Source organism: Vibrio sp. PID23_8, assembly GCF_003584965.1.
Classification (GTDB): domain Bacteria; phylum Pseudomonadota; class Gammaproteobacteria; order Enterobacterales; family Vibrionaceae; genus Vibrio.
On the sequence record NZ_LIXE01000007.1, the window covers coordinates 1 to 57,671 of the forward strand.

General features: G+C 45.2%; 46 protein-coding genes, 2 tRNA genes, 1 rRNA gene and 7 pseudogenes (1 of these 56 running past the window's edge). 33 read left to right on the forward strand and 23 right to left on the reverse strand.

What is annotated here, in order from left to right; all coding sequences use genetic code 11:
• Nucleotides 1-102 (forward strand): 5S ribosomal RNA (gene rrf, locus AK966_RS12660); the annotation flags it as partial.
• A gap of 82 nt (nucleotides 103-184) precedes the next feature.
• Nucleotides 185-275, forward strand: a tRNA-Ser gene (locus tag AK966_RS12665).
• Nucleotides 276-497: 222 nt separating this feature from the next.
• Here AK966_RS12665 and AK966_RS12670 read toward each other — a convergent pair.
• Both AK966_RS12670 and AK966_RS12675 read right to left on the reverse strand, forming a co-directional pair.
• Nucleotides 498-854 (reverse strand): YibL family ribosome-associated protein, encoded by a 357-nt coding sequence (locus tag AK966_RS12670; RefSeq protein WP_119464274.1) that lies wholly within the window; start codon nucleotides 852-854, stop codon nucleotides 498-500.
• Nucleotides 855-938: 84 nt separating this feature from the next.
• Nucleotides 939-1,583: pseudogene (locus tag AK966_RS12675) on the reverse strand (NAD(P)-dependent oxidoreductase); the annotation flags it as partial.
• Nucleotides 1,584-1,938: 355 nt separating this feature from the next.
• On the opposite strand from AK966_RS12675, the gene AK966_RS12680 reads away from it, so the two are divergent.
• Nucleotides 1,939-2,421 (forward strand): murein L,D-transpeptidase family protein, encoded by a 483-nt coding sequence (locus tag AK966_RS12680; RefSeq protein WP_099078343.1) that lies wholly within the window; start codon nucleotides 1,939-1,941, stop codon nucleotides 2,419-2,421.
• Nucleotides 2,422-2,464: 43 nt separating this feature from the next.
• Here the strand turns inward: AK966_RS12680 and AK966_RS12685 are convergent, their stop codons facing one another.
• Nucleotides 2,465-3,175, reverse strand: a complete 711-nt coding sequence (locus AK966_RS12685; RefSeq protein WP_099078356.1) for a glycerophosphodiester phosphodiesterase family protein — start codon at nucleotides 3,173-3,175, stop codon at nucleotides 2,465-2,467.
• A gap of 269 nt (nucleotides 3,176-3,444) precedes the next feature.
• On the opposite strand from AK966_RS12685, the gene AK966_RS12690 reads away from it, so the two are divergent.
• From AK966_RS12690 to AK966_RS12785, 20 genes and pseudogenes are all read left to right on the forward strand, one after another.
• Nucleotides 3,445-4,398 carry a lactate/malate family dehydrogenase gene (locus AK966_RS12690; protein ID WP_119464275.1) on the forward strand — a complete coding sequence of 318 codons (954 nt, stop codon included), beginning with the start codon at nucleotides 3,445-3,447 and terminating at the stop codon, nucleotides 4,396-4,398.
• Between the two features lie 166 nt (nucleotides 4,399-4,564).
• Entirely contained in the window at nucleotides 4,565-5,230 is a 666-nt protein-coding gene (locus AK966_RS12695; protein WP_119464276.1) for a response regulator transcription factor, read from the forward strand.
• Nucleotides 5,230-6,604 (forward strand): annotated as a pseudogene (locus AK966_RS12700) (histidine kinase sensor domain-containing protein). Before AK966_RS12695 ends, AK966_RS12700 begins: the two are co-directional and overlap by 1 nt.
• 201 nt (nucleotides 6,605-6,805) lie before the next feature.
• Nucleotides 6,806-8,896 carry a TonB-dependent siderophore receptor gene (locus AK966_RS12705; protein ID WP_119464278.1) on the forward strand — a complete coding sequence of 697 codons (2,091 nt, stop codon included), beginning with the start codon at nucleotides 6,806-6,808 and terminating at the stop codon, nucleotides 8,894-8,896.
• 125 nt (nucleotides 8,897-9,021) lie between these two features.
• Nucleotides 9,022-9,789 carry a DUF3450 domain-containing protein gene (locus AK966_RS12710; RefSeq protein WP_182852669.1) on the forward strand — a complete coding sequence of 256 codons (768 nt, stop codon included), beginning with the start codon at nucleotides 9,022-9,024 and terminating at the stop codon, nucleotides 9,787-9,789.
• Nucleotides 9,790-11,178 (forward strand): MotA/TolQ/ExbB proton channel family protein, encoded by a 1,389-nt coding sequence (locus AK966_RS12715; RefSeq protein ID WP_119464280.1) that lies wholly within the window; start codon nucleotides 9,790-9,792, stop codon nucleotides 11,176-11,178. It begins immediately after the preceding gene.
• A complete protein-coding gene (locus AK966_RS12720; RefSeq protein WP_099078336.1) occupies nucleotides 11,178-11,732 on the forward strand; it encodes a MotA/TolQ/ExbB proton channel family protein in 555 nt (184 codons plus the stop codon). The genes AK966_RS12715 and AK966_RS12720 overlap by 1 nt, the downstream gene beginning before the upstream one ends.
• Nucleotides 11,729-12,133 carry a biopolymer transporter ExbD gene (locus AK966_RS12725; protein WP_099078335.1) on the forward strand — a complete coding sequence of 135 codons (405 nt, stop codon included), beginning with the start codon at nucleotides 11,729-11,731 and terminating at the stop codon, nucleotides 12,131-12,133. The genes AK966_RS12720 and AK966_RS12725 overlap by 4 nt, the downstream gene beginning before the upstream one ends.
• Nucleotides 12,133-12,753: an energy transducer TonB gene (locus AK966_RS12730; RefSeq protein ID WP_119464281.1), complete on the forward strand. Its 621-nt coding sequence runs from the start codon at nucleotides 12,133-12,135 to the stop codon at nucleotides 12,751-12,753. The genes AK966_RS12725 and AK966_RS12730 overlap by 1 nt, the downstream gene beginning before the upstream one ends.
• A complete protein-coding gene (locus tag AK966_RS12735; protein WP_119464282.1) occupies nucleotides 12,750-13,922 on the forward strand; it encodes a hypothetical protein in 1,173 nt (390 codons plus the stop codon). Before AK966_RS12730 ends, AK966_RS12735 begins: the two co-directional genes overlap by 4 nt.
• A 175-nt stretch (nucleotides 13,923-14,097) precedes the next feature.
• Nucleotides 14,098-14,727 (forward strand): PepSY-associated TM helix domain-containing protein, encoded by a 630-nt coding sequence (locus AK966_RS12740; protein WP_119464283.1) that lies wholly within the window; start codon nucleotides 14,098-14,100, stop codon nucleotides 14,725-14,727.
• A gap of 22 nt (nucleotides 14,728-14,749) precedes the next feature.
• Nucleotides 14,750-15,289 (forward strand): DUF2271 domain-containing protein, encoded by a 540-nt coding sequence (locus AK966_RS12745; RefSeq protein ID WP_119464284.1) that lies wholly within the window; start codon nucleotides 14,750-14,752, stop codon nucleotides 15,287-15,289.
• A gap of 16 nt (nucleotides 15,290-15,305) precedes the next feature.
• Nucleotides 15,306-16,136 carry a DUF4198 domain-containing protein gene (locus AK966_RS12750; protein ID WP_119464285.1) on the forward strand — a complete coding sequence of 277 codons (831 nt, stop codon included), beginning with the start codon at nucleotides 15,306-15,308 and terminating at the stop codon, nucleotides 16,134-16,136.
• A 45-nt stretch (nucleotides 16,137-16,181) separates the two neighbouring features.
• Complete coding sequence (locus AK966_RS12755; protein ID WP_099078329.1) at nucleotides 16,182-16,502, forward strand: hypothetical protein; 321 nt, start codon at nucleotides 16,182-16,184, stop codon at nucleotides 16,500-16,502.
• On the forward strand, nucleotides 16,499-17,053 hold the full coding sequence (locus AK966_RS12760) for a DUF6162 family protein (RefSeq protein ID WP_099078328.1): 555 nt from the start codon (nucleotides 16,499-16,501) through the stop codon (nucleotides 17,051-17,053). Before AK966_RS12755 ends, AK966_RS12760 begins: the two co-directional genes overlap by 4 nt.
• A gap of 23 nt (nucleotides 17,054-17,076) precedes the next feature.
• Complete coding sequence (locus AK966_RS12765; RefSeq protein WP_099078327.1) at nucleotides 17,077-18,003, forward strand: metal ABC transporter solute-binding protein, Zn/Mn family; 927 nt, start codon at nucleotides 17,077-17,079, stop codon at nucleotides 18,001-18,003.
• Complete coding sequence (locus AK966_RS12770) at nucleotides 18,003-18,737, forward strand: metal ABC transporter ATP-binding protein (RefSeq protein WP_119464286.1); 735 nt, start codon at nucleotides 18,003-18,005, stop codon at nucleotides 18,735-18,737. Before AK966_RS12765 ends, AK966_RS12770 begins: the two co-directional genes overlap by 1 nt.
• Nucleotides 18,737-19,612: a metal ABC transporter permease gene (locus AK966_RS12775; RefSeq protein WP_099078325.1), complete on the forward strand. Its 876-nt coding sequence runs from the start codon at nucleotides 18,737-18,739 to the stop codon at nucleotides 19,610-19,612. The genes AK966_RS12770 and AK966_RS12775 overlap by 1 nt, the downstream gene beginning before the upstream one ends.
• Before the next feature lie 22 nt (nucleotides 19,613-19,634).
• On the forward strand, nucleotides 19,635-20,504 hold the full coding sequence (locus AK966_RS12780; RefSeq protein WP_099078324.1) for a metal ABC transporter solute-binding protein, Zn/Mn family: 870 nt from the start codon (nucleotides 19,635-19,637) through the stop codon (nucleotides 20,502-20,504).
• A 215-nt stretch (nucleotides 20,505-20,719) separates the two neighbouring features.
• On the forward strand, nucleotides 20,720-21,712 hold the full coding sequence (locus AK966_RS12785; protein WP_119464287.1) for a porin: 993 nt from the start codon (nucleotides 20,720-20,722) through the stop codon (nucleotides 21,710-21,712).
• Between the two features lie 173 nt (nucleotides 21,713-21,885).
• On the opposite strand, the gene AK966_RS12790 is transcribed toward AK966_RS12785, so the two are convergent.
• The 4 genes from AK966_RS12790 to speA all read right to left on the reverse strand — a co-directional run bounded on the left by AK966_RS12790 (nucleotide 21,886) and on the right by speA (nucleotide 28,570).
• Complete coding sequence (locus tag AK966_RS12790) at nucleotides 21,886-24,051, reverse strand: S9 family peptidase (protein ID WP_119464288.1); 2,166 nt, start codon at nucleotides 24,049-24,051, stop codon at nucleotides 21,886-21,888.
• Between the two features lie 235 nt (nucleotides 24,052-24,286).
• A complete protein-coding gene (gene emrD, locus AK966_RS12795) occupies nucleotides 24,287-25,492 on the reverse strand; it encodes a multidrug efflux MFS transporter EmrD (protein ID WP_119464289.1) in 1,206 nt (401 codons plus the stop codon).
• A gap of 245 nt (nucleotides 25,493-25,737) precedes the next feature.
• Nucleotides 25,738-26,658, reverse strand: coding sequence for an agmatinase (speB, locus tag AK966_RS12800; protein ID WP_099078320.1), 921 nt, complete (start codon nucleotides 26,656-26,658; stop codon nucleotides 25,738-25,740).
• Between the two features lies 1 nt (nucleotide 26,659).
• Nucleotides 26,660-28,570 carry an arginine decarboxylase gene (gene speA / locus AK966_RS12805; RefSeq protein ID WP_182852671.1) on the reverse strand — a complete coding sequence of 637 codons (1,911 nt, stop codon included), beginning with the start codon at nucleotides 28,568-28,570 and terminating at the stop codon, nucleotides 26,660-26,662.
• 326 nt (nucleotides 28,571-28,896) lie between these two features.
• Here speA and AK966_RS12810 point away from each other — a divergent pair, with 326 nt between their 5' ends.
• On the forward strand, nucleotides 28,897-29,631 hold the full coding sequence (locus AK966_RS12810; RefSeq protein WP_182852677.1) for an MBL fold metallo-hydrolase: 735 nt from the start codon (nucleotides 28,897-28,899) through the stop codon (nucleotides 29,629-29,631).
• A gap of 61 nt (nucleotides 29,632-29,692) precedes the next feature.
• Here the strand turns inward: AK966_RS12810 and AK966_RS12815 are convergent, their stop codons facing one another.
• The 4 genes from AK966_RS12815 to AK966_RS12830 all read right to left on the reverse strand — a co-directional run bounded on the left by AK966_RS12815 (nucleotide 29,693) and on the right by AK966_RS12830 (nucleotide 34,020).
• On the reverse strand, nucleotides 29,693-30,121 hold the full coding sequence (locus AK966_RS12815) for a RimK/LysX family protein (protein ID WP_099078317.1): 429 nt from the start codon (nucleotides 30,119-30,121) through the stop codon (nucleotides 29,693-29,695).
• Between the two features lie 94 nt (nucleotides 30,122-30,215).
• Nucleotides 30,216-31,121, reverse strand: coding sequence for a 30S ribosomal protein S6--L-glutamate ligase (gene rimK, locus AK966_RS12820; protein WP_119464292.1), 906 nt, complete (start codon nucleotides 31,119-31,121; stop codon nucleotides 30,216-30,218).
• A gap of 370 nt (nucleotides 31,122-31,491) precedes the next feature.
• A complete protein-coding gene (locus AK966_RS12825) occupies nucleotides 31,492-32,400 on the reverse strand; it encodes a LysR family transcriptional regulator (protein ID WP_119464293.1) in 909 nt (302 codons plus the stop codon).
• Nucleotides 32,401-33,681: 1,281 nt separating this feature from the next.
• Nucleotides 33,682-34,020: a YggL family protein gene (locus AK966_RS12830; protein ID WP_099078313.1), complete on the reverse strand. Its 339-nt coding sequence runs from the start codon at nucleotides 34,018-34,020 to the stop codon at nucleotides 33,682-33,684.
• Between the two features lie 309 nt (nucleotides 34,021-34,329).
• Between AK966_RS12830 and AK966_RS12835 the strand changes: the two are divergent.
• Nucleotides 34,330-36,371 (forward strand): annotated as a pseudogene (locus AK966_RS12835) (PhoX family protein).
• Nucleotides 36,372-36,490: 119 nt separating this feature from the next.
• On the opposite strand, the gene AK966_RS12840 reads toward AK966_RS12835, so the two are convergent.
• A complete protein-coding gene (locus AK966_RS12840) occupies nucleotides 36,491-37,882 on the reverse strand; it encodes a glycoside hydrolase family 1 protein (protein ID WP_099078311.1) in 1,392 nt (463 codons plus the stop codon).
• 146 nt (nucleotides 37,883-38,028) lie between these two features.
• Nucleotides 38,029-38,379 (reverse strand): annotated as a pseudogene (locus AK966_RS12845) (sensor histidine kinase); the annotation flags it as partial.
• A 7-nt stretch (nucleotides 38,380-38,386) separates the two neighbouring features.
• On the opposite strand from AK966_RS12845, the pseudogene AK966_RS12850 reads away from it, so the two are divergent.
• Nucleotides 38,387-38,806, forward strand: a pseudogene (locus AK966_RS12850) (sigma-54-dependent Fis family transcriptional regulator); the annotation flags it as partial.
• On the opposite strand, the gene AK966_RS12855 reads toward AK966_RS12850, so the two are convergent.
• Together AK966_RS12855 and brnQ are read right to left on the reverse strand one after the other, a co-directional pair.
• Nucleotides 38,807-40,009, reverse strand: a complete 1,203-nt coding sequence (locus tag AK966_RS12855) for a GGDEF domain-containing protein (RefSeq protein ID WP_099078355.1) — start codon at nucleotides 40,007-40,009, stop codon at nucleotides 38,807-38,809. It abuts the pseudogene before it with no gap.
• Nucleotides 40,010-40,173: 164 nt separating this feature from the next.
• Nucleotides 40,174-41,482: pseudogene (gene brnQ, locus AK966_RS12860) on the reverse strand (branched-chain amino acid transport system II carrier protein).
• Nucleotides 41,483-42,310: 828 nt separating this feature from the next.
• Between brnQ and AK966_RS12870 the strand changes: the two are divergent.
• The 3 genes from AK966_RS12870 (at nucleotide 42,311) to lhgO (ending at nucleotide 46,819) form a co-directional block, all read left to right on the forward strand.
• Complete coding sequence (locus AK966_RS12870) at nucleotides 42,311-43,321, forward strand: TAXI family TRAP transporter solute-binding subunit (RefSeq protein ID WP_099078308.1); 1,011 nt, start codon at nucleotides 42,311-42,313, stop codon at nucleotides 43,319-43,321.
• A gap of 154 nt (nucleotides 43,322-43,475) precedes the next feature.
• On the forward strand, nucleotides 43,476-45,599 hold the full coding sequence (locus AK966_RS12875) for a TRAP transporter permease (RefSeq protein ID WP_119464295.1): 2,124 nt from the start codon (nucleotides 43,476-43,478) through the stop codon (nucleotides 45,597-45,599).
• A gap of 8 nt (nucleotides 45,600-45,607) precedes the next feature.
• Nucleotides 45,608-46,819: an L-2-hydroxyglutarate oxidase gene (gene lhgO / locus AK966_RS12880; RefSeq protein WP_119464296.1), complete on the forward strand. Its 1,212-nt coding sequence runs from the start codon at nucleotides 45,608-45,610 to the stop codon at nucleotides 46,817-46,819.
• A 50-nt stretch (nucleotides 46,820-46,869) separates the two neighbouring features.
• Here lhgO and AK966_RS12885 read toward each other — a convergent pair whose 3' ends face one another.
• The 4 genes from AK966_RS12885 to AK966_RS12900 all read right to left on the reverse strand — a co-directional run bounded on the left by AK966_RS12885 (nucleotide 46,870) and on the right by AK966_RS12900 (nucleotide 49,886).
• Entirely contained in the window at nucleotides 46,870-47,274 is a 405-nt protein-coding gene (locus AK966_RS12885; RefSeq protein ID WP_119464297.1) for a cystatin domain-containing protein, read from the reverse strand.
• 114 nt (nucleotides 47,275-47,388) lie between these two features.
• Nucleotides 47,389-47,487 carry a DUF2474 family protein gene (locus tag AK966_RS20450; protein WP_099078304.1) on the reverse strand — a complete coding sequence of 33 codons (99 nt, stop codon included), beginning with the start codon at nucleotides 47,485-47,487 and terminating at the stop codon, nucleotides 47,389-47,391.
• Nucleotides 47,487-48,485, reverse strand: a complete 999-nt coding sequence (gene cydB / locus AK966_RS12895) for a cytochrome d ubiquinol oxidase subunit II (RefSeq protein WP_119464298.1) — start codon at nucleotides 48,483-48,485, stop codon at nucleotides 47,487-47,489. Before cydB ends, AK966_RS20450 begins: the two co-directional genes overlap by 1 nt.
• A 12-nt stretch (nucleotides 48,486-48,497) precedes the next feature.
• Nucleotides 48,498-49,886, reverse strand: coding sequence for a cytochrome ubiquinol oxidase subunit I (locus AK966_RS12900; protein WP_099078302.1), 1,389 nt, complete (start codon nucleotides 49,884-49,886; stop codon nucleotides 48,498-48,500).
• 132 nt (nucleotides 49,887-50,018) lie between these two features.
• On the opposite strand from AK966_RS12900, the gene AK966_RS12905 reads away from it, so the two are divergent.
• Nucleotides 50,019-51,263: an NADH:ubiquinone reductase (Na(+)-transporting) subunit B gene (locus AK966_RS12905; protein WP_119464299.1), complete on the forward strand. Its 1,245-nt coding sequence runs from the start codon at nucleotides 50,019-50,021 to the stop codon at nucleotides 51,261-51,263.
• 295 nt (nucleotides 51,264-51,558) lie between these two features.
• Nucleotides 51,559-52,959, forward strand: coding sequence for a tryptophanase (locus AK966_RS12910; protein WP_099078300.1), 1,401 nt, complete (start codon nucleotides 51,559-51,561; stop codon nucleotides 52,957-52,959).
• 71 nt (nucleotides 52,960-53,030) lie between these two features.
• Here AK966_RS12910 and AK966_RS12915 read toward each other — a convergent pair whose 3' ends face one another.
• The gene (locus AK966_RS12915) at nucleotides 53,031-53,642 is read right to left on the reverse strand and encodes a DUF2913 family protein (RefSeq protein ID WP_099078299.1); all 612 of its coding nucleotides are present in this window, start codon (nucleotides 53,640-53,642) and stop codon (nucleotides 53,031-53,033) included.
• Nucleotides 53,643-53,672: 30 nt separating this feature from the next.
• A tRNA-Leu gene (locus AK966_RS12920) sits at nucleotides 53,673-53,756 on the reverse strand.
• A gap of 644 nt (nucleotides 53,757-54,400) precedes the next feature.
• On the opposite strand from AK966_RS12920, the pseudogene AK966_RS12930 reads away from it, so the two are divergent.
• Nucleotides 54,401-54,802: pseudogene (locus AK966_RS12930) on the forward strand (nucleoside transporter C-terminal domain-containing protein); the annotation flags it as partial.
• Nucleotides 54,803-54,922: 120 nt separating this feature from the next.
• Here AK966_RS12930 and AK966_RS12935 read toward each other — a convergent pair.
• Nucleotides 54,923-55,525 carry an alpha-ketoglutarate-dependent dioxygenase AlkB gene (locus tag AK966_RS12935; protein WP_099078298.1) on the reverse strand — a complete coding sequence of 201 codons (603 nt, stop codon included), beginning with the start codon at nucleotides 55,523-55,525 and terminating at the stop codon, nucleotides 54,923-54,925.
• A 142-nt stretch (nucleotides 55,526-55,667) separates the two neighbouring features.
• On the opposite strand from AK966_RS12935, the gene AK966_RS12940 reads away from it, so the two are divergent.
• Nucleotides 55,668-57,020 (forward strand): diguanylate cyclase, encoded by a 1,353-nt coding sequence (locus tag AK966_RS12940; protein ID WP_119464300.1) that lies wholly within the window; start codon nucleotides 55,668-55,670, stop codon nucleotides 57,018-57,020.
• Nucleotides 57,021-57,309: 289 nt separating this feature from the next.
• Here the strand turns inward: AK966_RS12940 and AK966_RS12945 are convergent, their stop codons facing one another.
• Nucleotides 57,310-57,671, reverse strand: partial view of a DUF3612 domain-containing protein gene (locus tag AK966_RS12945; protein ID WP_099078296.1) — the end only. The gene runs 1,195 nt beyond the window's last position; only the last 362 of its 1,557 coding nucleotides appear in the window; its start codon lies beyond the right edge, outside the window; the stop codon is at nucleotides 57,310-57,312.

A 57,671-nucleotide genomic window follows, 5' to 3' on the forward strand; every position in this document is an offset into this window, starting at 1 on the left:
ATTTTGGACCCACCTGATTTCCATGCCGAACTCAGAAGTGAAACGAAATAGCGCCGATGGTAGTGTGGGGCTTCCCCATGTGAGAGTAGGACATCGCCAGGCTTTAATATCGCTTTTAGAGGATTCTAAAAGCAAACTAAAATTAGCATCGTTAGTGTCAGACTAAGTTTTAGTAACAATTTGCGGAGAGATGGCTGAGTGGTTGAAAGCACCGGTCTTGAAAACCGGCGTACGTTAATAGCGTACCTAGGGTTCAAATCCCTATCTCTCCGCCACTACATAGAAAGCCCGTTGAGAAATCAACGGGCTTTCGTCGTTTTGCCATTTAGCAATTTCCTTCAGTTACGTCTCCGGTTAGAAATATAACTCTCAAATGCGATGAGAAATGACCGACCAGTTCGTTGTACGGTTACTTATTGAAACTAACTGAATTTCAAGTATAAAAAAGCCCACGCTAATAGTTTGGGCTTTTCAATATCAGATGCTTGATGTGGCAATTAGAACTCTTTTGGTGCAAAACCTGTCATCACATCTAGGCGCAGCTCTTTACCCACTTTCGTTAAAGGGTGAACGATGACTAGGCCGCGAACGCGTTTCTTTAGTTTGCCGATATCAGCCTGTTCTTCTTTAGTGATTTCACGAGAGAATGGCATATCAAGCAGGCTTTTACGCTCTTTGTTTAGCTCGTAAGTTTGCTTGTGTTTTAATTGATTTAGCTTCTTCGTAAGCTCTTCAACTTCATTCGTGAATTTAGTAATCATTTCTTGATCACCACGAGAACGTGCCCCGTCAAGTTTACGCTGGCATGTATCTAGACGGTTGTGTAGCTTTTGAATATCAGTTTTAATGCTCATGGTAATTGGACTCAAATTTTTAATAGTCGAGGAGTATAGCATAGCTGAATTTCTACGCTCTACTATACTGCTTGATATCTCCATTTACTTGATTAATTCATTGCCTGAAGTCACTCCAGAGAAGAAGGCTTTGACGTTATTCAACGTAACAGAAGCAATGTTATTGAGAGCCTCATACGTGAGGAAAGCTTGGTGACCCATAAACAATACGTTATGGCATGCTGATAAGCGACGGAAAACGTCATCGACAATCACATCATTCGATTTATCTTGGAAGCACAAGTCTTTTTCGTTGTCGTAAACATCTAACCCGAGCGTGTCTATTTTGCCTTGTTTCAGTGCTTCGATTGCCGAGACAGAATCAAGCAGTTCCCCATGACTGGTATTAATGATCATTACATCATCTTTCATTTTTGCGAAGGAGTGTTCATTCAGAAGGTGGTAGTTTTCTATACTCATTGGGCAGTGAAGAGAAATGACATCCGCGTGAGTGTAAATATCTTCAATTGTACAGTAACGAGCTCCCATCTCTATTGCGAGTGGGTTTTCGTATGGGTCATAGCACAGCGGTTCCATGCCAAGCCCTTTTTAGATACGCATTGTCGCGATGCCAATTTTGCCCGTGCCGACCACCCCAACGTTTTTACCATAGAAATTAAAGCCAACTAAGCCCTCTAGAGAAAAGTTAGCGTCTCGAGTGCGTTGGTAGGCTTTATGTAAGCGGCGATTTTAAGGTCTCGTGGGTCTAAATCAAAAATCGGCAACACAAGTATACGAGCCAGGTCCCTTACTATTTGCAACGAGGGCCCTTCGGGAGCGTGTCATTGAACCGATTTATGCGTCATACAACTTGGAAAGTGCAGGCTATTACACTGCGTTGTTTTCCTTGCTTACTTTCGGTAAATAAGGAATCAATGACAGCGCTCTGAATCCTGCATCTTGAAGTCACTTGGGTATATAAAGTAAGACTTCATGGAAGCATTGAGTAGTTAAATTTGCTGATATTAAGTTTGCTTTAATATGGCCTTCTGACTAGCATTGCCTTTCTTTTGTATTCCTTTGTGTTGGTTAGGCGTTTCAAACGATGTCGATAAAGTGGTTGTCTCTATTCTTATGTTGTTTTTTATCTATGGGTGCACAGGCGGCAGTCGATCTTGTCAAAGTAGATAAATCGAAGCGCAGAATGTACTTGTTGGAAGAAGGCGTAGTCGTTAAGGAATATCGTATAGCGTTAGGGGCTAATCCTAAGGGACACAAACAAGAAGAGGGCGATAATCGTACCCCTGAGGGAGACTATACGCTTGACTACATTATCGAAGATTCAGCGTTTTACCGCTCTGTACATATCAGCTACCCAGACGCAATTGACCGTCTTGAAGCGCATCGAAAGGGAGTGTTACCTGGCGGCGATATAAAAATCCATGGTCTTAAGAATGGTGAGACGCAATCTTCTCAGTATATTCAGAGTTTTGACTGGACGAATGGTTGTATTGCAATTACTAATGAAGAAATGGAAGAGTTTATTAAGCTGGTAAAAATGGGAACCCCGATTTCCATTGAATGGTAATTTTTTCTTTCCGTAGGTTCCCGAGCGAGAGTGTAAATAGCATTTAATCCATGAATCGGCGAGGATAATCACTGAAGATACCATCCAGTTGCGGTAGGTGCTTTAGCTTCCTTGGGTTATTTACCGTATAGCACATTACTTTGTAACCGGCTTGCTGGAGCTTTTTGATCTGGCGTGCGCGTACCCAGTTAATGTTGAGGTTACAGCTATAAGCATTCACTTCTTCCAGTAATAGCCGATCTTTCTTGGTAAAAAATTCACTGAGTACCCCTAGGCGGTGACCACCGCAATGTTTATATAGTGCTTTTATGACTTCAGGGCTGAAGCTAGATAGAAGCATTTTTTCTTTAGATAGTGCCCCTTTAGCCAGTGTGTGTGCAAGCGTTTTAGCCACTTGTTCTGCGGGATGGTGGTCAACCTTAACTTCAATGTTTAAGTTGAGTTCATTCTCAGCAGCAAGAGTAAGCAACTCAGAAAGCGTCATGATTTTCTGGTTAGAAAAATCAGGGCTAAACCAACTTCCAAAATCTAAGGCCTTCAGTTGTTCTAATGTCAGTTCATCGACACGTCCTTGGCCATTGCTGCATCGGTTTACCTTATGATCATGGCAAACAACCAGTACATTGTCTTTGGTTGGTTGGACATCGACTTCGACCCAATTAAGACCGAGATCGATGGCGGCTTGAACACTGGCTCTGGTATTTTCTGGGAATTCTCCTGCCACGCCACGGTGGCCAATTAAAAGCGTTTGCATATACATTTTTACTTTGTAAGTGATTGGTTCAGATTGTACTCCTTTTTTAATCAGAACATAGGGATAGCTCAGTATCTAAAGAGATAAATCATGCTTAATTCGCGCATTTTAGGGACAAAACGCCCTTACTTAGTCGTCCTTACGATGGACAAACCTGTTGGGAATGCAACTTGAAGTAATATAAATGGTTGGACTTTTATACGCTTACCACCCATTTTTTAAAGGCAATGACTGTGTGAATACATCCTTTAATTATCAGGGAGAGCAGCATGAAAATTGGTGTGATTGGCGCAGGAGCGGTTGGCGTTGGGGTATGCAATTATCTTTTGACCCTGGGTAGCGTACGTGAATTAGTTCTATTGGATAACCATTTACAACGAGCAGAAGGGGAAGTTCTCGACTTTCGGCATACTGCTGCATTGACCTTTTCTAAGAATACACATATTACCGCTAGTGATGATTATCTGGATTTGTTGGAAGCAGATATTGTGGTTATTACCGCTGGTGCACAAATCAAACAAGGTCAGACTCGTATCGATATCGCGGAAATTAATGCAATTGTGGGGGTTGAGATCGCACACAAAGTGGAGCGAGTTGCGCCTAATGCAATACTTATCGTGGTATCAAATCCTTGTGACATTGTCGCACATTTTATTACGATGAATACGGGTTTTGATACGAACCAAGTGATCAGTAGCGGTTGTGTCATTGATACAGCACGCTTGATGAGTATTGTTGCAAATCGAGTGAACCTGGATCCTAAGAATGTCTTTGGTTATGTGTTAGGTGAGCATGGTAGTCTTTGTTTTATACCCAAGAGTGTGATTTCTATCGCTGGACAATCGGCTGATTACTATTGTGATGCTCATAATATTGAACGGATCGACGCCGATGAATTACTTGAAGCCGTAAAACAGGCAGGTTATGAAATCTTTCGCCGTAAACACAATACTGTTCATGGCATTGCAGCGAGTGTGTTTCGCATTATTCAAGCCATTAAAATTAATGAGCGCTCGGTGCTTCCAGTTGGCACCATGATGTCAGGGCAATATGACATAAATGGCGTTGTACTCAGTTTGCCTACGATTGTGGGTAAGAAGGGCGCAGACTCAGTACTGATTCATCCATTTAATGAAGATGAGCTAGAAACGCTTCAATCAATAAGTACCCATTTACGAATGATTGTTGAAGATGTCGCAAAGGCTACAGGACTAAGGATGTGATTTTCTGCTAGAAAGAGGCATATCTTACGTGTGAGAGCCCACAGGAAAGTGGGCATTTTTGCGTTTATGAGCCGCCGAAAAAAACATAAAAAGTGAGATTGTTAAATTTTCGAATGAGCAATAAAATACGAATTATTGTTATTTGCGTTTGTGTATTGGTTTTGTGATGTCTCGTGTTTTGCTCGTAGATGATGATGTTCCATTGTGTGAATTATTAGAAGCAGTATTGCAGGAAGAGGGGTATACCGTTTCGTCCGTTCATTGTGGGGAGAGTGCTCTTCAGCATATGGAAGAGATGCCGGTGGATATCGTTCTTCTTGATGTGATGTTACCTAGCCTTAGTGGTATGCAGGTTGCACGTCGTATCTGTCAGCGTTTTGCGACGCCTATTTTGATGCTGACTGCTTTGAATGATGAAAACTCGATGTTAGAGGGCTACCAATCTGGAGCCGATCAATTCATCGGCAAGCCATTTAACGTTGCAGAGTTATTGATGCGAATTAAAGCGATTCTTCGTCGAGTGGGGCTAGAGCGACAAAGACAGGTGATGTACGGCACCGTACAAAGCATCAGTGAGCAACTGAATAGCTTACCGCTTACTGGTACCGAAGCTGAGCTATTGAACTATTTAGTGAAGAATCAGGGAGTGGTGATCTCGAAAGCGGAATTGCAAATCAAGGTATTGAAGAAAGAGCTTTGTCCTTTCGATCGTAATTTAGATATGCATATCAGTAATATCCGCCGAAAATTAGTGGGTGCTGGTCTATCGAAGCAGCACATTAAGACGTTTCGTGGCAAAGGCTACAGCTACCTTGAGGTTGTGGCTAGTTGATGAAATTGGCTTGCCCTCCTTATATTGTTCAGCGTAAAGGTAGTCTTGCTTTCCAGCTCTTTACTTACATGACCGCCATCGTTTTTAGCATTTTGGCCGTTCAGGCGGTCGCTGAACAAGCGTTAGTCAGGGCCATGTTGAAGATCCCTCTGAGTGTAAAAGCAGAAATGTTGGATCTTGCCCATCAAGCGAATGTTCTTATCGAAGATGGTGATATGGATGAGCTCGCAGATTGGGCGAGTGCACAGCACTTCTATTTGTTTGTCTTGGATGAAAACTATCAGCCGTTAACGCATCGAATGATGCATCCATACTTTGAATTTAAACTGAGATTCAAAAGAAGCCTTGATGAGCAACTCGAAGGTAGAGTAAGTCGACCGATCATCAATATTCCCTTAGTGAATAACAATAGCTTAGTTATTAAATTGCCTCACCAGTTGCATCCGGATCATGATTTTGTTTTGTATTTCAGAGTGTTAAAGGTAGTGATTGCGGCGGTGATATTGGCGCTGTTTTCATTGCTTCTAGCAAGACATTTGCAACAACCATTGGATCGATTAAGAGAGGCGAGCAAAAAGCTAGCGAATGGGGATTTTAATGTCAGTGTCGTAAATGAGTTGAAATCCAATATTCGCGAGTTTAACGAGCTAGCTCGTGACTTCGATAATATGACTAAAGAGATGCATTCTCTGGCTGAAAAGCAGCGTCGTCTGATTCGTAACGTTTCTCATGAGCTTCGTACCCCACTTGCTCGTCAAAACTTAGTCTTACATCTATTGCGTAAACGTGTTGGGGAAAGCGAACAAAGTTTAGTGACACGGCTAGAAGAAGAATCCAACGAACTGAATCATTTGATCGGTGAAATCATAGAATTTAGTCGACTGGAGAATGCACATTACGGCACAAAAATAACGTCCAGTGATTTAGAAGAGTTACTTGCTCCTCAAGTGGAGCGTTGTAAGATCGATTTGAAACCAGCGCAAGCATTGACATTTGTTTGTGATGCAGTGAACACGACTGTGCAATGTGATGAAAATTTAGTGCTACGTTGTTTGAACAACTTAGTAGGAAACGCCATTAAATATGCCGGCGATTCTGCGCGAATAGACATTTCACTAGCGGATAAGAATATCGAAACACATCGTGAAGTCATTATCACTATTGCTGACAATGGTCCTGGTATCCCTGAGGGTAAACTTTCGGATATCTTTGATCCATTTACTCGATTGGACGCCTCCCGAGACAAAAAGCAAAGCGGTTATGGGCTAGGGCTTGCCATTGTAAAGGAATCGATGCGAATGATGGGAGGCACCGTTACTGCATCTAACCGTGATGAAGGGGGGGCTTGTGGTTACCTTGTCGTTTCGACAATAACAAAGTAGCGAAATGATAGAGGGGCTCAGCTACTTGCTCAAAAGAGCTATGAATTCCGATCTCTCTACACAACAATCCAAATGCAAAGAATGTAAATTTAATGCTAATGGTAATTATTATCATCTATATTCGCGCCTAAAATAATTCAAAGGGAATCGCACTGGTGGAATGTGTGGCCCGAAAATAACCGGAGTGAAGGATATGTTTACTAAGAGCCAGTTGGCATTAGTGATCGGTGCAGTGCTAGCAGCGCCTGCAGTGGCAGAAGTTCAAAAAACAGATGAGCACTTAGTGGTAGAAGGGCGCGAGTTCGGTTACAAAGCCGATACCAACAGTACGGCAATGCGCATGGAAATGATGCAACTGGAAACGCCAGGGCAAGTGGCTGTGATTGATGAAGCGGTTATCGATGAGCAACGTGCCAGCACATTAGGTGAAGTCCTGAAAAACGATGCGAGTGTCAGTGCGGGAGGCACAAGCCGTAACCGTGAGCGTTTCTCGTTGCGTGGCTTTGAACTGAGCAGCTCGGATGGCTTCCTGCGCGATGGGAGCCAGCACTGGTCACACTACCGTCAACCAATTGAGCTTTTAGAGCGAGTTGAAGTTCTTAAAGGTCCTTCAGGTCTCCTTTACGGCAATTCTGAACCAGGCGGCCTTATAAACATGGTTTCGAAGAAGCCAACAACAGAAACACAAGCTCATTTGAGCCAAGATATTGGTTCAAATGATCACTCTCGCACAGTGTTGGATGTGAGTGGCGCACTTAACGAAGCAGAAACGCTGCGTGCGCGTGCGATTCTTGCTAAAGAGAGCTACGGCTCATGGCGTGAATACGGTGATGGCACTAAGCCACAGACTGACCGCGTAGTAGGTGGTCTGGTTGTGGAATACGACATCACGGAAGATATCATGGTGTCGGCTCACTATGACCGTACTAAAGATGACGGAAGTGTTGATTCAGGTGCATACATTGTGGACGGTAAACCAGTCCGTGGTGATAAGTACATCTGGGATGCACAATGGTCAAAAATTGACAACGATGTAGAAAACTACGGCATCGATATCAATGCGCAAGTGACAGATAGCGTAAATGTGAAAGCGGGTTATAACCGTCAAGACTTCGAACGTTTTGATGTGGAATCTTATCCAAGTTTCAGTAAATACGCTCAAGATAACAAGATCATTCATTCAGGAAATGAGCGTACAGATAATTGGGTATTTGATACGGCGTATTTAGATGTGACCACAGATTTTTCTCTGCTTGGTAGTGAAAACACATTTTTGATCGGTGCTAACTATTTAGACTACAAATATGACCGCTTTCAAGAATACTACTCAGCAGTTGAAATTGAACCTGGTCAGACTGTTCCTCGCCCTGGTTACTCAGGAAAAGCAAAAGAGTCTACATCTGAGTACGATACTTGGGGTATCTATGCGCAAAATATGATGACAATTAACGATCACTGGCAAGTACTTGCGGGGGTTCGTTACGATGAAAAGCGCACTGATGAGCATACTGAAAGCCAAGTATCACCAAAGCTAGGTGTGATTTTCCACCCAGCAAGCAACGGCTCGATTTACGTCCAGTACTCTGAGAGCTTTATGCCTCAAGGTACAGTTAATAGCACTGATTACACTAACGATGGTGAAGATCTAGAAGCCGAACGTGGACTCTCTTACGAAGTGGGCACAAAGTGGGAATTGTTTGACGAGCGTCTATACGTTACGGGGGCGTTTTTCGATATCACCTTAGAAAACATCGCGTTGGATGTTGAATACGGTGTGAATGCTAGTGGCGATGTGATGTACAAGAAGACTCAGGATGGTGAGCAAGTACACCGTGGTGCAGAAATCTTAGTGCAAGGTTTTGTGACGGATGCGCTTTCACTAACGGCCTCTGCCATGTACTTAGATGCGGAAATCACGCAAAGTGCGGATTACAAAGGCAATCGCCCTGCAGACGTTCCTGAGTTTTCAGCAAGTGTTTGGTCTAGCTACAACGTTCACAGTAACACCGATGTAAACCTAGGTTTATTTTATGAAGGTGAGCGCTACGGAGACGCAGCGAACACATTTAAGAAAGATGGGTATGCTCGCATTGATATGGGCGTGGCGTACACATACAAGTATGATGAGAACTTGGATATCGTGACTCGACTCAATGTGGAAAACGTGTTTGATACTCATTACTTCGCTGGTGGTGGTAGCACGAATAGCCAACAAGCAGGAGCGGGTGAGGTCGTGATCGGCGAAGGCCGAAATTATGTGGCGACAATCCAGTTCAAGTACTGAATAAGCTGACGAAGAAAGGGGAGGGGTAGGCTTCCCCTTTGCTATACCCAAGTAATTTTCGTTGAAACGCGAACCTTGAGATTACTTGGGTATAGTGTTTCTAGAATTAAGATATGTAAACTCGTATGAATCTAATGAAATCAAGTATTGCGTTGTTGCTCTCATCGGTTTTGATTCCCGTTCACGCGGAAAATCTTAACGATGCACAAGCCATGCAGAGTAAAACTAACCAAGCGTCGGCAGTGAGCCAAAAGCGCATTGATATAAGTGCAGAAAAAGCGCTGACTTTAGAAGCTGAGATTGAACAGCTGCAGGAAGAAGTCAGCAATTTGACAATTTATCGCAACCACCTCGCGAGCCTTGTTGATAGCCAAAACCAAGAAGTAGAAAGTCTTAACGAGCAAATTGGGCAGATTGCTCAGACTCGTCAAGGCGTGGTGCCTTTGATGTACCACATGCTCGATGGTCTTAAAACGATTGTGGCGGAGGATAAGCCAATTCGTAAGGCGCAGCGTGCAGCGCGTATCGAAAAACTCGATGCTATGATGATCCGCGCAGATGTCGCAGATGCTGAAAAATTCCGCCGTATTTTAGAAGCGTACCAAATTGAAATGGATTACGGCACTAAGGTCGGTGTTTACCAAGGTAAGATCGCCTTGGGTAGCAAGGACCAAATTGAAGCTGATATTCTTTACCTAGGCCGCGTATCGCTTATTGCACGTAGCTTGTCAGGTGAACATTTCTGGCGTTGGTCACAGCAACAAAATGTGTGGCAAGCGGTTGATCCTAATCAAAAGTCAGATCTCGATAAAGCCTTTGCGATGGCAAACAAACAGATCGCACCGAGCATGCTTACTTTGCCTGTGTCTCTAAACGTTGCGGAGGGCAAATAAATGATGAAGAAATGGCTATCGGTCGCATTGATTTCTTGTACTGCGCTTCTCTCTCACGCCACATTTGCAAGCGATGCTCAAGCTTCAGCGAACAAAACCTTGCTGCAGAAAGCGCAACAAGAAAATCGTCAACAACAGTCGCACAACGTCGCTCGTGAGTCTGGCTTTATGCAAACCCAACAAGAGCTGCAAGCAATGAAAAACAAGCTTGTGGCTGAGCGATCAGCGCTGCAAGCAGAAGCCGATACACTAGCGGTGACGTTCAGTGAAAATGAAGCGGAACTTGCGCAGTTAGAAGAAAAGCTACGCCTTGAAACTGGCAGCTTGGGTGAGCTATTTGGTGTGGTTCGTCAAAATGCTAAAGAGCTGGAAGCAGAACTTAAGTATTCTGTTACTGGTGTAGATGCAAACTCATACCAGCAAATTATCGACGATATCGTTGCCGCTAAATCACTACCAACGTTGCCGCAGCTTGACGCGATGTGGCGCAGTATGGAAGAGCAAGTTAACGCAAGTGGTGAGCTGGCGAAGGTGTCATTCACTCTGCTTGATGGTGAAGGTCGTGAACAAACGGTCAACGGTGTTCGCCTTGGCTCATTGGCGCTGCTAAGTGACGCTGGTTACGTGAAGTGGAACGGTCAACGCGGTGATGCGGTGAATTACCTTCGCCAACCAGAAAATGGTCCAACAGCAAGCAGCTTAAAGACCGGTGACATCAACTCAGTGGTGATTGACCCCTCTCGCGGCATACTCCTTGAGCAACTAGCAAACTCGCCAACGATGGCCGATCGCCTGAACGCTGGTGGTGTGGTTGGTCAGATCATTCTTGGCTTGTTAGCGATTGGTTTGATCATTGCGTTGGTTCGCTGTGTATCACTAATGATTGCCCGTCATAAAATCGCCAAACAGCTTAAGAATCCAACTCAACCAGAAGATAACCCACTTGGTCGTATCCTTGCGGTATACCAAAAAGACAAACATCGTAGCGTTGAAGCATTAGAGCTTCGTTTATTAGAAGCGGTGGTGGATGAGCAAACGCATCTAGAAAAAGGTTTGTCGATGCTGAAACTGCTTGCGGCACTGGCACCGATGCTTGGTCTACTGGGCACGGTAACAGGCATGATCGAAACTTTCCAAGTGATCACTCAGTTTGGTAACGGTGATCCGAAAGTCATGGCTGGCGGTATCTCAATGGCACTTGTTACCACTGTACTTGGCTTGGTTGCTGCGATGCCGCTGCTTCTGGCACACAACGTATTGAGCTCTCAAGCTGAGAACATTCGCAATATCCTTGAGAAGCAGGGCATTGGTCTTGTGGCAGAGCAAGCGGAGCGTGATATGGCAAAAGGTCAAAAAGCACCGAACACTGTAGCGGAGAACGCAGCGTAATGGAGCAGATCCTACTCAACACATTGGGTTTGATCAGTCAGGATTGGGCCTCAACTTTGATGCGCTTCATGCAACAAGGTGGCCAAATTCTATGGTGGTTGGCAGCCGTTGTTGCGGTGTGCTGGTTACTGGTGATGGAGCGTGTTCTTTACCTAACAACGGAATTTCCAAAGGTGAAGAAACAGCTTTTTAAGCAGTGGTCAGCAAGAGCCGATCATCACTCTTGGTACGCGCATCAAATCCGCGAAGGATGGATTGCCAAAGCGCACATTGAACTGAACCAAAACCTTTCAACCATCAAAGTACTTGTGGCGATCTGTCCAATGCTTGGTCTATTGGGAACGGTGACTGGCATGATCACGGTGTTTGATGTGATGGCTACACAAGGCAGCAGTAATCCAAAATTGATGGCTTCGGGTATTTCACTTGCGACGCTGCCAACCATGGCAGGTATGGTTGCAGCACTTGCTGGCATGTTTGTGCATGCGCGCTTAAGCAAGGTGTGTGAGCGCAAAGCCCTCCAGTTAGAACAATCTTTAAGGAGTCAGAAGTGAGACTCGGACGTAGAACTCATCGACAGGATGAAGCACAGATCGACTTAACCTCGATGCTGGATATTGTCTTCATCATGTTGATTTTCTTCATTGTGACTAGCTCATTTGTGCGAGAGTCTGGTGTGGAAGTGAATCGCCCCCAAGCATCGAACGTGGTTAGTCAAAAAGACGCGGGCATTTTTATCGCGGTAACCGCAGCAAATGACGTGTACATCGATAAACGTTTGGTAGATATCGAGCGTGTGGAAGCCGCCATTGAGCACCTATTGCTTGAGCAGCCAGACGCGTCGCTTGTGATTCAAGCTGACGAACATGCTTACAACGGTACGGTTGTGAAAGTGATGGATGCGGCAAAGGGTGCAGGCGTGAAGAACATCGCGTTGGCGGCGGAGAAACCTTAATGGGCAGGCTGTTACTCGCACTACCAGCGTCAATAATGATTGCGGTGAGCCTGTTTAGCTTTATGGCGTGGATGATCGATAAAGGCAATCAACGTGCACCTAAACCTTCGGAGGCGGTGCGCTTTGATATGGTGATGGTAGAGAACGATGCTGATGTGCAACGTCGTCAACGCGCTGTACCTGAGCAGCCTGAACCACCAAAATCGCCAGAGCCGATGAATTTGTCTCAAGCTGCAACTCAAGCAGAGCCAATGAGCCAAGTAACGCCAATCAGTGCATTGGGTCTGAACACCGCACTGGATGGTATTGCGATCAGTGCACCGAACCTGAAAGGTACCATGGGTAACCAACAGGCAATGATGCTATACAGCCCAGAGCCTCGCTATCCAAGTAAAGCGGTTAAGCGGAAGATAGAAGGCTACGTGACGATGCGCTTTACAATCGATGCGACAGGCCGCCCTAAAGATATCGAAGTGATTGATGCTAAGCCTAAGAGAATGTTCGAAAAAGAAGCCATTCGTGCATTGAAGAAGTCGAAGTATCAGCCGAAAGTCGAAAACGGTGTTGCGGTCGAGCGCTTTGGGCAAACCAGAAGAGTGGAGTTCAAGTTAGCCAAATGATGAAGCAATTCTTAATTGGTGCAGTATTAAGCCTGAGTGCTTTTACCACTGTCGCGAATGAACTGAGTCAGTACACAGCAACTCGCGTTCAGCGTGCTCATAACCTAGCGCAAGAAGAAAAGCTGCAAGAAGCCATCTCCACGCTTGAAAGCCTCGACTTATCTCGCGAATATGATCAAGCGTTTGTTGCTCGGATGCTGGGTATTTTCTATTGGCAAAATGAGCAAGTTAAGCCGGCTATCAAACAACTGGAGAGCGCAGTAAATAGCGGTCTTTTGAACGACGAGCAAGCTTGGCAAACACGTAAGATGCTGGCCGACATGTTGCTCAACGAGCAGCAGTTTACTAAAGCTCTGCCTCACTACTACGACTTGAGCAAATCAGTGTCAAAGAAGCAAAAATCGCACGATATTTGGTTGCGTATCGCACAGTCCCACTATCAGCTAAATCAATGGAACAAAGTGCTTTCTGCGATGGCTCGATACGAGAAGTTGGGTCTGCCAGATAAGATGGCACCACTGTCGATCAAATTGTCTGCGGAACTTGAACTGAAAAAGTGGCAACCCGCAATAGGTACGATCAAACGTTTGATAGCGATTGAGCCAGAGCGTGTGGAGTGGTGGCGACAACTTGTTGCGCTTTATTTGCGAGTGGATGATGACAAGCGCGCACTTGACTCTCTAGCCCTTGCTAAATTGCAAGGCGTTACCTTGAATCAAGATGACTTGAAACTTCTTGCTCAGCTGTATGGCAAGCGTGGTATCCCGGAGCGAGCAGCGAAAGTGTTGGCTGAGTTAAATGACATTAACTCAGACAGCAAACTGAAAGCACAACAAGCGACGTATTGGCAAATAGCGAAAGAGTGGCAGAAGTCGATTGATAGTTGGCGCGTAGCAGCCAAATTGGATCGTCAATACTATTGGAATCTGTCGCAACTGTTAGTTCAGGAAGGTCATTATCAAGATGCGCTTGTCGCTTTAGATAACGTTCCTGGACGCAAAGCGGATGTCGCATTGGTGAAGACTCGTGCGTACTATAAATTAAAGCGACTCGACGATGCCCTCGCTAACGCGAAACGAGCCAATGAGATTGAACCATCCACTCAAGCAGATAGTTGGGTGAAATACCTCTCTCAATTGCGTCACGCAAAAGAGAGTCAAAGCGGCTAGTCTGTTATTGAAAGAAGCCTAAAGACCTGAGTGCAAGCTCGGGTCTTTTTGTTTCAACCCTTCCAGAAACGCTATCGTTGCAGAATATTGAAACGTAAATAATGTAAATTAAATGCCAATACGAATGATTATCACTTAAATTACAATTCATGGTTATTGGTGATGATTATTTTCTATGTTGTTCAAAAGCAAAGGTGTTCAAACTTGGGCTCGCCGCCTGCACATTTATGTTTCTATGGCACTTTTAGCGGTGACGCTTTTTTTCGCGTTGACAGGGATTACCTTGAATCGCCCTGAGCTGTTCGAGCGCAGTGAACCCATCATCCAGCAATACACTCTGACTATTCCCTCTCAGATCCTTTTTGAAAGAGAGGGAAACTTTCAACCAAATCGTTCGGCGTTGTTGGATTTCCTTACTCAAGAAAATGAACTGCGTGGAATGCCATCAGCTTTGGACGTCTACACCGAAGTAGAAAATGGAGAATTGGTATTAGGCGAGCTTTCTTTGGATTTTAAAGGTCCAGGTTACAACGCCACCGTTTTTGTTGATACGACAACGGGCCAAGCTGAAATTGAAACCACCCACTACGGCATTGTTGCGCAGCTTAATGATTTACACAAAGGGCGTAATAGTGGCGACACGTGGAAGTGGTTTATCGACATAACAGCAGTGTTAATGGTGTTTTTTGCCCTGACTGGTGTGTGCCTGTTGTTACCAAAGAAGAAAACATTCAGAACGTCGATGCAGTGGATGAGTTTAGGCACCGTATTGTCGCTCGTTATTTATTTTGTTGCTGTGCCATAACAGGTCATATAGAGAGAACCCTATGTTAAACGCAGGTCGATTTTTCCGTCGCCCCCCTTTTTATAAGGCTGCACTTATAGCCGCGCTGATTCCACTTCCTCTTTTGGCGGAACAACTACCAGATAATGCCAAAGTCGATGTTGAATTTGAGTTACCAAAAATCGATACCTCAATGAACGCACGTCCTTATGTGGCGGTTTGGATTGAGGATGAGAAACGTAAACCAGTGAAAACCATCCAGCTTTGGGTTGGTAAAGATGAATGGTTAAAAGACCTTCGTAGCTGGTGGCGCAAAGTCGGTCGTTACGATCGTGAACTGGTTGATGCGGTAACATCAGCAACTCGCCCGGCAGGTCAATATCGCTTTGTTTGGGATGGTACCAACGATGACGGTCAGCGCCTTGAGCAAGGTGGCTATACATTGCATGTAGAAGTCGTGCGTGAGCACGGTGGTCGCAACTACCTGCGTCAAAAAATTCAGTTAGCAGACAAAGAAGCACGCTACCAAATCAAACCAACGGAAGAGACGGGCGTAATCACCGTCAATTACCAAGTCAAGTGATAGAGAAGGAGTAATAATGAAGACCAAAATGAAAGCGGTGGCACTAGCAAGCGTAATGGCAATGGGTTTAGCTGCGGCGACAACGGCACAAGCACATCCCCGTTGGGTTCTTCCTTCTCATTTCACGGTGTCGAAAGAAGGTGGTGATTGGCTAACGTTCGATGTAACCGCATCTCACGGTACGTTTGTTTTTGATAAACCCGCAGGTAGTGAACAAGCGTTTGTGATCATGCCAGATGGTCGTTCTGAGCGTCCTAATCTTGTCGTGCGCGGGAAACGCCGCTCGATGTTTGACTTCTATTTCGAAGAGGAAGGCACACACAAGGTCGCGATCAACAATCAACCGAGCTATTACACCCAATACAAGGCGGGCCGTCGTGACACGGTCAAACGGGCAAAAGCGAGTAAGGCTGACCGTGCGAGCGTTATTCCAGAAAAAGCACGCGATGTGGTGACTCTGCTAAGCTACACCCGTGCAGAAAGCTACGTAACGGTTGGTATGCCGACAGAAAAAGTGTTTGAAATCGAAGGTAAGTGGCTTGAGATGAAGCCGCTTACGCACCCTTCAGACATCATTGAAGGTGAAGAAGTGATCTTCCAATTTTTCTTTAATGGGGAACCTCAACAAGGTGTGACTGCGGAAATTACTCGTGAAGGTACGCTTTACCGCAACCATCAAGAGCAAATCGATGTAGTGAGTGATATAGATGGCAAAATTACATTCACGCCGGAAGTCGCTGGTCGTTACCTGATGAAAGCCAACTATAAAGGTGAGCTGAAAAACGACCCTCTAGCAGATAAAACCAGTGCGAATGTTCACCTGACGTTTGAAACTCAACTTAACTAAGCAAATTGTGGCTCACCGTTAAAGGGGAGTCACTTTGGAATGACCATGAACAGCACCTCTATTCTCAAAATCTCTTTATTGTTCTTCGGACTGGCATCGTTTCAGGCAATTGCACATTTTCCTTTGATGAGTTGCCATCTAGAACAAGAAAAAGTGATCTGCCAAGCTGGCTATTCGGATGGCTCAACGGCAGTGGACTTTGATGTCGAAATGTACGACTACGATGATAACTTGATTGCCAAAGTAAGAACCGATAGGCGTTCCATCGCAGAGTTCCCTCACCCAAAAACGGATTTCTATCTTGTGTTTGATGCGGGTCATGAAAACCCCGTCGAAGTAGATGTGGTTGAGTTACAAGAGAAATGAACACACAAATCGTTCGACCTAATAATGGTAATCGAGAAGGAAAGTGGGTGGCATTGACCGTCACCGTAATCCTTACGGCATCAACGTTCTTATTACCGTACCACCAAGCCGAGACCGAGCACTCGGAAGTGTTTGCTCATCAAGTGTCGATCACTGACCTTGCGCAAGAAGAGGTTGCCATGGTTGCTGAGCTCAAACTCGCTCATGAAGAAATTCGAGATCTTCGTGTAGACGCTGACACGTGGCCGGAAGTGAGTGAGTTAGAAGCATTTTGGATTGCACCATTTGTACAAGACCAAAGTTGGCAGCGTAAAGGTTCGCACCAATGGAAACGACTCGGTTCCGGACTTTATCTCGGGCTGAGACAGGATGAACAAGGTGCAGCGTCTATGCTCCTCGATAGCCGTAATGCTCAGGCAGACATCTGGTTTTCACAGGCTGTTGGTATTGTTCAAGCTAGCGCCTTGATGAAGCAAGAAGATCGTCAACGTCAAGGTTGGCTGCAAATCGTTCTCGTGCCGTCACCTTCTTCCAATTCACATGATCACTAAGTTCAACATAAATGAAAATAACGATGATAAAACGTGTTCTATTACGCCGTATTATGGCCGTAAGTGTGTTGCTTGCGGTCTCTGCTTCGAGCATCGCTGCAGATAAGCTAACTATTGGTATCACTCTGCAGCCTTATTACAGTTACGTTAAAGCTGTGGTAGGGGATAAAGCGGAAATTCTTCCTCTGGTGGATGCGGGGTTTAACCCACACAACTATTTACCACAGCCGAATGACCTAAAGCGCTTAAATCAAATGGATGTCATCGTGGTAAATGGCATTGGTCATGATGATTTTGCGCTGAAAGTGATTCAGGCGGCCCAGCGAAATGATCTTGTCGTGATTGAAGCGAACGAAGAAGTGCCTTTATTGCCTGCGATGGGGCAATCGGTGGGCAAAGGCGCGGTTAACCCGCATACCTTTGTTGGCCTATCGACCACGATTCAAAAGGTGTACACCATTGCGAGTGAACTGAGCAAGCTCGATCCTGACAATGCAGTTTACTACCGAAAGAATGCGCGTAACTACGCCAAAACATTTCGTTTGTTAAAGCGTGACGCCATGTTGTCTTTAGGCCAATTGAATACCGCTGGGATGAAAGTAGCAACGACGCATAATGCCTATGGTTATATCTTGCAAGAGTTTGGTGTCGATGTGGCTGCCGTGATTGAGCCTGCTCATGGCGTTGAGCCAAGTGCGAGCCAACTGCAAGGAACCATCGAGAAGATCCGTCAATCTGGCATCGATGTGCTGTTTTACGAACTGAACATGCCTAACCGCTTTGTCGATACGATTGAAGAAGCGACAGGTGTTCAGCTTTATCGCTTTTCGCACATGACGCATGGGGAATATGAAGCAGATAAAGTTGAAGTTGAAATGCGTAACAACGTGGCGACGCTAATCGACGCGATGAAGTTTGTAGCAAGTAAGCACGAGCAGGAGAAAGCCTGATGCTCGGTCCGTCTATTTCAATCGATGGGGTGAGCTTGCAGTACGGCGGTAACCTTATTCTTCAAAATATCCAAACTCAATTTGAGGCGGGTCAATGCCACGTGATCATGGGACCAAATGGTGGCGGAAAAACGTCGCTGTTACGTTCTGTGTTGGGCTTAACCCCATTTACGGGGGATATCTCGATGCATTGGCCAAACCTTAAGCAAAACCAGCAATTAGGCAAAATTGGCTACGTACCACAAAAGGCGATGTTTGAGGCAAGTTTACCTCTTACAGTGATGGATTTTGTGTTGCTTAACCAAACACGCGTACCTCTGTTTTGGCGAAGAAAAACCAAACAAACTCAACAAGCGCTAGCTCAACTAGATCGTGTGGGTATGGCTGCCCGCAGTGATCGTCGAATGGGGCAATTGTCCGGCGGTGAGCAACAACGCGTGTTATTTGCGCAGGCGTTATTAGATGATCCAAGCCTACTCGTGTTAGATGAGCCAACAACAGGCATGGACGAGCAAGGGGTTCGTTATTTAGAAGGTTTGATTCTTGAAGTGGTGGCAGAAGGAAAAACAGTATTAGCGGTTCATCACGATGTCACAGCTGTGCGCCGTTTAAATGCACAAGTACACGTAGTGAATCGCCAAATTGTGGCTTCAGGACATCATTTAGAAGTGCTAAGTCCAGAGCGTATTGAATCTCTATTTAAGCATTACACAGCAAAAGTGGAGGCCGCATAATGGAGTGGTTAAGACAACTCGCACTTCGTGGCGTAGAAGCTGGCTGGTTAAGTGAAAGCTTCGCTTACGCCTTTATGGTTAATGCGATTGTTGCTGCGTTAATTCTAGGTCCGCTGTTAGGTGGGCTCGGAACATTAGTCATTGCCAAGCGTTTAGCATTTTTTTCTGAAGCGGTAGGTCACGCAGCACTGACAGGCATTGCCATCGGCGTTTTACTTGGAGAGCCACCGGAAAATCCGTTTATTGGGTTGTTCAGTTTCTGCATGATATTCGCACTATTGCTGCATTTTGTGCGTAATCGAACCAATGTTCCTTACGATACACTTGTTGGGGTTTTTCTCGCATTGGCTTTGGCCGTCGGTGCGGCATTGCTGATGTACGTGGCTCGTAAGATCAACATTCATATGCTCGAGAACGTGTTGTTTGGCTCAATTCTCACGGTAACAGACAGAGACATCACGATTCTGGCGGTGAGCTGTTTGATTATCCTTCTACTATTGATCCCGACATTTAACCGAGTTTTACTCACCTGCATCAGCCCGGACATCGCGCGTGTGCGAGGCTTCAATACCAGTTTTTATGATTATTTGTTTGTCATGATGATCACTCTGGTGACGATTGCGGCGGTAAAGATCATTGGTGCGGTGCTCGTGGGGGCACTCTTATTGATCCCTGGCGCGACGGCAAGGTTGCTGACTAAGCGAATGGGTAGTTTCGTTCTGCTTTCATCATTGTTGGCCACCGTCGCTTGCCTGATTGGTGCCGTTCTTCCTATGGAGTTTGAACTTCCTATTCCGTCAGGTGCATCAATCATTATTGTCTCGGCAGCGTTCTTCCTAGCCGCGACGATTTACCGAATCATGAATAACGCGTGATCCTTAATCCGAATAATAGAATATGAATACAAAAAAAATAAAGATGAGCTTGAGTTTGGTGGTGATGAGCACATTGACACCATTTACGTTTGCTAAAGATATCTTAACCAGCACGCCGGTTACCTACATGATTTCACAGCAGTTGATGCAAGGAACGGGTATTGAAACGACGTATTTACCACCTAAACGTTATGGTATTGAGCGTGTCGCTAACTGGTTTGCGAATCAAGGTCAAGAGCAAGTGATTGAAGCGGGTAAGTCGGCAACGGTGGCGATTACTCTAGGGGCAATTTGGCACCAAGACCCGACTTATGTCTATGCAAGACAAGGTAATATTCGATTGATTGAAATTGATGCATCGCAAGCGATTTCTCCTCGTGCTCAAGGTGTTGCCGTATTGACTCTTGATAAGGGTAAAACGTCGAAGTACGCGTGGTTGAACTCGGTTAACTTGATTCGAATGGCATCGATTGTCGGAGAGGATCTGCAAAAAATTTACCCTGAGCACCAAGAGGCGATTGAGAAAAACCATCAGGGTCTCATGCTAAAAATGCGTGAACTGATTAACCAGCAGCAAGAAGCGATCTTTGAAATGGAAATGGATTCAGTCATATTACTCGATGAATCGTTGGAAGACTTTGCGTCAGGCAATCAACTGTTTGTTGCTGGTCGTCAATTCAAACCAGAGTTGGAGTGGTCAGAGGCAGATAAACATTCTTTAAAAGCTCAATTTGAACAGGATAAAACACTAAGGATCGTGACGAGTAGACGACCGTCAAATATGCTAAAGGCTCTGGTTTCACCGCACAGAATACTGCAAGTTGACTCTATTGATCGTATGGGCAGTAAAAGTATCAAAATTGAGAAGCCACTCGCACGTTGGCGATTGTGACACGGTAAATACCACACAAATTATGAAGTGGAATGAAAAGTTCCCTTTTTTATTGTGATTTAGGTTAAATAATAACCAGAAATGTAGATGGTTTAGGGGGAAAGCATTTGTTTCAGCTGTGTTTCATTACTACCTTGTTACCTGTTCGTTGCGATTGATGTCTAATTTCTTGCTGTCGGGGCGAACCGGTACAAACAACTATATGGATGTTAACAATGAAAATGAAAACTCTAGCCGTTGCAGTGGCGGCACTAGCATGTGGTACACAGACTTTCGCAGCAGAAATCTATAACAGCGATGGCACGTCAATGTCTATCGGTGGTTACGTTGATGTGGGTATTGGTGAATACTTTGAAGACAATGTAGGCATACACCAAGTGTCTCCACGCATCAATGTCGTTGGTAAGCAAGACATTGGTAACGGCGTAACAGTCGATGCAAAAGGTGAGTGGGCTCTAAACTACCTAGACGGTGGCGATACTTCATTCACTACTCGTTTAGGTTACATTGGTGCGACGCACGCAGAACTTGGTCGTGTAGTAGCAGGTACTCAGTGGTCACCTTACTACGATGTAGCAGGCGTAGCGGATATGCCAATCGCGTTTGCCAATGACTTCTTGTACTACAATCACGGTAATTTAGGTACAGGTCGTGCGAATAAAATGCTGAGCTACAGTAATGCTTATGAGTTTGGCGACGGTTTTGGTTTAGGCTTAGCTGTGGGCTGGCAAGGTAAGTATGAAGGTTATGATGATCGTGGCCAAATTGCACTGGGCACAGAGCTAGCAGGTTTTGGTCTAGGCTACACATACAGCGGCGGTGATGTAAAGGTTGGTACTAAATCAGAGTCGGCGACGTCTCATGTGATTTCTGCTAACTACGGTGAATACGGTTCAGGTCTGTATGCAGCCATCGTATACGGTATGAATGATCATTTCTTCACTTACGATGAAACGACATACGCGAAAACCGTTCAACTTGACGGTCTATTGGCGTACGGCGTCAACGACTGGACATTCAGTGTGAACTACGAGTCGGTAGAAGACGACAAAGCGAGTAAGACGCTTTACAGCGAGTCGGCGATTCAAGCTGAATACGCTGTGACATCCGCTTTCTATACGTTTGCTGGCTACCAGTTTGACCTAGGCAACGATATTGGTAACAAAAAGAACGATTGGTGGACAATCGGCGCTCGTTACTACTTCTAATAAATAGAACCGTTTCTTCTGCCTAAACACATTTATTGTGTTGACGCCTACTCGCTATGAGTAGGCGTTATTCTTTTGCATTTTCTTGTGGAGGAGAGTCATCGCTTAGACTCAAAGAGAATGCGTAAAAATACCCGCAAGTTGCGGGCATTATTTCGGAATTAGATGAACGTTTACTTGGCTTCTAGCAGATCTAGGAAGAAGGCATATTCTAAGGCATCTTCTTTTAGTCGCTTGAATCGACCAGAGGCACCGCCATGACCTGCCTCCATATCGGTTTTGAAGATTAGGACGTTGCTGTCTGTTTTCATCTCACGCAGTTTGGCTACCCACTTCATTGGCTCAAAATATTGAACCTGCGAGTCGTGCAATCCTGTTGTCACAAGCATGTTCGGGTAATGTTGCGCTTTTATATTATCGTATGGCGAATAATCAAGCATGTAGTCGTAGTAGGCTTTATCGTTTGGATTGCCCCACTCATCGTACTCGTTGGTGGTTAGAGGGATGGATTCATCCAGCATTGTCGTAACCACGTCTACGAATGGTACGTGAGCACCAATACCACGATATAACTCTGGCGCTTGGTTGATAATCGCGCCCATAAGCAAGCCTCCGGCGGAGCCTCCTACCGCAAAAACTTTCTCTTTTGCACCATAGCCTTCTTCAACCAAACCTTTTGTCACATCAATAAAATCGTTGAAGGTGTTTTGCTTGGTTAACTTCTTGCCATCTTCATACCATGGACGACCAAGCATTTCAGAACCACGAATATGGGCAATGGCGTATACAAAACCGCGATTGAGCAAACTTAAGCGAGTCGAGCCGAAAGTAGGCTCAATGGTTGAGCCATAAGAGCCGTAACCGTATTGATAGATAGGATTTGTGCCATCTTTCTTGAACCGATCTTTACGATAAACCAGAGAAACAGGTACTTTCTTTCCATCACGAGCTGTGATCATTATACGCTCGGATTGATAATCATCGGCATTAAAATCGCCCAGTACAGGTGTTTGTTTCATGGTCTCTGACTCTCCGCTATTGAGGTCGAAATCATAGTAAGTACCTGGCGTAGTTAAGCTACTGTAGTAAATGCGAACCTTGGAATTGTCCAGTTCGTTGTTGCCAGTGAGATAGGCAGCAAAGGCGGTGTCGTTGAATGTTAGCGGGAACTCTTTCCCTGTTGAAAGCTGACGAATCTTGACGGTTGAGAGACCATCCGCGCGTTGCTCGTAAACTAAGTGATCATCAAACAAATCGAAGTCGACAAGCTGAGTCTCATTGTCAGCGGCGATGACATCTTGCCATTTAGCGCGATCATGCATTTCGTTTTTATGAACTTTCATCAGACGGAAATTTACGGCTTGGTAGTTCGTGTAGATGTAATACCAGTCATTGAGCTTCGCAATGCTGTATTCGATACCTTGTTCACGCGGGTAGAATGGCTCTGCTTTTGCGTCAGGATCGTTTGCATCAATTAGAGAGACACCACTGGTTTCAGTGCTGGAGTGCCAAATATAAACTTGCTCATTATCCTTACTTGTACTGAGGTAAGTGTAATAGGCGCTATCGGTTTCTTCGTAGATCAGTACATCTTGGCTTTGTGGCGAACCCAATACATGGCGGTACACTTGGTAGCCAAGCAGTGTTTGTGGATCTTTCTTGATGTAGTAGAAGGCTTGGTTGTCGCTCTGCCATGCTATCGCGCTTGATGCACCTTCAATTTCATCGTTGAGGTATTCACCTGTCGTTAGGTCTTTAATCTTGATGGTGTAAATACGACGACTGAGCGTATCTTCGCCATAAGCCAACATGTCTTCATTTGGGCTCACGTATAAACCGCCGATATTGAAGAACTCGTGCTCTTTCGCTAGCTCGTTGACATCCAAGATAACTTGCTTGTCTTTGCCAGCAAAATCTTTGGCTCGTAGATGCACTTCGTATTCATTGTCGCCTGTGACTTCATTCGAGTAGTAGTAACTGCCTTTACGAACCGGTACTGAATTGTCGTCTTTTGCAATACGGCCTTTGATCTCTTCGAACAGTTGCTCTTGAAAGGCTTCGGTGTGCTTTAGAACTGTTTCCGCATACTGATTCTCTTGCTCAAGATGCTGCAAGATTTCTGGATCTTTACGCTCATCATCACGCATCCAGTAGTAGTTATCGACACGAATATCGCCATGAATTGTCATTGCATGAGGAACTTTCTTCGCAACGGGTGCTTGTGTTTGTTGAGCAATGAGCTGCGATTGGGAGTGGTGGTTCATGGTTGGTATTCCTTGATTGCTGCATCCAGCGACGAGCGCGACCGATACGGCGAATGTGGTTAAAGTGAAACGCATCTGTATATCCCTATTTTGTACTTTGCTCGTTTTAGTGTCAGCACCTCTTGTTGTTGAGAGTTAAGGTACGTTTGTATTCTTCCGGTGATGTATATAAGCAACGGCTCTTTTTAGCAAAGAATAGCGGAGATGTTAAATGCTAAAGCTGGCGGATGGGAGCTTGGAGACAAGAAGCGTGCAACAAAAAGAGACACACTTTTCAGCATGTCCCTTTGAATAAGGTGAGGTCACTAATTTAGATTGCCAATGGCATTTCGTTTGAGTGATCGTGTTTGTGATTCACCCAGCGTAATCCTAGCATTGCGATGATTGACATTGTCATCATCAAGACACCAAGTGGCATTTGATCTTGAGCCGGGAAAAACGACGCGAATAGTGTCGCAATACCCGCACCTAGGTTTTGCATACCACCCAAAATCGCACCACCCGTCCCCGCGTGATATGGGAATGGTGAGAGTGCGCCTGTTGTCGCTGCCGGGAACAAAATACCAGCACCCAAGAAGTAAATGGTTGCACCGCCAATCAGAGTTAACGCTGTCGTTAGACCAAACAGACCCGGAATCAACACGACTGCTGAGCCAACTAGGATAGCCACTAGACCTACATTCAGAGCGCGGCGCTCAGAGCGACGTTGTGCAATGTAGCTCGATAAGCCAGCGCCGACTAAGTAACCCGGGATCGGTAATACAAACAGCAAGCTTACTGTGGTTGCTGGTAAGCCAAGTACACCACCTAGTAGCACACCAGCCGCAGCTTCAAATACTGCGACACCAGCAAAAGTAGCAACAAGCACCAATAGGAAACCTTGGAATCGTTTGTCAGACAGTACGAACTTGTAGCTCTTTGCAACGGATTCATATTTGCGTCGCTCTTTTGGTAATGTTTCCATCATGCTTGTCATCATGGTGATCACAACGGCGATACCAAATAGAGCAAGGAATAAGTAGCTAGAGCGCCAACCGAAAGCTTCTGTTAGGTAACCGCCCAACACTGGTGCAATAAGTGGTGAGAAAATTACACACATGCTGATCAAACTGTTTGCGCGGTGCAGTTCTGCACCTTCAAAGCAGTCACGAGTCAGAGTACGAGACATTGCGCCGCCACAGCCGATCCCCAAGCCTTGAATAAAGCTACCTGCTAGGAACCATTCGTACTGGTGTGCGAACAGCGCCACCAACGTACCGATGATGTAGATGATTAAACCGACGATGATGATCGGTTTACGGCCAAGGCGATCAGACAATGGACCGTACACAAATTGCGATAGACCATAAGGGATTAGGTAACACGCCATTACCGCTTGAAGTGAAGACGCTGAAACTAAAAATTCACCCGCCATATGACCGATAGAAGGTACGTACATCGTTTGAGTCATTTGACCTACGGCAGTCAGGATTGCAATTAAAAAGGTAAGTTTCGCTAATGGAAACGAGGCGGGCATTTGCGTATCTCTCCAAAAAATTAGGGCGTAAAAAACTTTAGCTCTCTATGGCAGAGTGCAGAGTAAATTAATTGATTAGGGATTCTAGGCGCGAGATATTAGAGCTTGAATGCAGAGTTAGCAATCAAAAAATGTGAAGTTGAACAAGATAAAAATCTATGATTTTGATTAGAAAAACTAATCTTTTTTTGCAGGAGGGCTCAAGACAAAAAAAAGGAGCCGAAGCCCCCTTTGTAATACATGCGTTATGCGCGACCTGAAGCGTATGCGTATAGCAGTTCTAGTGCGATCGTCGCGCCCGCTAGAGCGGTTACATCACTGTGGTCGTAAGGAGGGGAAACTTCCACCACGTCCATACCCACGATGTTCATACCAGCAAAACCACGAATGATTTTCAGTATCTTGTCCGAGTTTAGGCCACCACATACTGGTGTGCCTGTCCCTGGAGCAAATGCCGGATCAAGACAGTCAATGTCAAACGTAACATATACTGGTTTATCAGCAACCGTGCGGCGTACCTCAGCCAGAATCTCTTCTACTGACATGTCGTTTGCCTGCATCGCGTTGATGACATTGAAACCGTGATCTTGTTGCTCATATTCAGTACGAATACCAATTTGCACTGAGTTCTTTGCAGAAATTAGACCTTCTTTCGGTGCATGGTAGAACATGGTGCCATGGTCGTAAGAACTGCCGTTTGCGTAAGTATCAGTGTGCGCATCGAAGTGAATCAGTGCCATTTGGCCATGGTGCTTCGCGTAAGCACGCAGGATTGGCAGCGTGATGAAGTGATCACCACCTAAACCTAGCATGGTCTTGCCACTCTTTAGAATTTCGCTTGTCGCTGCTTCTAGACGGTAAGTGAAATCCTCTGCGTCACCACAATCGAACACAAGGTCGCCGGCGTCGATCACTTTCAATTTATCAAATACGTTGAAGTCCCATGGGAACTTCTTGCCTTCCCAAGCAAGGTTGACTGACGCACGACGGATCGCATCTGGCCCCATACGAGCACCAGGGCGACCAGAAGTCGCCATGTCCAGAGGAACGCCAAGCACGACAACGTCAGCGTCTGCCGATACAGGGTTTTTGATGTACGGTCGACGTAGAAACGACATAGAGTTGGAGTAAAGCGAATAATCGGTTTTAGTAAACAAATCATTCATATTAGAAGTCCTCTAAATAGGTGTAGCCAGCTAAACCTTGTTCCAGCTCAGCTAGGATTTGTGCTTGTTCATTGGCTTCAACACGCTCGGAAACCAATTGTTTGTAATTGTCACGAATCGCATCTACGTCGATATGAACGTAACGCATCATGTCTTCTACGCTATCACCTTCGTTGATGTAGCTGATCTCAAATTGACCATTCTCATCAACGTTGACTACTGCACTGTGGGTATCACCAAATAGGTTGTGCATGTCACCAAGGATCTCTTGGTATGCACCTACTAGGAAGAAGCCCATTAGGTACGGCTTGTCTTTGCTCCATGCTGGTACGGGTAGCGTGCTCTCAATGCCTTGACCGTCAACGTAGTTGTCGATTGCGCCATCGGAGTCACAAGTGATGTCCAACATCACCGCACGACGCTCTTCCACATCATCTAGACCAGAAAGTGGTAGAACAGGGAATACCTGATCAATACCCCACGCATCTGGCAGAGATTGGAAAAGAGAGAAGTTCACGAAGAACTTATCCGCAAGACGTTCGCTCAACTCATCCAAAATTGGACGGTGGAAGCGGTTCTTAGCACTCATCTGGTGATTTAGCTCGAAGCAAATGCGCAGTGACAATTGCTCTGCCCATGCTCGTTGTTCGAGGTTCAGTACGCCAGTAGCAAATTGCGAGTGTACCTCTGCCAAATCACTTTGGGTATCATTATAAATTTCAATCAGAGCACGCGCATCGGTACCATCTTGTAAGTTCTCCCAGCTGCGCCACATATTCTGTAGCAAGATAGGGGCATCTTCTGCGGGTGCGAACACGTCTTCTGGCTGGTATGTTTCTGTACCAATCACGTTCGAAATAAGTACGGCGTGGTGTGCCGTCAATGAACGGCCAGATTCTGAGATGATCACTGGCATTGGTTGTTCGTACTGTTGGCATACATCGCCAACAGTATTGACGATGTTGCGTGCGTATTCAGCCAAACCGTAGTTCATTGAGTTCGAAGATTGACTGCGAGTGCCGTCGTAGTCGACCGCCAAGCCACCACCCACATCGAAGTAATCAATGTTTGCGCCCATTGCGCGCAGTTCACAGTAAAAGCGAGCAGACTCGTTCACACCATTGCGTACGTCACGGATGTTCGCCATCTGTGAGCCTAGGTGGAAGTGCACCAATTGCATGGTGTCGAGCTTGTCTTCGCGTTCTAGGCGCGCAATCACGCTTAATACTTGCGATGCAGACAGACCAAACTTAGATTTTTCACCGCCGCTCGCTTGCCATTTCCCCGCACCTTGAGACGCTAGGCGGATACGCAAACCGAGACGCGGGGTGACACCCAAACTTTTCGCTTCTTCAAGCACCAAATCAAGTTCAGTCAGTTTCTCGAGAACGATAAATACTTTATGACCTAGCTTTTCACCAATAAGCGCAAGACGTACGTATTCACGGTCTTTATAGCCGTTACATACGATCACAGAGCTGCCTTGTTGAGCAAGAGCCAGTACCGCAAGAAGCTCAGGCTTACTGCCGGCTTCAAGTCCTAGCTGCTTCGTCTCAAGTTGAGCTTGGCTTGCAAGGATTTCATCAACGACTTCACGCTGCTGGTTTACTTTAATGGGATAAACCAACAGGTATTTATTCGGATATTGGTATTCTTCAATTGCTTGGTTGAAAGCTTGGCAAATACCGTGCACACGTTGATGCACGATTTGCGGGAAGCGTACGAGTACAGGCAGATTTAACTGCTTCGCTTCTAGCTCATTCACAATGGCACTGAAAGGGATTTGGTGTTTACGGTCACTACGAGGTGATACATATACCTCGCCTTGGTCATCAATTCCGTAGAAGCCTTGGCTCCAGTAGTGAACGTTGTAGTCCGCGCGAATGCGGTCTAATTTAGATGCTTTTTCCACATCGAATCTCACAAAAATGTACTTAAGTTCTTAATTTAATAGAAGAGAAAGTACAAAAAAGCAAATCATGAGGCGATAACCTCATACCCTGACACGAACTCCGTGTGCGCGCATTAACGGACAAAAGCCAATTGGAGTCTAATGATTAAAATTACCCGTGTCGATTAGCATTTGTTATTAGTGAGGGGGTAACGATTTATTTAACAGAGTGTTCATCCTACTGTTATAGTTGGTCTGACCAGTAGGAAATTGGTTACGACGAATTATCAACATGATCAAAGGACAGATTTTTGCGGCTTCACAGAATTCAAGGGTACATACAGACGATGTATCTCGCGGAGTATCCAGATAAGCTAATGTTGCTTGATGGAGCAAGTCGGGCAGATATTCTTCATCTTAAAGACTTTATCGAGCATCAGCTTAATCGCCGTTTTTCCGACCTTAAATTAGTCATTGTCACCCATATGCATCCAGATCACGCTGGAGCTGCGCATAAGCTTCGTGAGTTGACAGGATGTAAAGTGTTGGCAGCAAAGCGAGAGCATCATTGGTATGGTGGTTTTGACGGTTGGCTTATGCATTTGACCGATTTAATTTTGGCTAGATGGATGGCGAACAGAATGCGCAAGCCGAAGCGTAATTTATGGTACTCGCGAAAGCTTCGTCCTGATCTTGAGCTATTGGATGGTGATACCATCCCTGGGTTTGAAGATTGGCAAGTGTTGGAAACGCCAGGGCATACCGACCGAGATTTATCGGTTTATCATCCAGAACAAGATTTGCTCTATGTCGCAGACTTAATGGTGCAGGTGAAGAATCACTTGATTGCACCGTTTCCTATCTTTCATCCGAATCAGTATCGTCAATCGTTGTTGCGAGTCTTTGAAATGAATCCAACATGCTTGTTGGTTGCCCACGGCGGAGAAGTCGATTTCGACCATACTGCTTATCAACATATTATGAATACTACGCCTACAAGGCCGATCACACATTGGCGAGTGACAAAGGTAAAAATAAAAGGCTTGGTATGCTCTCTATTAAGAAACAAAAAAGCAAATTAAAGAAAGGCGTAAAGAGCCAGATGAGTGACTGTGAAGTTCACTCATCTGTAGCTACGGGGGATTATGGCGCCAGTAGGTGCGATTGGCTAGGGTCTACCAGAACTTTGTCTGCCATACCCTGACGGCCTAACAACATCATGTAGGTCATTTTACCACGGTTCGTTAGCGTAATATCGATTGGCCATTCTTGACCGCCCATACGCAGCATCGTGGTGATTACGTAACGGTGTTCGAATGTACCATTTGATGACTTCACCTTACGGTTTGCTTTCACTAGAGCTTTGCAGCGAACCACTTGCTCTAGGTGATAGACATCTGGGTGTAAATCGAATTCTACGTAAGATTGACCGTCTTTTTCAAAACACTCAAGGTTATCTACGTGAATAGAAGAAGTTTGTGCACCAGTATCAATGCGCGCTTCTAGGTGAGTAATCCCTAACTCAGGTAAGCAAATTGCTTCGGCGTTCCCAATGATCATTTTCTGATTCATAGTGTCATCCTAGCGACGAGTAACAGTGAGAGTCTAACGTGTAGACACTCACTTGTACCCACCTAAATAAGTTAAGATGGGTATTAAACAAATATCAACCTTTACCGCGAGTACGGTTAGCGTTTGGTTTTGCATTCTTCTCAATAAAATCGAAGATCATGCCAGCAACGTCTTTCTCTGTCGCAGTTTCAATACCTTCAAGACCTGGAGAAGAGTTAACTTCCATTACCACAGGGCCGTTCTTTGATTGAAGAATGTCGACACCACATAAGTTTAGGCCCATCACTTTCGCTGCGTTGATTGCCGTTGCGCGCTCTCCTTTGCTTAGCCTAACAAGTTGAGCTGAGCCACCTCGGTGAAGGTTCGAACGGAATTCGCCTTCTTTTGCTTGGCGTTTCATTGCTGCGATAACTTTGTTACCTACAACGAAGCAGCGAATATCAGCGCCGTTTGCTTCTTCAATGAACTCTTGCACCATGATGTTGGCTTTTAAACCCATGAATGCTTCGATAACGCTCTCTGCGGCTTTTGTTGTTTCAGCAAGAACAACACCGATACCTTGAGTACCTTCAAGCAGTTTGATAACCAGTGGAGCGCCACCAACGTTTTTGATCACGTCTTGGATGTTATCAGGGTGGTGAGCAAAACCGGTACGAGGAAGGCCAATACCTTGACGTGATAGAAGCTGCATCGAACGTAGCTTGTCACGAGAGCGGCTGATTGCGACTGACTCGTTCACACAGAACGTACCCATCATTTCAAACTGACGCACAACAGCGGTACCGTAGAAAGTGATAGAAGCACCAATGCGTGGGATCACTGCGTCGTATTTTGGCAATTCTTCACCCATGTAGCGGATTCGAGGGTTGTTACTCGTAATATCCATATAACAGTGCAGAGTATCGATAACATCAACTTGATGTCCGCGCTCTTCACCCGCCTGCTTTAGGCGCATAGTGGAATATAGATTCTCATTACGAGAAAGAATAGCAATACGCATGGCAATTCCTTAGTAAGTCAGTACCAAATTAAAAATGTAAGTATAGAGTATAGCGAGAGTGTGTGAATGATGTGACAGAACCCACTCTTCAACAACGATTTAGAATGGTGGTTGGACAACCACGTCGTCAGAGGGCGAACCTTAGGGGGTTTTCTTAATGGATAAAAACGAAAAAAAATAATTGAAACGATAAAAATAATTTATTGTACGCTCAGCCCTTACTGTGTGCGACTGTCAAGGGCTAGAGGAAGAAAAATATTGTGAAAAAGCAATATTTTTTGGAATGAATGTAAAGAAATAAAGTGATGATTTGACCACGAATATTAAACGTTTAGAGAATAGTTTAAAACGAATTTGGTAACTTAAGTTGCTATTTTGCCCCATGCACCGCGCCATCAATCACACCTAATAATACTTCTTTGATGGTTTGATAGCGCAGAGGTAATGTGCGGCTGCGTTTTCTGACTAAGAACAAATCCTCATAAACGGGTTGTTTTAGCTCCGCGACATACAATGCCTCTCTTAATGGAAAGCTCTCGACAGCGCTGCGCGGTAAAACGGTAAAGCCGAGCCCTTTGCTTACGGGTAAAAGTATTTGGCTGAGTTGGTTTACATATCCAGAACGCGGCATGCCACTGACTTTTATTTCATTTAGTAAAGGTTCGGCACATTGGTCGAAAAATAGTGTCATGTAATGCTCGGCGTCAGGGTGTCCGATAACACCACAGCTTTTCAGTAGTTCCGGAGTTAGCGTTGTTCCTTGGTAGGATTTCGGTAAGATCAGACACAAAGTCTCTCGACCAATTTGCTCACTTTGGAACACACTTTTATTTGGTGAGTGGGTCACAATACCCATATCAATTCGACCGTCAGCCACACCATTGAGTATGGACTGGTTCGGGGCTGCTTCTAACTGAATCGATAAGCCACGATGTTGCTTTTGTTTTTCTAATAGAGGCGGAAATAACATCAACGCGAGAGAACCAGAACACGCGAGCTTGCAATAACCTGCAAATGGGTCATCGAAATTTAAATCTTCTAATAGACTTTTCTCTTTCTCTTCTAACTCGAGCGCGTAGGCATACACCATTCGACCTTGCTCGGTCAGTTCAAAACTTTTGTTTTCACGTTTAATGAGAGGGTGATTACACGCCTGTTCCAACTTTTTTATATGCTGGCTTACCCCCGGCTGTGTCATATAGAGCTTTTCTGCGGTCTGAGTGAAATGACCGACCTCGACTAATGTTTTGAACGTGTGTAACCAAACAGGATTGAGCATAGAGTGTTGTGTGCTAAGACGTTTGTTAAGATAAGTTGCAGAAATAATAGCATTATGCAGGCGCTTGATCAGAAATGACAGGCAAAATAAAACCCCGCCTGATTTCCCAGACGGGGCTTATTCTCTTTTGCAGCAATCCAGCTACTATAGGTGCTCCCTGCATCTATCCTTGATTGTGGTTAAGTCCTTTAACCGAGTTCCTTGTTCATCGCCTTCCTAGCGGTGTCCATTCTGGCCTATCATCCTGACGGGCGAACTCTATCCAAGAGCTTAACTACATCCTTGCTGATAACTCATCCTAAGCTACCAAATCTTCATCCTGAAGATACCTAATCCATTAGGCTTTTTCCTGTTCCCGTCAACTTCCTGTCGACGAAGACAGTATTGATGTTTTGTTGATGACTCTCAATCGCCTTAGAAAAAAAACTTTTGCAGTATGCCTTGGTTTTGTTTTTATTATTCCTATAATTCAGTTGTTTACTATCAAATTCGCTTTGTTCTTATCTGGTGATGGGAGATTGGCTTACGCGGCTTGTAAGAGATCTCGCACAAAGATTCGGGTTGATGTATGGCAATGGCTCTATTTCCCTTTTTCTAGAATGTGATCAGTTTCACGATAAGTTCGAAAGCAAAGAGATTCCGTGATCACAGAGGGAGAACAGCTTCGGTTTTTAGATTGAGGATGTACTTGATTGCGTATCGTATTCGATAGGCGTAAGAAGATGGAACACGCACTTTACTCTTAATCGAAGAGTCGTTATTAAGATTTAATGACAGATGAATTACGGAACTTGATTGCCATTTTTCTGTCATATGTAATGAGTAACTTAACCGTATCATCAAGATGAAAATGGTTTAATTGGTTAAAAAATGAACGTGCAAAACCGATATTTATCATTATGCTGTGAAATTGGTCACAGTTAATTCGTTCTATCCCCTATAGATTGGAGGGGAAATAACCTTAGACAATAAGCTCATGAAGAGCGTTACCTATATAGATGAGGGAGATTGCTATGAAAAAGATGAGAAGGGCTCAGCTACACCGTGTACGTATCCAATACTGGAAAGATACGAAAACTGAGACTGCTAGAAAAGCATAGTAAACCACACTCGACGTCACTGAGCTGGCAATGGAATTCTAATGTTTCCCTTTAATTGCCAGCTCTACAAGCACTTAATACCAACTCCGATTAGTTCCTAATTATTCCTGTTTGTAAAAAACAAAAAGCCAGTCCTAAGACTAGCTTTCTCTACCATTGGTTTTTACGTTGTACTACCAGATTATAGGTAGTTTGCGTCAACCAATTCACCTGCTTTTACGCTGTTTACTTCTGGGCGAGCTTGTAGCCATGCTACTACCTGCGCTTTTTGTTCTTCTGTTGCGCTGCTGTAACGCTCAATTGAACATAGGAAGCCTTCGAATAGCTCAAGACCACCGCCACCAAAGCATAGGCCTAGGCCATCAATGTAGTCGATAAAGTCATCAACGAATGCATCGTAACGGTCAAAGTCGTTGATGTCAGTTTCGCAGCTAATATCGAAACCTAGAATTGCGAATTCACCTAGGAACAGCTTCTTACGAAGACGACGATTTTTGTTATCGATTTTATCTAGTTTCATGATTATCTCTCGTGGATGATTTAAATATACCTAAGTAACCTCAAGATGCTAGGTTCAGCGAGTGTGCCTTGATTACATACGAGGCACGAGTTGAAGTCACTCGAGTATAAACCTTATACCCCCAAACTTAGCTTAGCCCAAGCAAAATCGGGAGTATGTAGAGTGGATAGGTGCTTTATAGCATCTTTTAAACACAAAATTCACAAAGTTCACAAAGATGGATTATTTCCGTCACTTTTCTCTTTCACACTTCCTTTCGAACATGATTCATAAACCGATAACTCACTCATACATTGGGAAAGTAACACCATGAGCAAGCAAACGTTCGATGCAACACGCTATAACCATAGTAACAACAAGCCTTTTGAAGAAGTACTGGAAGCGAGTTTATCTCGTCGTAGTATCCTGAAAGGTGGGATCGGCATGGGGGCCATGACTGCGTTTGGTACATTTGGTCTGTCTGGATGTAATTCTTCAGGCTCAGGTTCGGTGGCTTCTGCTGGAAGTGGCTCGGGCGTATCAAATGCGGTACTGAATTTCGATTCCATTCCAGGCTCATTAACTGATGCGGTCGTTGTGCCTCCAGGCTACATCGCACAAGTTTTGGTGCCTTGGGGGACGCCTTTGAATGCACAAGGTAATGCCTGGAAAGATGATGGCAGCAACAGCAGTGCTGATCAACTTAACGCATTAGGCATGCATCATGACGGCATGCATTTCTTTCCATTGAACGACAGCACAAAGGATGGTTTGCTGTGCATTAACCATGAGTACATTGATACTTCGGTACTGCATCCAAATGGACCCACGGTAGAGAATGGTGTACGTACAATTGTTGATGAAGTCCGCAAAGAAATTAACGCACATGGTGTGTCAGTTGTTCGTATTCAACTAGAAGACAATATGTGGAAGTTGGTGGATACCGACCCACTAAACCGCCGTTACACTGGTGCGACAGTCATGGATCTGTCTGGTCCTGTTGCACACACTGCTCTCACCGTGACTCGCTTCTCGCCGGATGGTAGCCAAGCGCGCGGTACACTAAATAACTGTGGTAATGGCTCTCGCCATGGGGCACTTACCTAACGTGTGAGGAGAACTGGCCGGGTTATTTTGTCAATGCGGGGGTTCGTACGAAAGAGCAAGATCGTATTGGTGTGGATGACGAAAGTACGCGTTATTTATGGGAAACGCTAGCGGGTAATGCCGATGAGCGTTTGGATGAGTTTACGCGATTCAATGTCGAACCAACGGGAGTCACTGCGATGGACGATTATCGTAACGAAGCAAATGGCCATGGTTACATTGTTGAAATTGACCCTTACACGCAAAACTCTCGCGCTAAGAAGCGTACAGCGCTAGGTCGTTTCCGCCACGAAGGCTGTACATTCGGTAAGCTTGAAGCAGGTAAGCCCGTTGTATTTTACTCTGGTCACGATTCTCGTTTTGAGTATTTGTACAAATTTGAATCAGCAGCTGCCTGGGACCCTGCAGATGCAAATCCAGCGAACCGTTTGGCAACGGGTGATAAGTACATGGATGAGGGTACGCTCTATGTGGCACGCTTCAATGAAGATAGCACAGGTGCTTGGTTGCCACTGACGCTAAACGGAACGACCGTTTTTGGTGGTACGTTGGCAGACAGCTTTAACTCGTTGGCAGAAATCATTCTTAATACGGCTGGTGCGGCTGACCTTGTTGGTGCGACGCCAATGGATCGCCCCGAGTGGTGTACAGTAGATCCATTCACCGGTTCTGTGTACCTAACGCTCACCAATAACACTAAGCGTAAAGACGATACCAACCCTGCCAACCCGCGTTTGAACAACAAGTTTGGCCATGTGATTCGCTGGGATGAAGGTGAAGCAGCAACAGAGTTTACTTGGGATATCTTTGTATTTGGTGCTCCAGCAAATGGTGATGCGGATACTAACCGATCTAGCCTGACGGAGCTTAACCAGTTTGCAAGCCCTGACGGTCTGGCGTTTGATCCGCGTGGGATTTTATGGATTCAAACCGATAACGGTGCGGATGAGGTGGAAGAATACACCAACGACCAGATGCTCGCTGTCGTGCCATCAAAACTGATGGATGAAAATGGCAATCAGGTCGTGATTGGCGCAGATAACCAAGCTGAGTTGAAGCGATTCTTTGTTGGTCCAAACGGCTGTGAAGTCACGGGGTTTACCATCAGCCCAGATTACAAATCCTTGTTCGTGAACATTCAACACCCAGGTAACTGGCCATACAGTGACAATGCTGCGGAAGCCACACCAGCGGGGATGAAACTGCGCCCACGTGCCGCGACGGTTGTTATTCGCCGCGAAGACGGTGATGAAATCGGTGTTTAATCGACTGAATGGCGAGAATAAGAAAAGCCCTGCGTTTGCAGGGCTTGGTTAGTTTCAATGATTCAGTTGTCACTTAAAGCTTTTAGTTTAAAGAAATGGCACTTTATATTTCAGTAAGACTAGCTTTTAAGTGAGCCACCGGCAGTACGAATCACATCTTGATACCAGAAGAAGCTCTTCTTGCGCTTACGTTCGAGTGTGCCTTGACCATCGTTATGACGATCAACATAAATAAACCCGTAACGCTTGCTCATCTCGGCAGTGGAGTTAGCGACTAGATCGATTGGTCCCCAGCTTGTAAAGCCCATCAGTTCCACGCCGTCTAACATCGCTTCGTGCGCTTGCACTAGGTGATCGTTAAGGTAAGCGATGCGGTAGTCGTCTTGAATCTCGCCATTTTCATCGATTTCATCACGCGCCCCTAGGCCGTTTTCCACCACGAACAGTGGCTTCTGGTAGCGATCGTGTAGGAAGTTTAGTAGAACGCGCAGACCTTTCGGGTCGATTAACCAGCCCCATTGACTCTTTTCAAGGTATGGGTTTGGTACGCTATCGACGATGTTGCCGACTTCTTTCTGTTTCGGATCCGCACTCGCACAACCACTGGCGTAGTAACTGAATGAAATAAAGTCGACGCTTGCCGCTGCGATCTCTTCCACATCGCCCGCTTCCATCTTGATCTCAATGCCGTTTTCACGGAAGTAACGCTTCATGTAGCCAGGGTACTGACCGCGAGTTTGTACATCGCCGAAGAACAACCATTTGTTGTTTTCATGCATTGCCGCGAGAACATCATCAGGGTTACAGGTGTATGGGTAGTTGAGCGCGCCAAGCAACATATTACCAATCTTGCCGTTTGGTACGATTTGCTGACACAGTTTTACCGCTTTCGCATTTGCCACTAACTGGTGGTGAATGGCTTGGTAAATGTCTTGTTCACTTGCATTTTCTTGCAAACCCACGCCAGTAAATGGTGCGTGCAAAGACATGTTGATTTCGTTGAATGTTAGCCAGAGTTTTACCTTGTTTTTGTAGCGCTCGAGCACAGTACGTGCATAGCGTTCGAAAAATTCGATGACGCGACGATCGCCCCAACCGCCATAATTCTCAACAAGCGCGTAAGGCATTTCGTAGTGAGACAAGGTTACGAAAGGTTGAATATCGTGCTTCGCTAATTCGTCAAAAATTTTATCGTAGAACGCCAAGCCTTCTTCGTTCGGCTCTAGTTCGTCACCGTTTGGGAAGATTCGGCTCCACGCCAAAGACAGGCGCAGACAGTTGAACCCCATCTCTTTAAATAGCGCGATGTCTTCGGGGTAGCGATTATAGAAATCGATCGCCACGTCTTTGATGCCAGGCGTACGTTCTTCACGGGTTTGATGCGGACTCAAGATGCCGTTTGGCAACATGTCTGATGTCGATAACCCTTTCCCCCCAAGGTTGTACGACCCTTCTACTTGGTTTGCAGCAATGGCACCGCCCCAAAGAAAATGCTCAGGAAACGTAATCATGTTTCTCACTCTTTATTGTTTTGTAGTGTATGTTTTCAGTGTTAGAGAATAGTATAGGTCAAGGAGGGATTCTTGTATTGAGATCGTGCTTTTCTCAAACAGCGGGGATGCCTATTTTTAATGATGATTTTGTAATCGATAGAAATTCACGCCGATTTGAACAATAAGGTGAAGGTCAATCCATTTTGTTTATTCTTATGTGCGGTAATTTGCCCGTTCATATCGCGCATATTGTTTGCGGTGATCACGAATCCCAATCCTAAGCCTTCACCAATTTTCTTCGAGGCCTGGAAGGGTTCAAACATCGATTCTAGCAGCTCATCCGATACGCCACAGCCATTGTCACTAATGAGCAACTCTACCTGATTATTGGTTGGAGTCACGATAAGGTTTAGCTGCGAGCTTTCTGTATTTTTCATCGCATTTAATGCGTTAGAGACCAGGTTTCCTAACACCTGAAGCAATCTGTTCGCTTCGCCCATGATATTGGGTAAATCTGGGGAACGTCTCATTGTTGCACAGATCTATTTGCCACCACAGAGAGAGGGAAGAGGATTCGCTGATTTTCTTTAAGCACTTTGCTCGGCAGAATAAGGTGGTGAGCCAAGCATTAAGTGAGGCGCTTACTCATGGCCGGGTAACGTGCGTGAGTTGCAAAACGTGGCGATGCGGTTTGTATTGGATGATACGGTTTCGGTGATGGAAGTACTATCTAGCCGTCCCTCGTCAACGACCGAGGAGGCACAGTCTGGTGTACCACTTGCGATTCAACTGCATAACTTTGAACGTAAAATCTTGCACGATACGTTGGTTAGGCATCAGGGCGGTATTGATGGAGTGATGTTAGAGTTGGATTTACTTCATAGAACGCTCAATCAAAAGATGCAAAAGTTTGGTCTGAACCGTTCTGATTACACCAGTTAGTTACGCACTTTGTTGGTAAAAAGGTCGGCCAAACTCTTCTTCTGTAGAGAGTACGGTGACTTTATCTCTGCCTTGTTTTTTGGAGTGATATAGGGCGTGGTCTGAGCGTGAAATCACATCGTGCAAGCTTTCAGTTTTATCCTTTTGAGCAACACCAAAACTCATGGTAACAGGCTTTGGACTATTCTCGAAGCAAGGTTCGGTTCTCACCAACTCTCTTAGCTTTTCTGCATGGGCAGCCGCCTGAGTTGCGGTATGACATGGCAGTACTATCATAAATTCATCCCCACCAAAGCGAATTACTTGAGCTGAAGGTGGTAAATACCTTGTCATTAGCTTGGCCACTTTCACTATCGTTTCATCACCCGACAGATGACCACAGGCATCATTAATGTGCTTGAAATTGTCGATATCAGTCATGATGATACTGAGATGTTCTTGTTTTAATCTGGCTTTTTCGACGATCTCAGGAATGACACCTTCCATTGCCCGACGGTTTAACAGCCCCGTTAAGGCATCCTGAGCGGAAAGTTCTTTAATTGAGGTGAGTAGACGTGCATTGATGAGCCAAAGCATACAAAAACTCATCGACACAACCAGGCAGATACTGAATAAGAAGGTGAGCTGGTGGATAAGCCCTGCTGTCATGAAACTGGTGAGCTCTACGTCGAAATGAGACCAAATGACCCGTGCGGCCATGAAAATGCTGAACCCGCATAGAGAAGTTGCCATACCAATCATTGGCAGTCGATGATCATTGTTTTCCCCTTTCATCATTGCAACAGCACTTGCGAGTGTTACTGTAGACAAATAGATACTAATGACAATAATTCGCATACGAATAGACGGGACGTGAAAGGTGAAATAATAGGTTAGCCCGCTTGCGATGGGCAAAGCGACCGTTAACCAATTCGCGACTTTGAGTGAGTAAGCGCGGAACACACTCACCCCATATAATGTGAGTAAGAAGCCTAGCAATATGATGGTATTTGAGGCAACGACAGTGACCCAATCGGATACGCCGTTTCGAAAACTTAGCAACATTGGGCCAGCACCAATGAACAACAGTGAAATAGCGAAGCACGTGAGCCCCGGAATTTTACGTTGGCTGTATTGGTAGAACATGAGTCCAATAGAGTAGATACAAGAGAAAAGAATAATGGTGAAATTGAGCGTTCTTATATCTAAAGAAAAGTTGTCCATGTTGCCTTGCCATCCTAGCATAGTGACTAAGTAGTTATTAATCCTTTACTTATTTGCAGTAAATGTTCGCTATCTTAGACTAATTCGTTTCCGTTGTCTTGGACCGATGACACTTTACAGCTAAATAGAAAGAAGCCCTTTCCGTGGGCTTCTGTGGTAATGGCTTAACGTGTAGAGTTTGCCAGTAGGATTTTTTGTTCAGATTTGTAGGCTAAGATACTCATGCAGACGATTACTACAGTTGGCACAATCCAGCTTGTAAAGTAGTGATATAGCGGCATGTTATTATCTAGCCATTGGTTTGCTGCTTCTGGCATGCAACCGAGGATGTGCAATGCATCTACGCAGCCAAATGCCAGCGCGGTAAACACGGTTACGACAACCATCATCTGTGACATCTTGTTACGTATAGGCGCCATGATCATCAACGCAATCGCGACTGGATGAAGTGCCACAACCGTTGGCAATGTGATGGCTAGTAGCTGCTCAAGGCCTACGTTAGCGATCAACCCTGCCAATACCATGGTCGTGATCACGCCACCTTTGTAGCTCACTTTGCTAAACGTGTTGTCGTAGAACTCGCTGCCCGCAGTGGTGACACCAATCGCTGTGGTCAAACATGCCAGTATCATTACGGCACCTAGCAATAGTGAACCAAACGCACCGAAGTGATTAAAAGTGAATGCCGTTAGGATGTCACCGCCGTTGCTAAACTCGAAACCTAAGTACGAGCTAGTCGAGCCAATATAAGCCAATGAGGTGTAGACAAATGCCATTGCGATGGCGTACATCAATGCGGCGATAAGCGTGTACTTCGCCGTTGCTTTCGGGCAGTCCACCCCCATGCTGCGAATAGCACGGAAGATGATCCAACCAAAACCGATTGAACCTAGCGCGTCCATGGTCATGTAACCTTGCGTTAAGCCTTCAGCAAAAGCGCCATTGATGTATGGACCACTTGCTTGTGTGAGTTCACCTGCAGGGTAAACCAAAGCCGTGATCGATATTGTCACTAGAATTGCCATCAATGCTGGCGTCAGAACTTTCCCCAAGTTATCGATCAACTTACCTGGGTAAAGCGCGAACAAAATGGTGATTACACAGAACGCGATGGTGAAAGGCACTAAAGCGGCGTCGCCAAACATGGGCGCGAAGCTAAATTGGTAAGCGACGGTAATGGCTCGTGGGATCACGAATGCAGGGCCAATCACGATAAACACCATCACCCAAAAACTGGTTGCCAAGGATTTAGGCAGAGCTGCGGTTAACTTGTCGGAACCATTGACGATAGCCACTATCACGAGTGCCATTGCTGGTAGACCAACACCGGTTAAGAGGAAGCCAGACATTCCACTGAGAAAGTGCTCACCCGCCTGGTAACCCAAAAATGGGGGGGAAAATAAGGTTACCTGCGCCTAAATACATGGCGAAAGTCATAAAGCCTAAAGCAGCGATATTGCGTGCGCTTAACATGGTTATTCCTCTTACGTTTCACTTGGAAGAAACTGAAAGGAATGGGGAGAGTATGAAGTGTTCCCGTCAGCTTCTTCTCAAACTGACAGAATTTTTAGAAATCGCCTGTCAGCTCTGAATCTGTTCCAGAGAGAGCAGGAGGATCGTAGCAGCAACGCCTGATGGGCGTTTTAAAGCAAATTGTAATTGCGCAGTTGCTGACATGGGTGATCCTTAATGGCGAAAAAATACCAAGGAATACGTTTACCTTGGTGTGCTGATACCGTAGCAACATAGGGGTATGGATACAACCCTGCAGTAGAAAATAAGCTGATCTGGTTGATGTATGTTTATGAAGTGGTGGATTGAACTGGACGCTAGGTTATAAGTTGGACTATATGACTTTTCATTTCATTAACACTCTATGTTCTGGTGATTTTTAGCTCAGTCTTTAGTGTTTTTTGCTAGTGTCGATGTTTATCAAATAAACAAGCTAGGGCATTGCGCCTTAACTTCTTGTTGCCAAGACGTTTACTTAGTGGTTTTCACCTTATCATCATAATTGGCAAAAAATTCTCATTCGCTATTGGGGGATTATCTCTTATCGATCACAACTCATTAACTTTTTGAGAAGTAAAATGGAAAAAGCGCACCTATAAATAGGCAAAATATTGCTTATCAGTTTAATGGTAAATAAGCGGATTTTTGCTTATCCCGTATGCTATTAAGTAATGCAATTAAAATAATGACTTATAAGATTGAAGCAGAATTGCCTAAGGTGGTTTGTTGTTAATTAGTATTTAGCATAGTGTGAACTTCAATCGCAAAACGACTACACGGAGAGTAATAATGAAAATGAACAAGCTGGTTAAGGCTCTGGCTGTTGCAGTAACTTCTTTTGGTATTGCTGCTAATGCTGCGGCGGAAGAGCGTAGCTACATTCTTGCCACTGCATCAACAGGTGGCACGTACTACCCAGTGGGTGTCGCACTTGCCACGTTGAGCAAAGTGAAATTGGCACCCAAGCACCACTTTTCTTTATCTGCAATTAGCTCTGCGGGCTCTGGTGAAAATGTAAAATTGCTCAATGAGAACGAAGCGCAATTCGCTATTCTTCAGGGGCTGTACGGCGCTTGGGCATGGTCTGGTGAAGGTCCTTACGCGAAAAGCGGTCGCCAAGATCAGTTGCGTTCAGTTTCTATGTTATGGCAGAACGTTGAACATTTTATTGTTCGAACTGAGTTCGCTACAACAGGCACAGTTACTGACCTAAATAACTTAGACGGCAAGAAGTTCTCTATTGGTAAGAAGAACTCTGGGACAGAAAACTCAGGTCGCCAGATCATGAAAGGTTTAAACGTTGACCCTGAAAAATTCAACCTTGCATTTATGGGCTATGGTGGTAGTGCGAGTGCACTACAAAACGGTACTATCGATGGTATGAATACGCCAGCAGGTGTACCTGTTGGTGCCGTGACTCAAGCCTTTGCGGCATTAGGTAAAGATATCTCTATTCTTTCGTTTACCGATGAGCAAATCAAAGAGGCGAATGGTACTTATAACCTTTGGACCAAGTACGAGATCCCTGCTAACACTTATCCCGGTTTGGATAAGCCAATCACAACCATTGCTCAACCAAATTTCCTTGCTGTGCGTGACGACATCTCGGAAGAAGACGTTTATCAGCTAACGAAAGCGGTCTACGAAAATTTACCATTCCTACAAGGCATCCACAAAGCGACCAAAGCAATGGCGATTGAAAAGGCGATTGCTGGTTTGCCAGTGCCTCTACACCCAGGTGCTGTCCGTTACTACAAAGAAATGGGCGTTGATGTCCCATCATCATTGATAGTGCAATAGTGCCCACTTTGCCCCGAGTAGAAGCTTGGGGCACTTTCGCCCGCCTTTAGGTTTTGAACTTTCTGAGATGGAACAAAAGGCAGCAGGATTTAGTGGCCTTTGAGTCGAATGTAACCTCGGGTAGCCACACACGCCTTTGAGCTTGGAGTAAGAGATGAGCGACTCAATTGAAAAGGGATTGCAGAAATTTGAGCTACCCACTCGCAGTGACTTCCCATGGGTGACCACCACCATTACGGTGTTTGGTGTCGTACTTTCTATTTTGCATATCTGGTTTAACACCTTATCGACGCTACCAGAGTTGTGGATCTCCGCCACCCATTTCGCGGGATTTGCCGTGATTTGTGCGCTTTGGTACCCGGCTCATATCTCTCTTAGACAGAGCAAAATGGCCTTGGCGGTAGACGTATTGATTGCATTGGGCGCGATCGCTTGTTTGATCTATATTCCTTTTGCTGAAGATGCCTTGTATGAACGTGGCGTGAAGTTTGTGACTAGTGACTGGGTATTTGCCATCATGGCCATTCTCATCGTGATTGAGCTGATCCGTCGCACAATGGGCTGGTTTATTCCGGTGCTGATTGTGGTGTGTTTGAGCTATGTTGTGCTGTGGGGGAAATGGGCGACGGGAATTTTTCATTTCCCCGGTTTGAGCATGGAAACCTTGCTTTACCGCAGTTTTTATTCTTCTGAAGGGATGTTTGGCTCCATTTCTCGCATTAGCTGGACGTTCGTGTTTATGTTCATCCTCTTTGGTGCGTTTTTAGTCCGTTCTGGCGTGGGGGATTACATCATCAATGTGGCTCGTGCAGCTGCTGGCAAAATCATCGGTGGTCCGGGCTTTATTGCGGTCATTGGCTCTGGTTTGATGGGCTCGGTTTCTGGCTCTAGTGTTGCCAATACCGTATCAACCGGTGTTATTAGTATCCCTCTTATGCAGAAAGCTGGTTTTCCTTCCCGTTTTGCAGCAGGCGTCGAAGCGGCGGCATCAACGGGTGGGCAGCTTATGCCACCAATAATGGGGGCTGGGGCGTTCATTATGGCGTCTTACACGCAAATCCCTTATGTGGATATCATCGCAGTATCGTTTGTGCCTGCGTTGATTTATTTTTTATCGGTCGCTTTTTTCGTTCGCATCGAAGCAAAACGCAGTGGCGTACAGAAAATCACGACGAGTGAAGAATCGCTAGTTAAGGTGCTTATCCGTGGATGGCACAATCTGATTCCACTTGTCGTTCTCGTCACGCTACTGGTACAAGGCTTCACGCCAACGTATGCCGCAGGACTTTCCATTATTTCTGTGGTGGTGGCATCTTGGTTCTCTAAAGAGCATAAGATGGGCCCGAAAGCGATCATCGAAGCGCTCTCTCAAGGCGCGAAAAATATGGCCACGACGGCGGTGTTGCTGGTGGGCATCGGTTTGGTGATCAATGTGATCAGTACAACCGGTATTGGGAACACCTTCTCACTGATGATTGATGGATGGGCAAATGGGGACTTGTTTATCATGTTGATATTGATTGCTCTGGCGTCTTTGGTTCTTGGGATGGGCTTACCAGTAACGGCCGCATACATTGTATTGGGGACGCTTTCTGCACCTGCTCTGTATAAATTGATCGCCGAAAATCAATTACTCGAGCTGATGATATCGGGCCAATTGCCAGAGCAAGCAAAAGCGATTTTTATGCTTGTGGCGCCTGATAAGTTGGAACTCTTGAATGCACCAATGGCATTAGAAACTGCAAAAGAAATGGTCGCGCTTGTGCCCGCTGACTTTATGGAAACTCTGCTAGAGCAAAGTTTGGGTATCGAGGCAGTAGGGTTAGCATTGTTGGCCGCGCACCTGATCATTTTCTGGCTATCACAAGACAGCAATGTAACGCCTCCGGTTTGTTTGACTGCATTTGCTGCCGCGACGATTGCCAAAACGCCGCCGATGCGCACAGGCCTAATGGCATGGAAGATTGCTAAAGGCTTGTATCTCGTTCCATTACTCATTGCCTATACCGGTTTAGTAAGTTGGGATGTGACCTCTGTACTAACCGTTGGCTTTTTTGCGATCATTGGTACTTACTCGCTCATCGGTGCGATAGAGGGGTATCTAGAAGGGCCTCTGAATCTCTTGCTCAGATTTGTTTTGGTGGCATCGGGTACGCTATTAGTGTGGCCAGATATTCCCATCTTGGTTCGTGTGGCTTGTTGCACTGTCTTTGTCGCGATTTTTGTTTACAGTGGTCGTAAGTTCAAATTACAACAATCTCAACTTTCGGTGTTATGAGAGGCCGTATGAAACCTGTCTATGACTACATTATTGTTGGTGGCGGTATTGTCGGTGTTTCTACTGCGTGGCAATTGCAGCAACGTTACCCAGACTGCTCTATTTTGTTAGTCGAGAAAGAAGCTGATTTTGCTCAGCACCAAACCGGACACAATAGTGGGGTGATTCATGCTGGCGTTTACTACGCACCGGGCAGTTTGAAAGCCGATTTTTGTAAGCGTGGTGTAGAGCGAACCTTCTCTTTTTGTGCGAAGCACGATATTCCAGTTGAGAATTGCGGCAAGCTTTTGGTCGCAACCAATGAGCAGGAAGTTGATCGCATGAACGCCCTTTATGAGCGTTGTCTTACCAACGGTATCGAGGTAGAACTGCTTGACAAAGCACAACTGAAATCGGCTGAGCCGCACATCACCGGTTTAGGTGCGATTTACGTTAAAGCGACCAGTATTGTCGACTATCGTTTGGTGACAGGGCAGATGGTAAAAGAGTTCCAAAAGCTCAGTGGACATGTGAGCTTGAAGACAGAAGTTATCGCGATAGAAGAGCAAGGCGAAGAAGTGCAAATTACTTGTACTCTTGATGGAAAAACCATGCACCTGAACGCCAAGTTTTTGGTCACATGCAGTGGCTTGATGGCTGATCGCATGACGAAGATGATGGGTATCCCTACCGATTTTCAAATCATTCCGTATCGTGGTGAATACTATCGCCTAGACAGCAAACATGAGCACGTAGTGAATCATCTTATCTATCCAATCCCTGATCCTGATTTACCATTCTTAGGTGTTCATTTGACACGCATGATTGATGGCTCGGTCACTGTGGGGCCAAATGCGGTGCTGGGCTGGAAGCGAGAAGGATACGGGAAAGTAAATTTCAGCCTGCACGATACATTGAAAATGCTCAGCTTCCCGGGTTTTTGGAAAGTCACGCAAAAGCATCTTAAAACGGGGTTGGATGAGTTCAAAAACTCATGGTGGAAATCAGGGTATCTAAAGCGGGTCAATAAATATTGCCCAAGTATTCAAGTGGAGGATCTTAAACCTTACCCAGCAGGAATCCGCGCGCAAGCGGTTCTTTCTGATGGAACCTTGGTGCATGACTTCCTATTCGCAGAGAGCGCAAGAAGTCTACACGTATGTAATGCGCCATCGCCAGCAGCCACATCTGCCATGCCAATCGGAGAGTACATTTGCGATAAGGTAAATGGAAAGGTTTAAAAATAGCAAAGGCGACGTGGTCGCCTTTGGTTATTGAATCGATTCAGAGCTTAAGGTTTACTGTTTGGACAGAGAGCACCTTTCTTGGCGTGTCTTTCGATCATGTAGTCACCACGAGAACTGTGGAATACCATTGCATTCCAGATCTCCCCATTTTTTAACTCGAACTCGATAGCGTAGCGTGTACCCGCAACCACTTGAGTTCGGACTTGATTGATCTGTTTAAGCTGGTCGGTGGCGTTCATTTGATGCAAAACCATGTTAAGAGAGCGCCGTGCATCAGGGGTGACTTCAGACACTTTCCAGCCGCCAGCAAGCCCTTTTTCCGGCGAACAGATGGCCTGCATCTTTTTCTTCATCTCTTGAGACATCTGCTTGTCAACCGCAAGAACTGTATTTGCTAATGGTAGAACAGAAATTGAAAGCATCACTGTCCAGAACATCCTCACATTCATAAAAGCACTCCATTGTTTTATTCTTGAATCAGTATATACCTAATCAGTTGAACCTGCGGGGTTCGTTGTGATAACACTGGCCAAGTCTTGTTATTTAAACGCTCGTTATTCGATTTACATGAGCACATAGCGTATGAGGCTACTAACAATGAAGAGAGCTAGCACGCTTATTAACCAAATGCAGATGAACCAAAGAATCGGTTGGAATTTCATTAATGATACCCTTCTCCTTGTTTTATCTTGCCTCGAAATACCCAGTATGAGTAGACGGTATAAGCAATGATCAGTGGTAGTAATACCGCACTACCTGTGAGCAAGAAAATTAAGCTCTTATCTGGAGCGGCAACCTCTTGATAAGTCAGTGCAAAGGGGACTAAGTAAGGGAAAGTACTTACACCAAAAGCAACAACAGAAATAAAGAATAGGCCTATTGCTAAAACATAAGCTTTTACTGGTTTGTGTTCTAGCAATGCTTTGAACAATTGCCAAATCAAAATGGCCGCAGCGATAGGTAAGATAAAAAACAGCAGCGAATTAGGCATAGAGAACCAGCGCTGAAAGACCAACTCACTACTAATTGGCAACCATAAACTGGCGATAAAAATACTCGCGACCATCGCCAATCCCCAGCGGCGGGCAACAACGTAGTATCGACTGATCATGTCTTCAGGCAGTTTAATTAGCAACCAACAAGCCCCGAGTAAAATGTATGCGCATACCAGCGCAACACCGCAAAACAAACTGAAAGGAGAGAGCCAGTCGAACCAACCTCCATTGTATGCTCGATCACTCACATCAATACCTTGAAGCAATGTACCCAACATGATGCCTTGCATTAAAGCCGCAGTGAAGGAGCCGATAAAAAAAGCGCTATCCCAAAGAAATTGTCCGCGTTGCGTTCTAAAACGGTACTCAAAAGAGACCCCACGTAAAATGAGCCCAAGAAGCATCAGAATAAGAGGGGCATAAAGAGCGGGCATGATAATAGAATAAGCGAGGGGAAATACAGCAAACAACCCACCTCCACCAAGTACTAACCAAGTTTCATTACCATCCCAAACTGGCGCGATACTGTTCATCATCATGTCGCGTTCGTCCTTACTATCTGCGCTGAGAAATAGGATGCCGATACCGAGGTCAAACCCATCGAGCACTACGTATATCAAGACTGCAAGCCCAATGAGCACGTACCAAATAAGTGCATAATCCATGTCTGTTACTCCCTAAGTCAGATGATTGGAGTGGGTGATGATGTCGGTTTCTGAACCGTCTGGAAGTCGACTGTCTAAGCCTTCTTCATAGCGTGTTGGCGACTTTCTCATCAGACGGAGAAGATAAAAGAATCCCGCACCAAATACGGTGAAATAGACAACGATAAATGCGGTGAGGGAGACACTCACTGCCGCAGCATCAATGGGAGAGGCGGAATTCGCTGTCGTTAGCAAACCATAAACGGTATAAGGTTGCCTACCGACTTCAGTGGTAATCCAGCCGGCTAATACTGCGACAAAGCCGCCCGGAGAAAAGAATAGACAAGTTCGATACAGGGCCGGAGAATCAAACAGTTTGTTATGTTTTCTGAGCCATAAACTCCACAACCCGATAAGAAGCATAGTGAACCCAATCGCCACCATTATGCGAAATGACCAGAAAACAATACTGACGGGTGGGTGCTCTTCTTCTGGGAAGGCGTCAAGCCCTTTCACTTCACCATTGAGATCATGCGTTAAAATCAGACTTCCTAATTTAGGAATTTCAAGCGCGTATTCTATTGTCTTCTCTTCTTCATTCGGGATACCAAACAAGATCAATGGCGCACCTTTATGTGATTGATAATGCCCTTCCATTGCAGCCACTTTGGCGGGTTGATGCTCCATTGTGTTTAGGCCATGCATGTCACCAGCAAGTATCTGTATTGGAGTGACGATCGCCGCCATCCACATCGCCATTGAGAACATGATGCGTGCCAACGGGTTATGCTTTGCTTTGAGTAAGTGGAACGCGGCTACGCCAGCGATGACGAAGGCGGTAGTTAAGTATGCTGCCAAGAGCATGTGAACTAGGCGGTAAGGGAAGGAGGGATTGAAGACAATATCCCACCAATCTTCCGGTATGAATTGACCGACCTCGTTGATGCTATAGCCAGCTGGCGTTTGCATCCAACTATTGACAGAGAGGATCCAGAACGCCGAAAGAAAGGTGCCAAAAGCAACGATACAAGTGGCAGCAAAATGCAGTTTCTCTCCCACTTTGTTGATACCGAAAAGCATGACCCCGAGGAAACCTGCCTCCAAGAAGAAAGCGGTAAGTACTTCGTAGCCCATGAGTGGACCAAGAACAGGGCCAGTTTTGTCTGCAAAGACACTCCAGTTTGTGCCAAATTGATAACTGAGAACGATGCCACTAACTACGCCCATGCCAAAACTGATAGCAAAAATCTTTAACCAATATCGGTAGATTTGCATGTACTGTTTGTTGCCTGTTCGCAAGTACAGCCCTTCAAGCACAGCAAGATAGCTTGCAAGTCCGATCGTAAATGCTGGAAAAATAATGTGAAACGAGACGGTGAACGCAAATTGAAACCGCGCTAAATCGATGGCAAGAGTATCCATTAGTTCTCTCCCTAGTACACATTATGTAGACAGTTAGTTACGCTGAATAAGTGGGAACAGATTAAAAACGATCGCTTTTCGTTATCTGGCGTAATACTTCATATGTTCGTGATCAAAAGGGGGACAGGAACAATGAGCTTGAAGCGTTATTTTGAAAAGGTCTCACCAAAGTTTGAACCGAGAGGCCAGTACCACAAGTTCTACCCACTCTTTGAAGCTGTCGAAACCCTTTTTTATACGCCGGGTAAAGTGAATCACGGCGCTACCCACGTTCGAGACAGCATAGATCTAAAGCGCATCATGATTATGGTATGGTTAGCCGTTTTCCCCGCGATGTTTTGGGGCATGTATAACATCGGTCAGCAATCTAGCTATGCTTTGTTGTATGGTCTTGACCAAGCAGCAGCGAAACAAGCTATTGATGCTTCTTGGGGGCTGAGTTGGGTTTGGGGGTCGGTTGAAGCGGCGAGTCAAGCCGGTTGGGGGAGTAAGCTACTCGTCGGCGCGACCTACTTTTTACCCGTCTACGCGACCGTGTTTATCGTCGGTGGTTTTTGGGAAGTGTTGTTTGCCATCGTCCGTAAGCATGAAGTGAATGAAGGATTCTTTGTCAGCTCGATTCTGTTTGCCTTGATTCTCCCTCCAACCATTCCATTATGGCAAACCGCGTTGGGTATCACTTTTGGTATCGTGGTGGCGAAAGAAATCTTCGGTGGTACGGGACGAAACTTCTTAAATCCCGCTTTGGCAGGACGCGCATTTTTGTACTTCGCTTATCCCGCTAACATGTCTGGTGGTGCGGTGTGGATTGCTGCGGATGGGTACTCTGGCGCAACACCACTTAGTCAATGGTATGAAGGCGGTCAGAGTGCCCTGATGAACAACATGACGGGACAACCTATCTCATGGGTGGACGCATTTGTTGGTAACCTGCCGGGCTCGATGGGGGAAGTCTCGACTTTGCTGATTGCACTCACAGGTTTGGTGCTGATCTTTATGAAGATAGCCTCATGGCGGATTGTTGCGGGTGTCTTTGTTGGCTTAGCCGTGACGTCGCTACTGCTTAATGCGATTGGGTCGAATACCAATCCTATGTTTTCTATGCCGTTCTATTGGCACTTTGTGATTGGTGGTGTAGCGTTTGGTACCTTCTTTATGGCGACAGACCCAGTATCGGCCGCATTCACTAATGGCGGTAAATGGGCTTACGGTATCTTGATTGGTGTGATGACCATATTTATCCGCGTACTCAACCCAGCCTACCCGGAAGGCATCATGTTAGCGATTCTGTTTGCCAACTTGTTTGCTCCTTTGTTCGACTACATGGTCAAAGAGAACAACATCAAGCGCAGAATGAAAAGGGCTAAACCTTCGTAAATGAGGCGAACTTCACTGAAGTTTGATTGAAAACTGCACTATATTAAAAAAGGTCAGAGACATGGGGTTTCTGACTTTTCTTTTATCAGGAGGACGAAGACGATGAGAATTAAGGCTATTCTCGATAGCCGTTTGGTGCTGTCGTTCTGGTACAACCTAGACTACTGCTTGTCTCTTCTTAGTAAAATCTCTGTGCGTTAATTTCCTCAATGCACTCGCATTGAGAAGCAATTTATTTGTTTGTTTTTAATCTTACGCTTAAGTGCGTAGGGTCATATGTATAAGGAAATTAACAATGAAACGTATCCCAGAACCGTTCCGTATCAAAATGGTTGAGCCTATCAAAATGACGACCTTGGCTGACCGAGAAATTGCCCTTAAACAGGCGGGGTTTAACCCCTTTCTGCTTCGCAGTGATGATGTGTATATCGACCTACTGACCGACTCTGGTACAGGTGCTATGAGTGATAATCAGTGGGCAGGAATCATGATGGGGGATGAATCCTATGCTGGCAGTCGCAATTACTACAACTTGTGTGATGCGGTAGAGCATTTCTTTGGTTACAAGCTCACTGTGCCTGCACACCAAGGTCGTGGTGCGGAGCAAATTTTGTTCCCTGCTTTGATTGAGCGAATGCGTCAAGTCAGGGGCGGTACAACACCGGTATTCATTTCTAACTACCATTTCGATACGACAGCAGGCCATATTGAGCTTAATGGTGGTAAGGCGATCAACGTGGTGACGGAAGAAGCATTTGATACTACGACCCCCTATGATTGGAAGGGCAATTTCAACCTTGGTAAGCTAGTGGAAACCATTGAAGAACATGGTTCAACTAACATCTGTGCCATCATTACGACGATTACGTGTAATAGCTCCGGTGGTCAGCCAGTGTCGATGGAAAACATGCGCAGCGTGTACGAAATTGCCACCCAATACGACATTCCTGTGGTGATTGATTCGGCTCGTTACTGTGAGAATGCGTACTTTATCAAGCAGCGTGAAGCGGGATATGAGGATAAGTCGATCCTAGAAATCATCCGCGAGATGTACCAGTACGGTGACATGTTAACGATGTCGGCCAAGAAAGACCCAATGGTGAACATTGGTGGTATGTGCTGTATTCGCGACCACCAAGAGTTGTTTCAGGCCGTACAGACTCGATGTGTTCCTATGGAAGGTTTTGTAACATATGGCGGTATGGCTGGCCGTGATATGGAAGCGCTAGCTCGTGGTTTGTATGAAGGGGCTGATGAAGATTTTCTTCATTACCGAATTAGTCAGGTACAGTACTTGGGTGAGCGTCTACGTGAAGGCGGAATTCCTATTCAATACCCAACCGGTGGTCACGCCGTATTCGTGGATGCAGCGAAAATCTTGCCACATATTCCCGCAGAGCAATTCCCGGCACAAGTGTTATGTAATGCTTTATACCTAGAAGCGGGAATCCGAGCGGTAGAGATTGGTTCACTATTGCTAGGGCGTGATCCAGAGACGGGCGAGCAAAAAGCGTCCGAGCTGGAGCTAATGCGTTTGACCATTCCTCGTCGTGTTTATACCAATGACCACATGGATTACATCGCTGATGCGATCATCGAACTTAAGAACCGAGCGCATGAGTTAAAAGGTTTAACGTTTGACTACGAGCCTCCGGTATTGCGCCACTTTACTGCTCGATTCCGTGTTATCGATTAGAATGGCATTGGATAGGAAAAAGGCCGCGAAATTCGCGGCCTTTTTAGATTCGAAAACATGGCTTCTAGTGATCATGCTAACTTTAGCGTGATCCGCACAAACTGTTCATCTTGGTACAGCACTTCGTAATTGAAGGTGTTGCTTGCATAAATACTGCCTAGGAACAAAGAGCGTTGGCTCATAGGTCCGCGGAAAAGCATCGAAATTGGTGCAATTAGGGCATTATTGTCGTCGAAGTGCTGGTTTAAGTTATCGGATAGCACACACAATAAGCAACCATGTTGATCATGAGATAAGTCGACATCTTCAGGACGAGAGAGCAATACGGTCGTGCCTAACTTTTTCTCGATTTCGTTAATTAAAAGTAAATAACTGTCGAGATGAGGTTGCGGATTACGCGGTTTATCGGCACCAACACAACGCTCAAGCAAGACTTCAAGGTTACCATTTTCCCCTTTTGCTTGTTGAGTTAATGACTTTAACGGCTTTTTAATCAGCTTGTAGCGATTGCTTTTTAGCTTAGGTTTAAGCCACTTCTGTAGCAGATCATTACGCTCTTTTTGGGGAAGATTTCGCGAGGATGCGTGGATTTTGAAGTGTAGGTGTAATAGGGCGTGCACCGCTAGTTCGCTAAGTAATTGGTTAGCATCTGCGGATGGTTTTGCCTGCTTAGAACTTTGCATTACACTCTAGGTTTCTCTTAGGAAAGATAATGGTGCCGAGAGAGGGACTCGAACCCTCACACCTAAGGCACTAGCACCTCATGCTAGCGTGTCTACCAATTTCACCATCTCGGCATCATGATACTCTGCGTAAGCAGAGGCTCCCGAAAGAAGCGAGTTAGATTGTATATCCAAAATCCATCAATTGGCGAGAATAAAATTACTTATTTCTCGTGTTTGATGTTTGATTGCGTATTTATTGCTCAATTTAATGGTGTTCATGGCTCAGTTTTACCTTAAAGCCCTGCTTTTTATACAAGTATGGGCCTTGAATGGCATCTTTGCTTGATTCTTGAATGCTTGAACGTTTGCGTAATAAACATAATGAAACTCTCTTTTTGTTGACTATACTTGCGTCCCGTTTAAGCGGGAAATAGGGTATAGCTGTTCAAGCCCCTTACCCATACAAGCCGCCACATGGATCAGGCAGAGTGTTAATCTCGACCGCAGTGAATGACCCCACGGATCGGACCAGCTACGTTCAATTGCTTGTATAAGGTAAAAAATAAGATCTCGAACTATCCGTTCTATCACCAATTTGGATCTGCGAGTGCGCTGCCACTCGATACGTTGTCCCTTTCTTGTGCCAATTCCTTTGGCGTTTCTTTCTTTTTCAATGTTCAGTAGGTCCGATTCATGAGTGTTCTATTTAGTCTATTTGGTATTGTTGCACTATTAGGTTGTGCGTTCCTGCTGTAAGAGAGTCGTTCTTCAATCAACTGGAAAACCTTGGTGAAATGTTCGGTTTTGCGGACATTACGCTACAAGCGATTTTCGGTTATCTATTTACGCCTCTGGCGGGGTTGATTGGTGTCCCTAGTCACGAAGTTTTAGCGGCGGGTTCATACATTGGTCAGAAGGTGATAATGAACGAGTTCGTAGCATTCATTGACTTTGTACAGCACAAAGCGATGCTATCTCAACATACCCAAGTAATTATTATTTTTACGCTGTGTGGTTTTGCGAACATTGGTTCGATTGCGATTCAGCTAGGTTTTATCGGTGTGATTGCCCCTGAACGTCGTAAAGATGTGGCAAACATGGGGCTAAAAGCGGTAGCTGCGGGCACACTCGCAAACTTAATGAATGCTTGCTTAGCCGGTATCTTTATTTCGCTGTAAGTGATGGCCAAATAAATATTTGAACAAAACCCGTCTATATGGCGTTTTTTTTCTTATCTCATCAATACGTAAGCAATATGGCCTATTGCTTTGTGGCCGGTTTTAACTCATAACAACGGGTTACGTTACTATGTGCCTAAAAGTAAGGTTGATTCGTTCACCTTTAAGTTTCGCTGTTTTGGGCACGGCATGTTTCCAGTGATGCTGTAGCTCACCGGCCATGATCAGTAGAGAACCGGGGGAAAGTTCGTATTCAATTTGAGTTTTACAATGTAAATTTCTGAGCACAAAACGGCGGGTTTCGCCCAAGCTTAGCGAGGCAATGACGGGATTTGCTCCTAGCTCCGGTTCATTGTCTTGATGCCACCCCATGGAATCTTGTCCATTGCGATATAAATTGGCCAACACTGAGTTGAATGTGGTTTGAGCAACGGCTTCACTGCGCACTTTGAGCTCATTTAGATCTGGAGTTAATGGGGAGGGGGGCATGGTTAGGCCGGAGTATGTATAAGCAGTATCACCATACCAAGCTTGTAGACGTGGCTGACGCACCGAACGACCAAATATCATAATGTGTTCTTGATGCCACGGTAGTGTCGATCTCAAACGAGAAAAATAGTGCTCCGCTTCTATTTCGCTTAGAAAATCAGGTTGGTAGTAGATTCTGCCATGACTGACATCTTGCCAAAATGAGCTTTCAAATAAATCACCTTGTTTATCCATATTGGTCATCCTGTTTTGGTCATAAAATTGCGGAATAATTCCCCGCACCATTAGTGGTTTTGGTTATGATTACTATAGGTAAGTTATTTAATTGTGGTGAATACTTATCACTTTTGTGTGTCAAATTATGGGGGGGTGGCGCATGTCTTATTCACCCAAAAAGCAGCACTATTTTGTACTTTTCTTTGCCACTTTTATTTTGGTCTGTGTTGCGACGATAGAGCTGTTGCATCAAAGCCAGAACAAGCTGCGCCAAGAGCGTACGCAAGTCAAAACTAAAGAGCAACTGTCGCTTCTAGGAGCGAGCTTAGAAGCCTCTTTAATGGCTGACATCTATAAGGTCAGTACGCTTGCGGCGACCATTACTTTGCTGCCCACGCATGATTATCATGAACTGAATAGGATTGTGAATCACATTCTAGATAAAAGCCGACACATCATCAGTATTGGTATTGCAGAAAATGAGGTTTTACGTCGAGCATATCCGAGACAAGGCAACGAGAGCGCTGTTGCTGAGCATTCTCGTATTCTGGAAGAAAAAGCCAGAGAGATTGAAGACATTGTTGTCGCCGGCCCGGTGAGCCTAAAAGAAGGCGACCTGATCCTTACTGTGCAGGTGCCAGTATTTTTTGATCCTCCCATTAATAAGAACTACTGGGGGGCCATCAGGGCGACGATCGATTTAAAAGCGCTATTTCAAGATATTGGCGTGCTGAATTTCTCGTATTTATACCCTTTAACCATTAGAGGTTACGATAACCTTGGTCAGTATGGTGATGTGTTCTTTGGCGATCACAATGAATCAAAACAAGTGTATGGAAGAGAGAGGGTTCACTTTCCTAACGGAGGGTGGCTCATGGCAGTACACTCTAATGGTGAATCAGATAACCAAGTGCCTTGGTATATTTTTAATTTGGCTCGAATAGTTGGTTATTCGATCTTATTGGTCTTAATTTGTGCGATGATCGTCATCTACCGCTTGTATAGCATTGCAGATAGCCGTGCCTTACACGACGAGCTTACTAAATTGCCTAACCGTCGCTATTTCATGCAATCTTATAAACAGCAGTTTGAAATCGCTCAGCGATACAAGAAGCGCTACAGTTTTGCATTGATTAATATTGATCTGGATAAGTTTAAACATATCAATGACACTTTCGGTCATGATGCTGGCGACAAGGTATTGATCGCTTGTGCTCAGCGCGTGAAGCGTACTCTACGTCGTTCCGATATTGTCGCGCGCGTAGGAGGCGATGAATTTTTGGTATTAGTGCACAACCCCGAAACGGAAGAAAATATTCGAGCACTCTTAAATAAACTCAGAAAGGCGCTGTGCTCTACACCCGTAAAATATGACGGCCAACAGATTTACTTTAGAGCCAGTTTGGGTTATGCCGTGTTTGATTCTGAGATTGAGTCCCCTGAAATGATGATGAAGATTGCTGATGACTGGATGTACAGGCAAAAGCGTCGTGTCGCGGGAAGGGATAAGTAATGGGGAAATCATTTTGCTGAGAAAAGCATAAGTAATAATGCCATTGGTGGCATATTTATACTCGATTGCATTTTGCAATTGCATATTGCAACTTGTTGCTTAAAAAAGCGACAGTATGCATGAAAAAGAACGGTGTGTCGCAAGTTTAAAGTTGGCACGTATAATGCAATTACTTAACTGACCCTTATTAAGCCGAGGGTCATCTAGCCAACTGACGTTGTTAGTGAATACAGATTGTTCACAGATATATATCGCCAATCACCTTTATTGTGGTTGGCGTTTTTTCTTTTTACAGTTCAATCGATTGAATACCACCCTCTGAGTTTTCAGATTCATGACATTTGCTATAACAGCTTGGCTGTCTTGGGCACACCGCGCCTCTAGAACAAATTAACCTTGCCTGTGTTTGAATTCCTCGTTCAATCCAATTGATGTTGAGGATTTTGGCGATGGTGGTGAGATCTTTTTTGATATGCGGTGGAATTACGCTACTTCCCCCTGATGTGACACACAGTGATTTGAGTTCTTCTGCGATGGATAACGCATCCCCTCCTTGAGCCGAGATAGCGGGATTAAGATCGATACCCGCACACAACACACGATTGTTACCAGCAGGGTCAACAATATTGACCGACTCACAACAGTATATCC

Bases quoted from the DNA above. Each gene is read 5' to 3' on its own strand.
- AK966_RS12670 (WP_119464274.1), bottom strand. From the start codon at position 854: ATGAGCATTAAAACTGATATTCAAAAGCTACACAACCGTCTAGATACA.
- AK966_RS12680 (WP_099078343.1), top strand. From the start codon at position 1,939: ATGTCGATAAAGTGGTTGTCTCTATTCTTATGTTGTTTTTTATCTATG.
- AK966_RS12685 (WP_099078356.1), bottom strand. From the start codon at position 3,175: ATGCAAACGCTTTTAATTGGCCACCGTGGCGTGGCAGGAGAATTCCCA.
- AK966_RS12690 (WP_119464275.1), top strand. From the start codon at position 3,445: ATGAAAATTGGTGTGATTGGCGCAGGAGCGGTTGGCGTTGGGGTATGC.
- AK966_RS12695 (WP_119464276.1), top strand. From the start codon at position 4,565: ATGTCTCGTGTTTTGCTCGTAGATGATGATGTTCCATTGTGTGAATTA.
- AK966_RS12705 (WP_119464278.1), top strand. From the start codon at position 6,806: ATGTTTACTAAGAGCCAGTTGGCATTAGTGATCGGTGCAGTGCTAGCA.
- AK966_RS12710 (WP_182852669.1), top strand. From the start codon at position 9,022: ATGAATCTAATGAAATCAAGTATTGCGTTGTTGCTCTCATCGGTTTTG.
- AK966_RS12715 (WP_119464280.1), top strand. From the start codon at position 9,790: ATGATGAAGAAATGGCTATCGGTCGCATTGATTTCTTGTACTGCGCTT.
- AK966_RS12720 (WP_099078336.1), top strand. From the start codon at position 11,178: ATGGAGCAGATCCTACTCAACACATTGGGTTTGATCAGTCAGGATTGG.
- AK966_RS12730 (WP_119464281.1), top strand. From the start codon at position 12,133: ATGGGCAGGCTGTTACTCGCACTACCAGCGTCAATAATGATTGCGGTG.
- AK966_RS12735 (WP_119464282.1), top strand. From the start codon at position 12,750: ATGATGAAGCAATTCTTAATTGGTGCAGTATTAAGCCTGAGTGCTTTT.
- AK966_RS12740 (WP_119464283.1), top strand. From the start codon at position 14,098: ATGTTGTTCAAAAGCAAAGGTGTTCAAACTTGGGCTCGCCGCCTGCAC.
- AK966_RS12745 (WP_119464284.1), top strand. From the start codon at position 14,750: ATGTTAAACGCAGGTCGATTTTTCCGTCGCCCCCCTTTTTATAAGGCT.
- AK966_RS12750 (WP_119464285.1), top strand. From the start codon at position 15,306: ATGAAGACCAAAATGAAAGCGGTGGCACTAGCAAGCGTAATGGCAATG.
- AK966_RS12755 (WP_099078329.1), top strand. From the start codon at position 16,182: ATGAACAGCACCTCTATTCTCAAAATCTCTTTATTGTTCTTCGGACTG.
- AK966_RS12760 (WP_099078328.1), top strand. From the start codon at position 16,499: ATGAACACACAAATCGTTCGACCTAATAATGGTAATCGAGAAGGAAAG.
- AK966_RS12765 (WP_099078327.1), top strand. From the start codon at position 17,077: ATGATAAAACGTGTTCTATTACGCCGTATTATGGCCGTAAGTGTGTTG.
- AK966_RS12770 (WP_119464286.1), top strand. From the start codon at position 18,003: ATGCTCGGTCCGTCTATTTCAATCGATGGGGTGAGCTTGCAGTACGGC.
- AK966_RS12775 (WP_099078325.1), top strand. From the start codon at position 18,737: ATGGAGTGGTTAAGACAACTCGCACTTCGTGGCGTAGAAGCTGGCTGG.
- AK966_RS12780 (WP_099078324.1), top strand. From the start codon at position 19,635: ATGAATACAAAAAAAATAAAGATGAGCTTGAGTTTGGTGGTGATGAGC.
- AK966_RS12785 (WP_119464287.1), top strand. From the start codon at position 20,720: ATGAAAATGAAAACTCTAGCCGTTGCAGTGGCGGCACTAGCATGTGGT.
- AK966_RS12790 (WP_119464288.1), bottom strand. From the start codon at position 24,051: ATGCGTTTCACTTTAACCACATTCGCCGTATCGGTCGCGCTCGTCGCT.
- emrD (WP_119464289.1), bottom strand. From the start codon at position 25,492: ATGCCCGCCTCGTTTCCATTAGCGAAACTTACCTTTTTAATTGCAATC.
- speB (WP_099078320.1), bottom strand. From the start codon at position 26,658: ATGAATGATTTGTTTACTAAAACCGATTATTCGCTTTACTCCAACTCT.
- AK966_RS12810 (WP_182852677.1), top strand. From the start codon at position 28,897: ATGTATCTCGCGGAGTATCCAGATAAGCTAATGTTGCTTGATGGAGCA.
- AK966_RS12815 (WP_099078317.1), bottom strand. From the start codon at position 30,121: ATGAATCAGAAAATGATCATTGGGAACGCCGAAGCAATTTGCTTACCT.
- rimK (WP_119464292.1), bottom strand. From the start codon at position 31,121: ATGCGTATTGCTATTCTTTCTCGTAATGAGAATCTATATTCCACTATG.
- AK966_RS12825 (WP_119464293.1), bottom strand. From the start codon at position 32,400: ATGCTCAATCCTGTTTGGTTACACACGTTCAAAACATTAGTCGAGGTC.
- AK966_RS12830 (WP_099078313.1), bottom strand. From the start codon at position 34,020: ATGAAACTAGATAAAATCGATAACAAAAATCGTCGTCTTCGTAAGAAG.
- AK966_RS12840 (WP_099078311.1), bottom strand. From the start codon at position 37,882: ATGATTACGTTTCCTGAGCATTTTCTTTGGGGCGGTGCCATTGCTGCA.
- AK966_RS12855 (WP_099078355.1), bottom strand. From the start codon at position 40,009: ATGGACAACTTTTCTTTAGATATAAGAACGCTCAATTTCACCATTATT.
- AK966_RS12870 (WP_099078308.1), top strand. From the start codon at position 42,311: ATGAAAATGAACAAGCTGGTTAAGGCTCTGGCTGTTGCAGTAACTTCT.
- AK966_RS12875 (WP_119464295.1), top strand. From the start codon at position 43,476: ATGAGCGACTCAATTGAAAAGGGATTGCAGAAATTTGAGCTACCCACT.
- lhgO (WP_119464296.1), top strand. From the start codon at position 45,608: ATGAAACCTGTCTATGACTACATTATTGTTGGTGGCGGTATTGTCGGT.
- AK966_RS12885 (WP_119464297.1), bottom strand. From the start codon at position 47,274: ATGAATGTGAGGATGTTCTGGACAGTGATGCTTTCAATTTCTGTTCTA.
- AK966_RS20450 (WP_099078304.1), bottom strand. From the start codon at position 47,487: ATGAAATTCCAACCGATTCTTTGGTTCATCTGCATTTGGTTAATAAGC.
- cydB (WP_119464298.1), bottom strand. From the start codon at position 48,485: ATGGATTATGCACTTATTTGGTACGTGCTCATTGGGCTTGCAGTCTTG.
- AK966_RS12900 (WP_099078302.1), bottom strand. From the start codon at position 49,886: ATGGATACTCTTGCCATCGATTTAGCGCGGTTTCAATTTGCGTTCACC.
- AK966_RS12905 (WP_119464299.1), top strand. From the start codon at position 50,019: ATGAGCTTGAAGCGTTATTTTGAAAAGGTCTCACCAAAGTTTGAACCG.
- AK966_RS12910 (WP_099078300.1), top strand. From the start codon at position 51,559: ATGAAACGTATCCCAGAACCGTTCCGTATCAAAATGGTTGAGCCTATC.
- AK966_RS12915 (WP_099078299.1), bottom strand. From the start codon at position 53,642: ATGCAAAGTTCTAAGCAGGCAAAACCATCCGCAGATGCTAACCAATTA.
- AK966_RS12935 (WP_099078298.1), bottom strand. From the start codon at position 55,525: ATGGATAAACAAGGTGATTTATTTGAAAGCTCATTTTGGCAAGATGTC.
- AK966_RS12940 (WP_119464300.1), top strand. From the start codon at position 55,668: ATGTCTTATTCACCCAAAAAGCAGCACTATTTTGTACTTTTCTTTGCC.